Source organism: Actinosynnema sp. NPDC004786 (assembly GCF_053601135.1).
On record NZ_JBSGBG010000013.1, the window covers coordinates 1 to 56,829 of the forward strand.

The 56,829-nt window shown below is 73.1% G+C and carries 53 protein-coding genes and 2 tRNA genes; 29 read left to right on the forward strand and 26 right to left on the reverse strand.

Annotation, left to right across the window (positions count from 1 at the left end; all coding sequences use genetic code 11):
- The 3 genes from ACWEFJ_RS13730 to purH all read left to right on the forward strand — a co-directional run.
- Positions 1 to 1,668 (forward strand): cell division protein PerM (locus ACWEFJ_RS13730; RefSeq protein ID WP_449713928.1); only part of this gene is annotated, 1,668 nt, incomplete at its 5' end.
- A 55-nt stretch (positions 1,669 to 1,723) separates the two neighbouring features.
- A complete protein-coding gene (gene purN, locus ACWEFJ_RS13735) occupies positions 1,724 to 2,359 on the forward strand; it encodes a phosphoribosylglycinamide formyltransferase (protein ID WP_449714013.1) in 636 nt (211 codons plus the stop codon).
- On the forward strand, positions 2,356 to 3,939 hold the full coding sequence (gene purH, locus ACWEFJ_RS13740) for a bifunctional phosphoribosylaminoimidazolecarboxamide formyltransferase/IMP cyclohydrolase (protein WP_449713929.1): 1,584 nt from the start codon (positions 2,356 to 2,358) through the stop codon (positions 3,937 to 3,939). Before purN ends, purH begins: the two co-directional genes overlap by 4 nt.
- Before the next feature lie 54 nt (positions 3,940 to 3,993).
- Here the strand turns inward: purH and ACWEFJ_RS13745 are convergent, their stop codons facing one another.
- Positions 3,994 to 4,872, reverse strand: a complete 879-nt coding sequence (locus ACWEFJ_RS13745; RefSeq protein ID WP_449713930.1) for a hypothetical protein — start codon at positions 4,870 to 4,872, stop codon at positions 3,994 to 3,996.
- Between the two features lie 203 nt (positions 4,873 to 5,075).
- On the opposite strand from ACWEFJ_RS13745, the gene ACWEFJ_RS13750 reads away from it, so the two are divergent.
- The 3 genes from ACWEFJ_RS13750 to ACWEFJ_RS13760 all read left to right on the forward strand — a co-directional run bounded on the left by ACWEFJ_RS13750 (position 5,076) and on the right by ACWEFJ_RS13760 (position 11,526).
- Entirely contained in the window at positions 5,076 to 6,176 is a 1,101-nt protein-coding gene (locus ACWEFJ_RS13750) for a hypothetical protein (RefSeq protein WP_449713931.1), read from the forward strand.
- A 36-nt stretch (positions 6,177 to 6,212) separates the two neighbouring features.
- Positions 6,213 to 7,778: a DNA polymerase Y family protein gene (locus ACWEFJ_RS13755; protein ID WP_449714014.1), complete on the forward strand. Its 1,566-nt coding sequence runs from the start codon at positions 6,213 to 6,215 to the stop codon at positions 7,776 to 7,778.
- 451 nt (positions 7,779 to 8,229) lie between these two features.
- Complete coding sequence (locus ACWEFJ_RS13760) at positions 8,230 to 11,526, forward strand: error-prone DNA polymerase (protein WP_449713932.1); 3,297 nt, start codon at positions 8,230 to 8,232, stop codon at positions 11,524 to 11,526.
- Positions 11,527 to 11,541: 15 nt separating this feature from the next.
- Here ACWEFJ_RS13760 and ACWEFJ_RS13765 read toward each other — a convergent pair whose 3' ends face one another.
- Both ACWEFJ_RS13765 and ACWEFJ_RS13770 read right to left on the reverse strand, forming a co-directional pair.
- Positions 11,542 to 12,489: a transposase gene (locus ACWEFJ_RS13765; RefSeq protein WP_449713933.1), complete on the reverse strand. Its 948-nt coding sequence runs from the start codon at positions 12,487 to 12,489 to the stop codon at positions 11,542 to 11,544.
- A gap of 317 nt (positions 12,490 to 12,806) precedes the next feature.
- Positions 12,807 to 13,373, reverse strand: coding sequence for a dihydrofolate reductase family protein (locus tag ACWEFJ_RS13770; RefSeq protein WP_378083293.1), 567 nt, complete (start codon positions 13,371 to 13,373; stop codon positions 12,807 to 12,809).
- Positions 13,374 to 13,452: 79 nt separating this feature from the next.
- On the opposite strand from ACWEFJ_RS13770, the gene ACWEFJ_RS13775 reads away from it, so the two are divergent.
- Positions 13,453 to 14,016 (forward strand): TetR/AcrR family transcriptional regulator, encoded by a 564-nt coding sequence (locus ACWEFJ_RS13775; protein ID WP_449713934.1) that lies wholly within the window; start codon positions 13,453 to 13,455, stop codon positions 14,014 to 14,016.
- A 151-nt stretch (positions 14,017 to 14,167) separates the two neighbouring features.
- On the opposite strand, the gene ACWEFJ_RS13780 is transcribed toward ACWEFJ_RS13775, so the two are convergent.
- The 4 genes from ACWEFJ_RS13780 to ACWEFJ_RS13795 are packed head-to-tail and all read right to left on the reverse strand — an operon-like array spanning position 14,168 to position 17,485.
- The gene (locus ACWEFJ_RS13780) at positions 14,168 to 14,461 is read right to left on the reverse strand and encodes a DUF3017 domain-containing protein (RefSeq protein ID WP_378083383.1); all 294 of its coding nucleotides are present in this window, start codon (positions 14,459 to 14,461) and stop codon (positions 14,168 to 14,170) included.
- Between the two features lie 19 nt (positions 14,462 to 14,480).
- Entirely contained in the window at positions 14,481 to 15,338 is an 858-nt protein-coding gene (locus ACWEFJ_RS13785) for a bifunctional methylenetetrahydrofolate dehydrogenase/methenyltetrahydrofolate cyclohydrolase (protein WP_378083296.1), read from the reverse strand.
- A 16-nt stretch (positions 15,339 to 15,354) separates the two neighbouring features.
- Positions 15,355 to 16,284, reverse strand: a complete 930-nt coding sequence (locus ACWEFJ_RS13790) for a DMT family transporter (RefSeq protein WP_449713935.1) — start codon at positions 16,282 to 16,284, stop codon at positions 15,355 to 15,357.
- Positions 16,277 to 17,485 (reverse strand): MFS transporter, encoded by a 1,209-nt coding sequence (locus ACWEFJ_RS13795; protein ID WP_378083301.1) that lies wholly within the window; start codon positions 17,483 to 17,485, stop codon positions 16,277 to 16,279. Before ACWEFJ_RS13795 ends, ACWEFJ_RS13790 begins: the two co-directional genes overlap by 8 nt.
- Before the next feature lie 109 nt (positions 17,486 to 17,594).
- Between ACWEFJ_RS13795 and ACWEFJ_RS13800 the strand changes: the two genes are divergently transcribed.
- The 6 genes from ACWEFJ_RS13800 (at position 17,595) to ACWEFJ_RS13825 (ending at position 27,898) form a co-directional block, all read left to right on the forward strand.
- A complete protein-coding gene (locus ACWEFJ_RS13800; protein WP_449713936.1) occupies positions 17,595 to 18,092 on the forward strand; it encodes a YbaB/EbfC family nucleoid-associated protein in 498 nt (165 codons plus the stop codon).
- Complete coding sequence (locus tag ACWEFJ_RS13805) at positions 18,089 to 18,400, forward strand: WXG100 family type VII secretion target (protein ID WP_378083305.1); 312 nt, start codon at positions 18,089 to 18,091, stop codon at positions 18,398 to 18,400. Before ACWEFJ_RS13800 ends, ACWEFJ_RS13805 begins: the two co-directional genes overlap by 4 nt.
- Before the next feature lie 11 nt (positions 18,401 to 18,411).
- Positions 18,412 to 23,238 (forward strand): WXG100-like domain-containing protein, encoded by a 4,827-nt coding sequence (locus tag ACWEFJ_RS13810; protein ID WP_449713937.1) that lies wholly within the window; start codon positions 18,412 to 18,414, stop codon positions 23,236 to 23,238.
- A complete protein-coding gene (locus ACWEFJ_RS13815; protein WP_378083309.1) occupies positions 23,201 to 23,692 on the forward strand; it encodes a hypothetical protein in 492 nt (163 codons plus the stop codon). The genes ACWEFJ_RS13810 and ACWEFJ_RS13815 overlap by 38 nt, the downstream gene beginning before the upstream one ends.
- Positions 23,689 to 25,161: a TNT domain-containing protein gene (locus tag ACWEFJ_RS13820; protein ID WP_449713938.1), complete on the forward strand. Its 1,473-nt coding sequence runs from the start codon at positions 23,689 to 23,691 to the stop codon at positions 25,159 to 25,161. The genes ACWEFJ_RS13815 and ACWEFJ_RS13820 overlap by 4 nt, the downstream gene beginning before the upstream one ends.
- 97 nt (positions 25,162 to 25,258) lie before the next feature.
- On the forward strand, positions 25,259 to 27,898 hold the full coding sequence (locus ACWEFJ_RS13825) for a glycohydrolase toxin TNT-related protein (protein WP_449713939.1): 2,640 nt from the start codon (positions 25,259 to 25,261) through the stop codon (positions 27,896 to 27,898).
- Here ACWEFJ_RS13825 and ACWEFJ_RS13830 read toward each other — a convergent pair.
- Positions 27,895 to 28,482, reverse strand: a complete 588-nt coding sequence (locus ACWEFJ_RS13830) for a pentapeptide repeat-containing protein (RefSeq protein WP_449714015.1) — start codon at positions 28,480 to 28,482, stop codon at positions 27,895 to 27,897. The genes ACWEFJ_RS13825 and ACWEFJ_RS13830 overlap by 4 nt on opposite strands.
- A 155-nt stretch (positions 28,483 to 28,637) precedes the next feature.
- Here ACWEFJ_RS13830 and ACWEFJ_RS13835 point away from each other — a divergent pair, with 155 nt between their 5' ends.
- Complete coding sequence (locus ACWEFJ_RS13835) at positions 28,638 to 29,627, forward strand: malate dehydrogenase (protein ID WP_449713940.1); 990 nt, start codon at positions 28,638 to 28,640, stop codon at positions 29,625 to 29,627.
- 55 nt (positions 29,628 to 29,682) lie between these two features.
- The gene (locus ACWEFJ_RS13840; protein ID WP_378083321.1) at positions 29,683 to 30,492 is read left to right on the forward strand and encodes an inositol monophosphatase family protein; all 810 of its coding nucleotides are present in this window, start codon (positions 29,683 to 29,685) and stop codon (positions 30,490 to 30,492) included.
- Positions 30,493 to 30,685: 193 nt separating this feature from the next.
- Here ACWEFJ_RS13840 and ACWEFJ_RS13845 read toward each other — a convergent pair whose 3' ends face one another.
- The 7 genes from ACWEFJ_RS13845 to ACWEFJ_RS13875 all read right to left on the reverse strand — a co-directional run bounded on the left by ACWEFJ_RS13845 (position 30,686) and on the right by ACWEFJ_RS13875 (position 34,658).
- Positions 30,686 to 30,910 carry a DUF1918 domain-containing protein gene (locus tag ACWEFJ_RS13845; RefSeq protein WP_378083323.1) on the reverse strand — a complete coding sequence of 75 codons (225 nt, stop codon included), beginning with the start codon at positions 30,908 to 30,910 and terminating at the stop codon, positions 30,686 to 30,688.
- 67 nt (positions 30,911 to 30,977) lie between these two features.
- Positions 30,978 to 31,373 (reverse strand): bacteriophage spanin2 family protein, encoded by a 396-nt coding sequence (locus ACWEFJ_RS13850; protein WP_378083325.1) that lies wholly within the window; start codon positions 31,371 to 31,373, stop codon positions 30,978 to 30,980.
- Between the two features lie 39 nt (positions 31,374 to 31,412).
- A complete protein-coding gene (locus ACWEFJ_RS13855; protein WP_449713941.1) occupies positions 31,413 to 32,366 on the reverse strand; it encodes an ABC transporter ATP-binding protein in 954 nt (317 codons plus the stop codon).
- On the reverse strand, positions 32,363 to 33,160 hold the full coding sequence (locus ACWEFJ_RS13860; protein WP_449713942.1) for an ABC transporter permease: 798 nt from the start codon (positions 33,158 to 33,160) through the stop codon (positions 32,363 to 32,365). The genes ACWEFJ_RS13855 and ACWEFJ_RS13860 overlap by 4 nt, the downstream gene beginning before the upstream one ends.
- A complete protein-coding gene (locus ACWEFJ_RS13865) occupies positions 33,153 to 33,854 on the reverse strand; it encodes an ABC transporter permease (RefSeq protein WP_449713943.1) in 702 nt (233 codons plus the stop codon). The genes ACWEFJ_RS13860 and ACWEFJ_RS13865 overlap by 8 nt, the downstream gene beginning before the upstream one ends.
- 121 nt (positions 33,855 to 33,975) lie before the next feature.
- On the reverse strand, positions 33,976 to 34,353 hold the full coding sequence (locus ACWEFJ_RS13870) for a hypothetical protein (RefSeq protein WP_378083332.1): 378 nt from the start codon (positions 34,351 to 34,353) through the stop codon (positions 33,976 to 33,978).
- Complete coding sequence (locus ACWEFJ_RS13875; RefSeq protein ID WP_378083334.1) at positions 34,350 to 34,658, reverse strand: ArsR/SmtB family transcription factor; 309 nt, start codon at positions 34,656 to 34,658, stop codon at positions 34,350 to 34,352. The genes ACWEFJ_RS13870 and ACWEFJ_RS13875 overlap by 4 nt, the downstream gene beginning before the upstream one ends.
- An 85-nt stretch (positions 34,659 to 34,743) precedes the next feature.
- Here ACWEFJ_RS13875 and ACWEFJ_RS13880 point away from each other — a divergent pair, with 85 nt between their 5' ends.
- Entirely contained in the window at positions 34,744 to 35,934 is a 1,191-nt protein-coding gene (locus tag ACWEFJ_RS13880) for an MFS transporter (protein ID WP_378083336.1), read from the forward strand.
- A gap of 36 nt (positions 35,935 to 35,970) precedes the next feature.
- Here the strand turns inward: ACWEFJ_RS13880 and ACWEFJ_RS13885 are convergent, their stop codons facing one another.
- From ACWEFJ_RS13885 to ACWEFJ_RS13895, 3 genes are all read right to left on the reverse strand, one after another.
- Positions 35,971 to 36,546 (reverse strand): HhH-GPD-type base excision DNA repair protein, encoded by a 576-nt coding sequence (locus ACWEFJ_RS13885; protein WP_449713944.1) that lies wholly within the window; start codon positions 36,544 to 36,546, stop codon positions 35,971 to 35,973.
- A 103-nt stretch (positions 36,547 to 36,649) separates the two neighbouring features.
- Positions 36,650 to 37,837 (reverse strand): LLM class flavin-dependent oxidoreductase, encoded by a 1,188-nt coding sequence (locus ACWEFJ_RS13890; RefSeq protein WP_449713945.1) that lies wholly within the window; start codon positions 37,835 to 37,837, stop codon positions 36,650 to 36,652.
- Positions 37,838 to 37,916: 79 nt separating this feature from the next.
- On the reverse strand, positions 37,917 to 39,041 hold the full coding sequence (locus ACWEFJ_RS13895) for a J domain-containing protein (RefSeq protein ID WP_378083342.1): 1,125 nt from the start codon (positions 39,039 to 39,041) through the stop codon (positions 37,917 to 37,919).
- 56 nt (positions 39,042 to 39,097) lie between these two features.
- Here ACWEFJ_RS13895 and ACWEFJ_RS13900 point away from each other — a divergent pair.
- From ACWEFJ_RS13900 to ACWEFJ_RS13910, 3 genes are all read left to right on the forward strand, one after another.
- Positions 39,098 to 39,171: transfer RNA gene (locus ACWEFJ_RS13900), tRNA-Ser, on the forward strand.
- Positions 39,172 to 39,244: transfer RNA gene (locus ACWEFJ_RS13905), tRNA-OTHER, on the forward strand.
- 63 nt (positions 39,245 to 39,307) lie between these two features.
- Positions 39,308 to 39,565: a Prokaryotic metallothionein gene (locus ACWEFJ_RS13910; RefSeq protein ID WP_378083343.1), complete on the forward strand. Its 258-nt coding sequence runs from the start codon at positions 39,308 to 39,310 to the stop codon at positions 39,563 to 39,565.
- A gap of 4 nt (positions 39,566 to 39,569) precedes the next feature.
- Here ACWEFJ_RS13910 and ACWEFJ_RS13915 read toward each other — a convergent pair whose 3' ends face one another.
- A complete protein-coding gene (locus ACWEFJ_RS13915; protein ID WP_378083345.1) occupies positions 39,570 to 40,049 on the reverse strand; it encodes a hypothetical protein in 480 nt (159 codons plus the stop codon).
- Positions 40,050 to 40,190: 141 nt separating this feature from the next.
- Complete coding sequence (locus ACWEFJ_RS13920; protein ID WP_378083347.1) at positions 40,191 to 40,997, reverse strand: metal-dependent hydrolase; 807 nt, start codon at positions 40,995 to 40,997, stop codon at positions 40,191 to 40,193.
- A gap of 295 nt (positions 40,998 to 41,292) precedes the next feature.
- Between ACWEFJ_RS13920 and ACWEFJ_RS13925 the strand changes: the two genes are divergently transcribed.
- From ACWEFJ_RS13925 to yhjD, 9 genes are all read left to right on the forward strand, one after another.
- Positions 41,293 to 42,513, forward strand: a complete 1,221-nt coding sequence (locus ACWEFJ_RS13925) for an NADP-dependent isocitrate dehydrogenase (protein WP_378083349.1) — start codon at positions 41,293 to 41,295, stop codon at positions 42,511 to 42,513.
- Between the two features lie 174 nt (positions 42,514 to 42,687).
- Positions 42,688 to 43,002, forward strand: coding sequence for an SH3 domain-containing protein (locus tag ACWEFJ_RS13930; RefSeq protein WP_378083350.1), 315 nt, complete (start codon positions 42,688 to 42,690; stop codon positions 43,000 to 43,002).
- 21 nt (positions 43,003 to 43,023) lie between these two features.
- A complete protein-coding gene (locus tag ACWEFJ_RS13935) occupies positions 43,024 to 43,242 on the forward strand; it encodes a hypothetical protein (protein WP_378083353.1) in 219 nt (72 codons plus the stop codon).
- 9 nt (positions 43,243 to 43,251) lie between these two features.
- On the forward strand, positions 43,252 to 44,076 hold the full coding sequence (locus ACWEFJ_RS13940; RefSeq protein ID WP_449713946.1) for an exodeoxyribonuclease III: 825 nt from the start codon (positions 43,252 to 43,254) through the stop codon (positions 44,074 to 44,076).
- Positions 44,077 to 44,294: 218 nt separating this feature from the next.
- The gene (locus ACWEFJ_RS13945) at positions 44,295 to 45,980 is read left to right on the forward strand and encodes a TIGR03767 family metallophosphoesterase (protein WP_449713947.1); all 1,686 of its coding nucleotides are present in this window, start codon (positions 44,295 to 44,297) and stop codon (positions 45,978 to 45,980) included.
- A gap of 85 nt (positions 45,981 to 46,065) precedes the next feature.
- A complete protein-coding gene (locus ACWEFJ_RS13950; RefSeq protein ID WP_449713948.1) occupies positions 46,066 to 48,585 on the forward strand; it encodes a bifunctional FO biosynthesis protein CofGH in 2,520 nt (839 codons plus the stop codon).
- Positions 48,586 to 48,747: 162 nt separating this feature from the next.
- Positions 48,748 to 49,035, forward strand: a complete 288-nt coding sequence (locus tag ACWEFJ_RS13955; protein ID WP_378083362.1) for a hypothetical protein — start codon at positions 48,748 to 48,750, stop codon at positions 49,033 to 49,035.
- A gap of 93 nt (positions 49,036 to 49,128) precedes the next feature.
- Positions 49,129 to 50,127, forward strand: a complete 999-nt coding sequence (trpS, locus tag ACWEFJ_RS13960; protein WP_378083384.1) for a tryptophan--tRNA ligase — start codon at positions 49,129 to 49,131, stop codon at positions 50,125 to 50,127.
- Between the two features lie 64 nt (positions 50,128 to 50,191).
- Positions 50,192 to 51,163, forward strand: a complete 972-nt coding sequence (gene yhjD / locus ACWEFJ_RS13965) for an inner membrane protein YhjD (RefSeq protein ID WP_449714016.1) — start codon at positions 50,192 to 50,194, stop codon at positions 51,161 to 51,163.
- Positions 51,164 to 51,167: 4 nt separating this feature from the next.
- Here yhjD and ACWEFJ_RS13970 read toward each other — a convergent pair whose 3' ends face one another.
- Positions 51,168 to 51,512 (reverse strand): hypothetical protein, encoded by a 345-nt coding sequence (locus tag ACWEFJ_RS13970; RefSeq protein WP_378083363.1) that lies wholly within the window; start codon positions 51,510 to 51,512, stop codon positions 51,168 to 51,170.
- 24 nt (positions 51,513 to 51,536) lie between these two features.
- Positions 51,537 to 51,788 (reverse strand): SCO4848 family membrane protein, encoded by a 252-nt coding sequence (locus tag ACWEFJ_RS13975; protein ID WP_378083365.1) that lies wholly within the window; start codon positions 51,786 to 51,788, stop codon positions 51,537 to 51,539.
- Positions 51,789 to 51,848: 60 nt separating this feature from the next.
- Here ACWEFJ_RS13975 and ACWEFJ_RS13980 point away from each other — a divergent pair, with 60 nt between their 5' ends.
- Positions 51,849 to 53,141, forward strand: coding sequence for a D-alanyl-D-alanine carboxypeptidase family protein (locus ACWEFJ_RS13980; RefSeq protein WP_449713949.1), 1,293 nt, complete (start codon positions 51,849 to 51,851; stop codon positions 53,139 to 53,141).
- A gap of 151 nt (positions 53,142 to 53,292) precedes the next feature.
- Here the strand turns inward: ACWEFJ_RS13980 and ACWEFJ_RS13985 are convergent, their stop codons facing one another.
- Genes ACWEFJ_RS13985 through sdhC form a run of 4 tightly spaced genes read right to left on the reverse strand, consistent with a single transcriptional unit; the run spans position 53,293 to position 56,693 of the window.
- The gene (locus ACWEFJ_RS13985) at positions 53,293 to 54,075 is read right to left on the reverse strand and encodes a succinate dehydrogenase iron-sulfur subunit (RefSeq protein ID WP_378083368.1); all 783 of its coding nucleotides are present in this window, start codon (positions 54,073 to 54,075) and stop codon (positions 53,293 to 53,295) included.
- Positions 54,075 to 55,826 carry a succinate dehydrogenase flavoprotein subunit gene (gene sdhA / locus ACWEFJ_RS13990; protein WP_378083370.1) on the reverse strand — a complete coding sequence of 584 codons (1,752 nt, stop codon included), beginning with the start codon at positions 55,824 to 55,826 and terminating at the stop codon, positions 54,075 to 54,077. Before sdhA ends, ACWEFJ_RS13985 begins: the two co-directional genes overlap by 1 nt.
- Before the next feature lie 25 nt (positions 55,827 to 55,851).
- Complete coding sequence (locus tag ACWEFJ_RS13995) at positions 55,852 to 56,265, reverse strand: succinate dehydrogenase hydrophobic membrane anchor subunit (RefSeq protein ID WP_378083371.1); 414 nt, start codon at positions 56,263 to 56,265, stop codon at positions 55,852 to 55,854.
- Between the two features lie 2 nt (positions 56,266 to 56,267).
- A complete protein-coding gene (gene sdhC / locus ACWEFJ_RS14000; RefSeq protein WP_378083374.1) occupies positions 56,268 to 56,693 on the reverse strand; it encodes a succinate dehydrogenase, cytochrome b556 subunit in 426 nt (141 codons plus the stop codon).
- Positions 56,694 to 56,829: the final 136 nt, after the last annotated feature.

Genomic DNA, 56,829 nt, shown 5'->3' on the forward strand with positions numbered 1-56,829 from the left:
CCTCCGCAGGGAGGGGTGGAGCTGCTGTGGAGCACGGTGTTCCGCCGCCGGCTGGAGGAGACCTGGCACGAACCACCCCTCTTCGCGTGCCCGGCGCGTCTCGCCCGAACGGCTCACCGCTACTGGGACAGTGGGAGGATGTCGGTGCAGCAAACGACCTCGCACGGCGTCGTGGCGGACTCCGTCCGACCGCCCGAGTTCTCCCGCGCCGAACGCGTGCGGGTGCTCACGATGACCGCGGTCGGATCGGTGGTGATCGGCTACGCGGGCGTCGCCGCCCTCCTCGCGCTGGTCTCCTCGACGGCCGCGCACGCGTCGTTCTCCACCACGGGCGTGCTCACCGCGGCCGCGCCGGGCTGGCTGGTCGCGCACCACGTGCCGCTGCGCTTCGACGGCGGGCAGCTCGGCCTGCTGCCGCTGCTGCCCACGGTGCTGGTCATGCTGCTGGTGTACCGGGCGGCGGCGGGCGCGGCGGACCGCCTGGGGCTGTTCGAGCCGTTGCAGGCGCGGTCGGTGGTGTTCGGCATCGCGGGCGCGCACGCCGTGGTGGGCAGCGTGATCGCGTTCCTGATGGGCGACGAAGGCCCGGTCCGCGCGACGCCCGCGGTGGCGTTCTTCGGGTGCGCGGTGGTGTCCGGGGTCGCGGCGGTCGCCGGGGTCGCGCAGCGCTGCGGCCTGGTGGAGGTCGTGTTCGAGCGGGTCGACCCGGTGGCGCGGCGCGGGTTGCGCGCGGGCGCGTCGGCGCTGTTCGCGCTGGCGGCGGCGGGCGCGCTGGTGCTGGCGCTGGGCCTGGTGCTCTCCTGGCCGACCACCGCCTCGCTGTTCGACCAGAGCGGCGGCACGATCGGCACCGGCCTGGGCATCTGGCTGCTGTGCCTGGCGTACCTGCCGAACGCGGTGGTCGGCGCGCTGTCGTACGTGGTGGGCGCGGGGTTCTCGATCGGGCCGGTGGTCGTCGGGCCGCTGGAGTTCGTCGGCGGTCCGGTGCCCGCCGTGCCGCTGCTGGCCGCGTTGCCGGAGGAGCAGGCCGGCTACCTGCCGCTGGTGCTGGTGCTGCCGGGGGTGGTCGGTGTGCTCGTCGGGCTGTCGCTGCGCGACGCCGCCGGCACGCCCCGGTCGCGGGTGCGCGCGGTGCTGGTCGCGGCGGTCACCGCGGGCGTCGGCATGTTGGTGCTGGCCGCGGTGTCCGGTGGCGCGCTGGGCGGCGGGGCGTTCGACCCGGTCACCGTCCCGGCCGGGTTGCTGGCCGTGCTCACGTTCGCCTGGGTGGCCGTGCCGGGCGGGGTCGTGGCGTGGTTCGCCGGGCCCCGGCCGCCGCGCGTGGTGGCCCCCGTCGTGGACGAGGTCGCGGCGGACGTCGCCGACGACGAGCCCGCTGACGACGAGGACTACGACGAAGACGACGAGGAAGTCGAGTACGACGAGGAAGAGGGAGAACTCGAGGAGGAGTTCGAAGAGGAAGAGGACGACGACGAGTTCGACCACGACCTCGACGAGTACGACGACCTCGAGGAGGAGTTCGAGGACGAGCCGGACGATGACTCGGACGAGGGATCGGAGGAGGACGGGTCGGACGAGGAGGGCGAAGCGGACCGGGACGACGACGGCGACGGCCCGGACGACGAGCCCGGCGACGCCGACCCGGACCTGGCCGACAAGCCCCGGTAGGCAACGCCTAGGCTGCTCTTGAGCTGCTGTGACAGTAACCGGCAAGGAGAGCACGCTGAGCGCCGCGACCACACTCCGGCTTCCCGTCCCCGCCAGGGTCGTCGTCCTCGTCTCCGGTTCCGGCACGCTGTTGCAGGCGCTGCTGGACGCGGCGGCCGATCCCGGCTACCCGGTCGAGGTCGTCGCCGTCGGCGCGGACCGCGACGGCATCGAGGGGCTGAGCCGCGCCGAGCGCGCCGGCGTCCCCGGCTTCGCGGTCAAGCTGCGCGACCACGCCGACCGCGACGCGTGGGACACCGCCCTGGCCGACGCGGTCGCGGCCCACGAGCCGGACCTGGTGGTCTCCGCCGGGTTCATGAAGATCCTCGGACCCGCCTTCCTGGCCCGCTTCGGCGGCCGGATGGTCAACACCCACCCCGCGCTGCTGCCCGCGTTCCCCGGCGCGCACGGCGTCCGCGACGCCGTCGACTACGGCGTGAAGGTGACCGGCGCGACCGTGCACCTGGTGGACGGCGGGGTGGACACCGGCCCGATCCTGGCCCAGGAGGCGGTCGTCGTCGCCGATGACGACGACGTCGAGAGCCTGCACGAGCGCATCAAGGTGGTGGAGCGGCGGCTGCTGGTCGACGTGGTCGCCCGCCTGGCCCGCGAGGGCTGCACCGTGAACGGACGAAAGGTGAGCATCCCGTGACCACTCCTGCCGAGAGGCGACCGGTTCGCCGGGCCCTGATCGGGGTTTCCGACAAGTCGGGGCTGCTGGAACTGGCCACCGGCCTGCACGCGGCCGGGGTCGAGATCGTCTCCACCGGCGGCACGGCGCGCGCGCTGGCCGACGCGGGCGTGCCGGTCACGCCGGTCGAGCGGGTCACCGGGTTCCCGGAGGCGCTGGACGGGCGGGTGAAGACGCTGCACCCCGGCGTGCACGCGGGCCTGCTCGCCGACACCCGGCGCGAGGAGCACGTGGCGAAGCTGCGGGAACTGGGCATCGAGCCGTTCGACCTGCTCGTGGTGAACCTGTACCCGTTCACCGAGACCGTGGCGTCGGGCGCGTCGGCGGACGAGTGCGTGGAGCAGATCGACATCGGCGGGCCCGCCATGGTGCGCGCGTCGGCGAAGAACCACGCCAGCGTGGCCGTCGTGGTGGACCCGTCGCGGTACTCGTGGGTGCTGGAGCAGGTCGCGGCCGGCGGGTTCACGTTGGCGGACCGGCAGCGGTTGGCCGTGGACGCGTTCCGGCACACCGCGTCCTACGACGTGGCCGTGGCGTCGTGGTTGGGCGGCGTGGTGGCCCCCGACGACGAGGGTTCGGGCTTCCCCGGCTGGGTCGGCGCGACGTGGGACCGCAAGCAGGTGCTGCGCTACGGCGAGAACCCGCACCAGCGGGCCGCGCTCTACACGCGGGGCGACGGGCGCACGGGGCTCGCGACGGCGCAGCAGCTGCACGGCAAGGAGATGTCCTACAACAACTTCGTGGACGCGGACGCCGCGTGGCGCGCGGCGTGGGACCACGAGCTGCCGTGCGTGGCGATCATCAAGCACGCCAACCCGTGCGGCATCGCGGTGTCCCGGGTGGACGGTCCCGGCGCGATCGCCGAGGCGCACCGCAACGCGCACGCGTGCGACCCGGTGAGCGCGTTCGGCGGCGTGATCGCGGCCAACCGCGAGGTGACGCTGGAGATGGCCGAGCAGGTCGCGGAGATCTTCACCGAGGTGATCATCGCGCCGTCGTACGCCGACGGCGCGGTGGACGTGCTCACGCGCAAGAAAAACATCCGCATCCTGGTCGCGCCGGCGCCCGAGCGCGGCGGCCTGGAGATGCGCGCGGTGTCGGGCGGGTTGCTGGTGCAGACGGCGGACACCATCGAGGCCGAGGGCGACGACCCGGCCAAGTGGACGTTGGCGTGCGGCACGCCGCTGGACGAGGAAGGGCTGGCCGACCTCGCGTTCGCGTGGCGGGCGTGCCGGGCGGTGAAGTCGAACGCGATCCTGCTGGCGTCCGGCGGCGCGACGGTCGGCGCGGGCATGGGGCAGGTCAACCGGGTCGACGCGGCCCGGCTGGCGGTCGCGCGCGCGGGCGACCGGGCGCGGGGCGCGGTGGCGGCGTCGGACGCGTTCTTCCCGTTCCCGGACGGGTTGGAGGTGCTGCTGGAGGCCGGTGTGCGCGCGGTCGTGCAGCCCGGTGGGTCGGTGCGTGACGCCGAGGTGATCGCGGCGGCGGAGGCGGCCGGCGCGACGGTGTACCTGACCGGCACGCGCCACTTCGCGCACTAGTTCCGTCGGTCCCGGGGCTCCTCGCGCGTGCGGGGAGCCCCGGGCCGTTCCGCGTCAGCGGGAGGTCAGCTCCTCGGCCGTGCGGCGGGCGACCGCCTCGGCGTCGGCGACGGGGAACGCCGAGTCGGAGAAGAAGCCCTTGTCGCGGCCCTGGTACCGGATGTTCCACACGACCGTGCCCTTGCGGACGACGAGGTTCACCTCGGTCAGGTCGGTCGGCGAGGCCGGGATGATGATCATCGCTTCGTCGCCGAGGTCGTCGATGACCTTGGCCTGCTCGCCGTTGGCGTAGGACATGAAGCTCGTGTAGTTGCCGTGGGCCTGCTCGACGTTGCGGTCGGGCTTGTCGGAGAACGTGGTGAAGTCGTAGACGAGGAAGCTGAGGCGGCGCGGGTCGCGACCGTCCCTGCCCGCGGTCTGCTCCCACGCGCAGTGGCTCTGCTTCATGCCCTTCCTGGCGTCGGTCGGGGCCTGGATGAGGCGGAAGCTGCTGACGCGGGCCTGTGACCTGAGGTCGGCGCTCAGCTCGCAGCCGGCGATCGGCTCGGTGCCCGGTCCGCCGCCGGGCTCCTCGACGTACTCCAGGTACATCGAGCCGAAGACGCCGGCCACGACGAGCGCGACGACGCCGATCGCGATGCCGACGACCAGGCCGGTGCGGTTCTTCCCGGGCGGACCGTACGCGCCCGGCTGGTGCGGGAACCCGGGCTGCCCCGGCGGCTGGAAGCCGGGTTGCTGGAACGCCGGCTGCTGAGCCCCGGGCTGCTGGACCGCGGTCTGCTCGAACCCCGGCTGCCGGAACTCCGGTGGCGGGCCGTACCCGGCGTGCTGCCGGGGATCCGGCGGGCCGTAGCCGGGTTGGGGCGCGTAACCGGGATTCGGCCGGGGCTGGGGCGGGTACTGCGGGTTCTGCGGGTCCTGAGGTGCGTTCACGGTTCCCCCCGTGGTGCGGTCGGTGCGCGCGGAGCAGTCTGCCGGCCACCCGATCGGGGACCTCGCCGGCATTGACAGCGGGTGGTTCCTTCGCGATAAGATCGACCCGTCGTTCGAACAGGTGTTCGAGAGGCAAAGGTCGCCGAACTTCCCACGGCGATCCGCGCACAGGGGTGCGCGCGGATCGGTTGGGAGGAGGGCGGGTGTCCAGGTCGGCAACGGCGACGTTGACCGCGCTCGGGGTAGGCGCGGCCGGCGAGCTGACCGCGGCACCGGCTCGGACCCTGCCGGTTCGCGGGGAACTGGCAGGGCTCCTCCCGTGGGGCGGCCTGAGGCGGGGCAGCACGGTGTCGGTGCGCGGGGCGACATCGTTGCTGCTCGCGCTGGTGGCCGAGGCGACGGCGGAAGGCTGTTGGGCGGCCGTGGTCGGCCTGCCGGGGTGCGGGGCGCTCGCGGCGGCCGAGTTGGGCGTGGCCGTCCACCGGCTGGCCCTGGTTCCCCGCCCGGGTCGGGACCAGGGCGAGGTCGAGAAGACCGTGGCCGCGCTGCTGGACGGGTTCGACCTGGTCGCGGTGGCCACACCGGTCACCCCGGCGACCGCCCGCAAGCTCGCCGCGAGGACCCGCAACCGCAAGTCGGTCCTGCTGCCCTTCACCATCCCGTGGCCGGGCGCGGACGTGGAACTGACCGCGACCTCCGCCCGGTGGTCCGGCCTGGAGGCCGGTCACGGCCTGCTGACCACCCGCACCATCACCGTCCGGGCAACCGGCCGCGGAGCCGCCGCGCGCCCCCGGCAGACCACCTTCCTGCTACCCGGCACCACCGCCCCGACCCCACCGAAGCCCTCCCTGGTCCCGGTCCCCACCACCGCTCCTCCGTCGGCGGGCGCTCCTGCGCCGACCGGTGCTCCTCCGTTGGCCGGTGCTCCCGCGTTGGCCGGCGCTTCTCCGTTGACCGGCGCTCCTGCCCTGAACGGTGCTCCTCCGTTGGCCAGTGCTCCTGCGCTGAACGGCGCTCCTCCGTTGAGCGGCGAGTCCGCGTTGGCCGGCGGACCCGCGCTGAGCGGCGAACCCGCGCCGCGGTCCGCCGGCCCATCGGCCCCGCCGACCGCAGCTCCCTTGCGACCACCGCCTGCCGCCCTCCCGCTTGCGCCGCCGGCGGATCTCTCGCCGACCGCGGATCCGTCGCCGCCGGCGGCCGTGGAGGGTTCGCTGCCGCCTGCGGATCCCTTGCCGTGGCGAACCGTTGGCCGATCGCTGTTAGCCGTCGTCCCGCCCGCGTTCCCCGTCGCCGAGGCGGCGTGACCCTCCGCCAACCCGACTCCCCGAAGAGGTGAACTCCTGTACACGCTTGCCGTTTGGTGTCCCGACTGGCCGGTGGTGGCGGCCTCCGCCGAGGCGTCGCACCCGCCCCACCTGCCTGCCGCCGTCGTCAGATCGGGTGAAATCGTGGCCTGCTCGGCGGTCGCGCGTGCCGAAGGGGTGCGGCGCGGGATGCGGCGCCGCGCGGCCCAGGGGCAGTGCCCCGAGCTGGTCGTCTTCGAGTACGACGAGGTCCGCGACGCCCGCCGCTTCGAACCGGTCGCGGCGGCGGTGGAGGAACTCGCGCCCGGCATCGAGGTGGTCCGGCCAGGGCTGGTGGTGGTCGCGGCGAAGGGGCCGGTCGGCTACTACTCGTCCGCCGAGCTGGCCGCCGAGCGCCTGGTCGACCACGTCGCGGTGCGGGCCGGGGTGGAGGCGCAGGTGGGGTTCGCCGACGGGCTGTTCGCGGCGACCCTGGCCGCGCACCGCGGGCTGATCGTGCCGCCCGGCGCGACGAGGGAGTTCCTCGCGCCGCTGGGCATCACCGAGCTGGACCAGCCCGCCGAGCACCGCGCGGACCGGGCCGAGCTGGTCGACCTGCTGTGCCGCCTCGGCCTGCGCACCCTGGGCGCGTTCGCCGCCGTGCCCGAGCGGGACGTCGCGACCCGCTTCGGCCGCGCCGCCGCGCTCGCCCACCGGCTGGCCTCCGGCCTGGAGGAACGTCCCCGGTCCCGACGCCGCCCGCCACCCGAGCTGTCCGTCACCCGGGACCTCGACCCGCCGATCGACCGGGTCGACGCGGCGGCGTTCGCGGCCAGGGGCCTCGCCGAACGCCTGCACGCGGGCCTCGCCGACCGCGGCCTGGCCTGCACCCGCCTCGGCATCCGGGCCACCACCGAGAACGGCGAGGAGCTGCACCGGGTGTGGCGCTGCGCCGAACCGCTCACCCCGCAGGGCATCGCGGACCGGGTCCGCTGGCAGCTCGACGGCTGGCTCACCCGGACCCGGCTCACGTCCGGCATCCACCTGCTCCGCCTCGACCCGGAGGAGGTGGTCGACGCCACCGCCCTGCAACTGGGCCTGTGGCCGGGCGCGGGCCGGGACCAGGGCGAGGCGGCGGAACGCGCGGCCCGCGCGATGGTGCACGTCCAGGGCCTGCTCGGGCCGGACGCCGTGCTCACACCCGTGCTCGGCGGCGGTCGCGGGCCGGTCGAGCGGGTGCGGCTGGTGCCGTGGGGCGACGAGCGCACCCCGGCGGCCGACCCGGGCGAACCGTGGCCGGGGCAGTTGCCCGCGCCGTCGCCCGCGACGGTGTTCGCCGAGCCCGAACCGGTCGCGCTGCTGGACGAGTCGGGCGCGGACGTGGTGGTCACCGGCTACGCCGAACTGGTCGTGCGGCCGCACCGGATCGTGCACGGCGGTCGGGCGCGGCAGGTCGTGGCGTGGTCGGGGCCGTGGCCGGTGGACGAGCGCTGGTGGGACGCGGAGACCGCGATGCGCGGTGCCCGACTGCAGGTGCTGGGAGCCGCGGCGGACGGCGAGGAACAGGCGTTCCTGCTGATCCGCGCGGGAGGCAAGTGGGCGGTGGAAGGGGTGTACGACTGATGAGCGGTGACGTTCCCGAGCCGGACCGTCGTGGTCTGGCCGAGTGGCTGGACGGCTGCGCCGGATCTCCCGACGTGCCGGAGCAGCGCGGCGGACCGGCCTACGTGGTGAGCTTCGGCTGGCTCCCGGCGCGACTGCCCCCGGCGGAGCCGACGATCCCGACACCCCGGCGAGCCCTCGACGACTCGCCGCCCCGGCACGAACCACGCCGGAACCCGTCCCGCCACGCGGCCTCCCGGGACGAACCACGCCGGAACCCGCCCCGCCACGCGGCCCCCCGGGACGAGTCGCCCCGGAACCCGCCCCACCACGAGGCCCCTCGGGACGAGTCGCCCCGGAACCCGTCCCGCCACGAGGCCCCTCGGGACGAGTCGCGCCGGAACCCGTCCCGGCACGAGCCCCATCGGGATGATCCGCGCCGGCACGAGCCGCGTGGGGACGAGCCGCGCTGATGGGCTGGAACAACCCCCCGGTCCGCTGGTCGGAGCTGGAGCGCGCGCTGTCCGGGAAGCCACCGGCACCGGACGGCGGCGACAGCCCGGCGTGGACGCACCGCCGCGAGCGCTACGAAGCGCCGCCCGACTTCGCGGTCAAGGTGGACGACCTCGGGGCCACGCGCGCCCGCGTGCCGTACGTCGAGCTGCACTGCCACTCCAACTTCAGCTTCCTCGACGGCGCGAGCCACCCGGAGGAGCTGGTGGAGGCGGCGCAGCAGCTCGGGCTGGACGGGGTGGCGCTGACCGACCACGACGGCATGTACGGGGTGGTGCGGTTCGCCGAGGCCGCCAAGGAGCTGGGCGTGCGGACGGTGTTCGGCACCGAGCTGAGCCTCGGGCTGTCCACGCCGCGGACCGGGGAACCCGACCCGGAGGGCGAGCACCTGCTCCTGCTGGCCACCAACAGCGACGGCTACCACGCGTTGTGCCGCACCATCACCACCGGTCAGTTGGCGGACGGCAGCGAGAAGGGGCGGCCGGTCTACCGGCTGGAGGAGGTCGTCGCGGACACCCGGGACGACTGCGTTGTGCTCACCGGCTGCCGCAAGGGCGCGGTGCGGCGGGCGTTGGCGCGGGAAGGGCCGGAGGCGGCGTTCGCCCGGTTGCGCGAGCTGGTCGACCTGTACGGGGCGGACCGGGTGTTCGTGGAGCTGACCGACCACGGCTACCCCGAGGACGGCCCGCGCAACGACCTGCTCTGGGGCATGGCCCACGAGCTGGGGCTGCCGACCGTGGCGACGAACGCCGTGCACTACGCGGTGCCCGCGCGCGGCCGGTTGGCGGCGGCGATGGCGGCGGTGCGGGCGCGGCGCAGCCTGGACGAGATGGCGGGCTGGCTGCCGCCCGGCCGCACGGCGTGCCTGCGGTCGGGGGAGGAGATGGCCCGCCGGTTCGCCCGGTTCCCCGGCGCGGTCCACCGGTCGGCCGTGCTCGGCATGCAGTGCCAGTTCGACCTCAAGCTGATCGCGCCGCAACTGCCGCCGTTCGACGTGCCGCCCGGCCACGACGAGAACAGCTACCTGCGTGAGCTGACCTACGAGGGCGCGGCCCGCCGCTACCGCTCGATCGGCGAGAACCCCAGGGCGTACCGACAGGTCGAGCACGAGCTGAAGATCATTGAGGAGCTGAACTTCCCCGGCTACTTCCTCGTCGTGCACGACATCGTGTCGTTCTGCCGGCGCAACGACATCCTCTGCCAAGGCCGCGGGTCGGCCGCGAACTCCGCCGTCTGCTACGCCCTCGGCATCACCAACGTCGACGCGGTCCGCTTCGACCTCCTCTTCGAGCGCTTCCTGGCCCCGGCCCGCGACGGCCCGCCCGACATCGACCTCGACATCGAGTCCGACCGCCGCGAGGAGGTCATCCAGTACGTCTACCGCAAGTACGGCCGACGCCACGCCGCCCAGGTCGCCAACGTCATCAGCTACCGCGGCCGGTCGGCGATCCGGGACGTGGCGCGGGCGCTCGGCTACTCGGTCGGCCAGCAGGACGCGTGGAGCAAGCAGATCGACCGCTGGGGGCCGCTGAGGTCCACAGTGGACGAAGGCGGAATACCGCGCCCGGTCCTGGAGCTGGCCGCAGAGCTGGAGAACTTCCCGCGCCACCTCGGCATCCACTCCGGCGGCATGGTCATCTGCGACCGTCCGGTCAGCGAGGTGTGCCCGGTGGAGAAGGCCCGGATGACCGACCGCACGGTGTTGCAGTGGGACAAGGACGATTGCGCCTCCATCGGGTTGGTCAAGTTCGACCTGCTCGGGCTGGGCATGCTCTCCGCGTTGCACTACGCCATCGACCTGGTGCGCGAGCACGAGGGCGTCGAGGTCGACATCGGCAACCTCGACCTGGACGACCAGCGCGTCTACGAGATGCTGCAACGCGCCGACTCGGTCGGTGTCTTCCAGGTGGAGAGCCGTGCCCAGATGGCCACCCTGCCCCGGCTCAAGCCGCGGACGTTCTACGACCTGGTGGTGGAGGTGGCGCTGATCCGCCCCGGCCCCATCCAGGGCGGTTCGGTGCACCCTTACATCCGCAGGCGCAACGGCAAGGAGAAGTGGGACTACGACCACCCCCTGCTGGAGGGCGCGCTCAAGAAGACGCTCGGCGTGCCGCTGTTCCAGGAACAGCTGATGCAGATCGCCGTCGACGTGGCCGACTTCAGCCCCGCCGAGGCCGACGAGCTGCGGCGCGCCATGGGCGCGAAACGCTCCACGCACCGCATGGAACGCCTCCGCGAGCGCTTCTACGAAGGTGCCCTGGCCAACGGCATCGGTCACGAGCCGGCCGAGAAGATCTACGCGAAGCTGTTGGCGTTCGCCAACTTCGGCTTCCCGGAGAGCCATGCGCTCAGCTTCGCGCACCTCGTGTTCGTCAGCGCCTGGTTCAAGCTCTACCACCCGGCCGCGTTCTGCGCGGCGTTGTTGCGTGCTCAGCCCATGGGCTTCTACTCCCCTCAGTCGTTGGTCGCCGACGCCCGCCGCCACGGCGTGCGCGTGCTGGGGCCCGACGTGAACGCCAGCCTCGCCCACGCCACCCTCGAGTCGGTGGACGGCGAGCAGGCCGTGCGCATCGGCCTGGGCGGCATCCGGACCATTGGTCAAGAGGTCGCCGAAAGCGTGGTCGCGCAACGGGAGGCCGGCCCGTTCCGGGACATGGCGGACTTCGGTGCGCGGGTCCGCCTGACCACCGCGCAGGTGGAGGCCATGGCCACCGCGGGCGCGTTCGGCTGCTTCGGCCTCGACCGGCGTGCCGCGCTGTGGTCGGCGGGTGCCGTGGCGAAGATCCGCCCCGACCGCCTGCCCGGCACCGTGGTCGGCACCGACGCCCCGGCCCTGCCCGGCATGGACGAGGTCGAGCTGGCCGTCGCGGACGTGTGGGCGATGGGCCTGTCACCGGACAGCTTCCCGACCGAGTTCGTGCGGGAGCGGCTGGCCAGCCTCGGTGCCTTGCCCACGGCCGAGCTGGCCAAGGTGCCGAACGGCACCAGGGTGCTGATCGGTGGCGCGGTGACCCACCGGCAACGCCCCGGGACGGCGGGCGGTGTCACGTTCCTCAACATCGAGGACGAGACGGGCATGGTCAACGTCGTCTGCACCACGGGCCTGTGGGCCCGCTACCGCAAAGTGGCCCGAACCAGCCCCGCCCTGCTCGTCAGGGGCGTGGTCGAGTCGGCGGAAGGCGTGATCAGCATCCGCGCCGAACGCCTGCAACACCTCGACCTGCGCATCCCCTCCCGCTCTCGGGACTTCCGATGAACCACACCACCTCCTTCACACCACCTCTCTTACAGCTCCAACCACCTGCCGCAGCCCTGCCCGAGCCGCCGTGCCCTGCCCGACCCGCCACGGCCGGCCGCGCCTGGGTCGTGTCTTGCACGTGGCGCAGCCAGATGTCGATGGCGGCGATGTGGACGGTGGCCTGGTAGCGAACGGCGAACTTGTCGTATCGCGTGGCCACGCCCGGTGCTGCTTGAACAGGTCGATGCCGCACTCGACAGCGTGACGCTGCTTGTAGATCTCCTTGCCGAACGCCGGTGGTCGCCCACCGGTGGAGCCTTGGCCTTGCGGTGGGCGGTCTGGCCCCGGGGTTGGGCGATACCTGCGGCGGCGCAGGTAGGCGCGGTTGGCCTCCGAGCTGTAGGCCGCGTCCGCCGGCACCCGATCCGGGCGGGTGCGAGCCCGGCCGCCACCCGGTCGGGGCACCCGGATCGCCTCGATCACAGGGGTGAACTGCGGGCTGTCACCCCGCTGACCGGTGGTAAGCAGCAGCGGCAACGGACGGCGGCCCTGCCCGCAGGCCAGGTGCAGCGTGCTGGTCCACCCGCCCCGCGACCGGCCCAACCCGCGATCGTCGGGCTCGGTCCCGCTGGTCGAGGTGTCGGGCGGTTCGACCCGCGGGTTCCCTTTTGCGGGTACCGGCGTGCCGGTGCCCGCATGATCGTCGAATCCACCGACACGTCCCACACGATCAGCCCCGTCGGTCTCGGCACGGGCCTGCAATGCGATCAGCACCCGTTGCCGGACCCAGGCCCGCTGCCGGCGGCGGAACAACCCGTAGACGGTCGGTCTGCCAAGACCCGTAGACGGGCGGGATGTCGCGCTACGGGACACCGACCTGCACCCCACCGCCGAATGCCGTCGATCGACTGCTGTTTGCTCCACTTCGGCGGACGGCCCGGCTTCACGCCGACAGGTGGCAGAGGTCGCAACAGCGCCCACTGCGCGTCGGTCAGGTCGAACCGCCCCGCTGCCGCCCCGTTGGTCACGAGGTCTCCGGTGCTGCAGGTTCGCTTGGTCACTAACCCGTCTACCGGCGACCGACCTGCTCTGCCAGCCCGTTCCGATGGGGGGTGCGCCTCGGGTAACTGGCCTGAGGGTTCGTAGGCAGGGCGGGCAGAGCAGGGCCGGGCTGGAGGGAGCGGGTTGGTGGCAGGGGGAAGGGCGACGTGCGCTCGGTTCGGCTGGGCGCAGGGGGTTCGAGCGGCCGGTAGGGCGGCGGTTGGGGTGGAGACGGAGGTAGGGGCGGGTTGTTGGGGTTAGGAGGCGTCTGCCTTGGTGTAGCTGGTGAAGACGACGCCCGTGTCGAAGGTTCTGGTCGAGGCCTTGGCGAAGCGGGTCGTCGGGAACTCGCCGGCGAACAGGGGGATGCCCTTGCCCAACACGATCGGGTGGACTTTGAGGACCAGTTCGTCGATCTCCGGCAGGAGGGTGGCCGCCAGCCTGCCGCCGCCGCACAGCCAGATGCCCAGGCCCGCCTCCTCCTTCAGTTCGCGGACCTTGGTCAGTGGGTCGCCGACGACCTCGACGTCCGGTGGCGCGGTGCTGAGCCTGGTCGACACCACGTACTGCCGCAGGTGCGGGTACGGGCTCGGCAGGCCGCCCGGCACCTGGTAGGTGGCGCGGCCCATCACCACCGTGTCGAAGTTCTTGTTCGGCGCGTCGATGCCCATCGCCTCCCGCAACTGCGCGGGCAACGTGTCGGGGTACTCCTCGAACAGGGCCGTCATGTGGTCGCCCTCGAACAGGAAGTCGCCGAAACCGCCCTTCGGGTCGGCGATGAAGCCGTCGAGCGAGGTGGCGACGAAGTAGGTGAGGTTTCGCATCGTGTCCTCCGTTTGGTCGAGTCGGGTGGAACCACTGCGACTGTAGTACTATGGCCGCAGTGGTTGTCAAGGAGGGATCATGGTGCGTAACCCGACCAGGCGTACCGCGCTTGTCGACGCGGCCATCGAAGTGCTGGCCAGGGACGGTGCGCGGGGCCTCACGTTCCGCGCGGTGGACCAGGAGGCCGGGGTGCCCAACGGCACCGCGTCGAACTACTTCGCCAGTCGTGACGACCTGCTCCGGCAGGTCGGCGAGCACATCCACGTGCGGCTCACGCCGGACGCGCAGCGGCTGGCGGAGACGATGTCCGGGCCGCCGGACAAGAGCCTCGTGGTGCGGCTGTTGCAGGAGCTGCTCGAACGGCTCCAGGTCGACCGCACGGGCTACCTGGCGCTGCTGGAGCTGCGGCTGGAGGCGACCAGGCGGCCCGAACTCCAGGCCGCGCTGACCAAGACGATCAGCGACAACCTGGAGCAGAACATCCAGTTCCACCTGGACGCCGGCCTGCCCGGCGACCGCACCACGGTCGTGTCGCTCTACCTGGCGATGAGCGGGCTGATGGTGGAGCGGCTGACCCTGCCCGACGTGCTGCCCGAGGAGGAGATGAACAAGCTGATCTCGGCGTTGGTCGACCGGACGTAGGCGTCATCGGGCGACAGACGCGACCGGGCGAAGGCTCCCGACTCGGGCGCCGGCGCAGGCAGGCGACCGGGCGACGGCGCGACCGGGCACCGGTGGGCGTCGGCGACACCCGGCACGGGAGCGATCGGGTGCGGGCGAGACCAGGTGCGGGTCAGCGGTCGAACGGGCCGCCGATGATCGTCATCGCCACGAAGATCACGGCGAACCCCAACCCGCTGTACAGCAGCGCGTCCACGCTGCGGCTCCGGATCGCGATCAACCCTGCCTGCTCGTCGGTCACCAGCACCCGCAGCAGCGCCGCGATCAGCAGCGCGACGCCGATCAGCACCGCGCCCTGCCGCCAGTGGTACTGCACGATCCGCACGAGACCCAACCCGACGACGCCCAGCACCAGCGCGAACGGCAGGTGCTTGCCCGCCGCCGACCGCCAGCGCTGCTCCGGCAACAGCTCCACCGCTCCCGCCTCAGGCCGTCGCGACCGCGCGCTCGGCTGCCTCGACCGTGTTGGTCAGCAGCATCGCAATGGTCATCGGACCCGCGCCACCCGGGATCGGCGCGAGGAACCCGGCCACCTCGGCCACGGCCGGGTGCACGTCGCCCACCAGGCCGGCCTCGGTGCGGGTGATGCCGACGTCGACCACGGCCGCGCCGGGCTTCACCATGTCCGCCGTGATCAGCCCGGGGCTGCCCGCCCCCGCGACCACGATGTCCGCCCGTCGCACCTCGGCGGCGAGATCCTTGGTGCCGGTGTGGCACAACGTCACGGTGGCGTTCTCCGACCGGCGGGTCAGCAGCAGCCCGATGGGTCGACCGACCGTCACCCCGCGCCCGACCACGGTCACGTTCGCCCCGGACAGCGGCACGTCGTAGCGGCGCAGCAGCTCGACCACGCCGCGCGGCGTGGCGGGCAGCGGCGCCTCGTCGCCGAGCACCAGCTTGCCCAGGTTGACCGGGTGCAGCCCGTCGCCGTCCTTGCGCGGGTCGATGCGCTCCAGGACCGGGTTGGGGTCGAGGTGCTTGGGCAGCGGCAGCTGCACGATGTACGCGGTGCACGCCGGGTCCGCGTTCAGCTCGTCGATGACCGCTTCGAGCTGCTCCTGCGTGGTGTCCGCGGGCAGGTCGCGGCGGATCGACGTGATGCCGACCTTCTCGCAGGCCAGGTGCTTGCCCCGCACGTACGAGTGCGAACCCGGGTCGTCACCGACCAGCACGGTGGCCAGCCCCGGCGTCACCCCCCGCTCGCGCAACGCGGCGACCCGCGCGCGCAGGTCTTCGAAGATCGCGTCCCGGGTGGCCCTGCCGTTGAGGATCGTCGCAGTCACGTGCCTCATCCTCTCATCACCGCCGGCCGGGCAACGCGGCGACCACCACCGCGATCAGCGTCAACGCCGTGCCGACCAAGGCGGTCACGGACACGTGCCCACCTGCGGCGGGAGCGACGACGTCCACCGCGAGCGCGCCGACGAGCTGCCCGGCGACCTGGCACAGCCCGACCAGCAGGACCCCGAGCCACCGCACCGCCAGCACGGCCGAGCCGATGGTGCAGATCCCGAGCGCGCCGCCCGCGTAGAACCACGGCTCGGCCGGCGCGACCGAGGGCAGCCCGCGCACCGCCACGTCCACCGCGCACACGACCAGCAGCACGGCGGTCCCGGTGCCGAAGTTGACCAGCGTGGTCACCCGCGTGCTCCGCGCCGCCTCGCGGACCAGCCCGTTCACCGCCTGCTGCCAGCCCAGGCCGATCCCGGCCGCCGCGGGCAGCAGCGCGAGCCACAACGCGCCCGCCCCGCCCACCTCGTCCGACACCGCCACGGCGACCGCCACCACGGCCAACGCCGCACCGGCCACCCGCGGCCAGGTCAGCGGCACGCGGCCGGCCGGTCCGATCCCCGCCCGGTCCACCGCCAGGCTGCTCACCGCCTGCGCGCCCACCGCCGCCACGGTGAACACCGCCACGCCCAGCGCCGCGACCGTCAACCCCTGCGCGGACACGAAGAACGCCCCGCACGCCCCGCCGACGCACTGCCACCAGCGGATCCGCCCGGTTCGCAGGGACGCCCGCAGCCGGGCCAGACCGGCCCGCCCGGCCGCCGTCGTCGGCACGCCCAGCAGCAACAACGCGAACCCGCCGCCGAACGACACCAGCGCGGCCAGGAACCCGTCGCCGAACACGTGCCCCAACTCGCCGTTCAACCGCCCCTGCACGGCCAGGAACACCCCGCCGACGAACGCGAGGAGTCCGCCGATCAGGCGCACTTTGTCACCCAACCGAGGCCGCCCTCCGGTTCCGCACCCGGCTCGCCAGCAGCGCGCCCAGCAACGCCGCCGCAGCGCTCGCCCCGGCCGCCGCGGCCGGCCCGAAGTGGTCCAGCAGCGACCCGGCCACGGGCAGCGCCAACGCCGACCCCGCCGTGGTGAACGTGCCCATCCACCCGAACGCCTCCGCCTTGCGGTCGTCCGGCGCGAGCCCGCTGATCCGCTGGTTGTTGGCCGCGATGGCGGGGGCGATCGCCAGCCCGCCCACCCCCAGCACGAGCCCGATCAACCACGCCGACGACGGTTCCCGCACCGGCGGCAGGACCAGCACCAGCGGCGCGATGCCCAGCGCCATGACCAGCATCCGCCGGGTGAACCGCGCCGGTCCGGCGAACCCGCCCGCGATCAACCCGCCGACCACCGACCCGATGCCCCACACCGCCGTCAGCACACCCGCCATCCCCGGACTGCCCAGGTCACGCGCCCACGCGATGATCACCATGTCGATCGACACCAGCGACGCCACCATGAACAACGCCGTCACCAGCGCCAACACCAGCGACCCGTCGCGCAGCAACGTCCGCCCACCGGGTTTCGCCTCGCGCGCCACCGGCTGGTCCAGCCCCGCCCGCCGCAACGCGACACCGAACCCGAGCGCGCCGAACACCGCCAGCGCACCGCTCAGCCACAGCGCCGCCTGCGCGTTCCACACCGCCACGACGGTCGCCGCCAGCGCCGGGCTGACGATGTACATGACCTCCTGCATGGACGCCTCGACGGTGTACACCGCGGACTGCGCCGGCCCCGCCGCCAACCGGGGGAAGCTCGCCCGGCTCATCGCGGTCACCGGCGGCGTGAACGACCCGGTCACGAACCCCACCACCACGGCCACCGGCCACGCCGAGCCGGGCAGGACGGCGGGCAGCACGCCCAGCACCGCGATGCCCACCCCGTAGCCGGCCGAAGTGACCAGCAACAACCGCCCGGCGGGGCTCCGGTCCGCCGCCCGACCGCGCAGCGGCCCCGCGACGCCCATGCCGAGCGTCAACGCGCCGCCGACCACGCCCGCCACGGCGTACGAGCCCGTCCACCCGGCTATCAGGAACGACACCGCCAGCGGCGTCCCGGGCAGGTGGATGCGGCCCACCATGGACCACAACAGCAGCCGCGGCAGGTGGGGTATCGCGGCGAGTTCTCGGTACGGACGCAGCACGGGTGACACTCTGCCCCCGTCGACCGACAAACCGGTGTCGAATATCCGTGGGAACCCGCGCGCCCCGGTGAGCGTCAGCACCGGTGGGTGGCGCGCAGAGGGGGCAGCTGTGACCGATCCGACCGGACGCCGGGCCGAGCTGGAGGCGCGGAACGCGGCCATGCGCGAGCAGGTCGACTCCCTCCTGGGCGAACTGCGGGAGAAGACCGCCGAGCTGCGGGAGACGCAGGCCAAGGCCATGGCGATCACGGCGACCGCGGTGTCCGACGACGGCGCGGTCCGCGCCACGGTCGACTCCGCCGGCGCGCTGACGTCCCTGGAGTTCTCCGCCAACGCCTTCGAGCGCACCACGCCCGACAAGCTGGCCAGGCTCGCCACCGAGACCGTGCGACGGGCCGTCGCCCAGGCCCGCACGGAGCTGAACGAGGTGCTCGCACCGGCGCGGCAGGGGCCGAGCATCGACCTGTCGGAGATGCTGCCCGGCGTGCCGTCGCTGGCCGACCTCATCCCCCGACCACCTGTCGTGCCCGAGCCGTCGCCACGTCGGCCCGCGCCGCCCCCCGGCGACGACGACGGCGACAGCGTCATGGACAGGAGTGGCTGGTGAGCGGGTTCGAGGTCAGCGTGTCCGGGCTGCGCAGCGGCGCGGGCCGGTTCGGGGCGGCGGGCGACTCGCTCGACGGCGTGCTGCGGGCGTTGGACTCGGCATTGCGGGCGGAGGGGCAGTGCTGGGGCGGTGACGAGTCGGGGCAGGCGTTCGCCCGGCAGTACGTGCCCAACTCGCAGGCCACGCTGGAGGCGTTCGGCAACCTCGCCCGCGCCCTGGCCGACATCCGCACCGGCGTGGAGCAGACCGCCGACGCCTACGAGGGGTCCGACGAGGGCAACGCGACCGGGATCTCCCGGACTTACTGAGGGGTGACGCGGTGGGCATCGAGATCCCGGGCGAGGTCACCTGGCTGTTCCCGATCGTGGTCGGGCAGAGCTGGCCGGAGGGGGACGAGACGGCGCTGCGGCGGATGGCCGACGCCTACCGCGCGGCCGCGCAGGGCGTGCAGGCCGTCATCGACGAGGGCAACGGCGCGGCGTCCACGGTGCTCGCGAGCCAGACCGGGGAGGCGGCGCAGCGGTTCGAGGAGTACTGGCGCAAGTTCACCGAGGGCGACGGCTCGTACCTGCCGAAGCTGCGGGAGATCTGCGAGCAGTTGGCGGACAGCTGCGACAACACCGCGCTGGAGGTGGAGTACACCAAGCTGTCGATCATCGCGTCGCTGGTCGCGCTGGCGATCGAGATCGCCGCGCTGGTCGCCGCGGCGTTCGGCACGTTCGGCGCGTCCACCGCGGGCATCCCGATCGCGCAGCAGGCGACGCGGCTGGTCGTGCAGTTCACGTTCCGGCAGTTGGTCATCGCGATCCTCCGCGAGGTCGCCGTCTCCGTGGGCATCGACGCGGCCATCCAGGCGGTGCAGGTGGCGCGCGGCGACCGGGAGTCCTGGGACTGGGGCAAGACGACCGAGGCGGCCGTGTCGGGCGTGGTGTCCGGTGTGGTCGGCGGTGTGTCGGGCGGGCTGAAGTTCGAGGGCGGCGGGTTGGCCGGGCAGGTGGCCGCGGGCGTGACGCGGGGCGCGGTCGAGGGCGCGGTGTCGACGGTCGGCACGGCGGCGGCGCTCGGGCAGGACATCTCGGCGCGGGACGTGCTGATGGGCGCGTCGGCCGGCGCGGTGTCCGGCGGGGTCGGCGGGGCGAAGGACGGGATCTCCGTCGAGGCGCCGCGGATCGACCCCGGTGCGCCGGTCGGCGCGCCGCCGCACGTGGGACCGGTGCCGGGTGCCGTTCCCGGCGGGGTGCCGGGTGGTTCGCCGGGCGGTTCCCCCGGTGGTCCGCCGGTGAGCCGTGACGGGCTGAACCGGCCCGCCGGGGCGACCGCGGCGTCGTCGGTGGCCGCGCCGCCCGCGCCCGGTCCCAGGGTGGGCGCGGTGCCCTCGGTCGGTGGGGATTCCCCGGCCGGTGGTTCCCCGGGCGGTTCCCTGACCGGCGGTTCTTCGACGCCTCCGGTGGTCGGCGGGGCTCCGGCCGGTGCGCCCGGTGGGCGGAGCGGGGCGTCGGTGCCGACCGCGCCGGTCGCCGCCGCCGGACCGTCGATCGGGAGCCGGTTGGGATCGGTGCCCGGTCCGGCCACGCCGGGGGTTCCGGGCGGTGCGGTTCCAGGCGGTGCGGTTCCAGGCGGTGCGGTTCAGGGGCGTGCGATCCCGGGCAGTGCGGTTCCCGGTGGTTCGACACCCGGCGGTCCGACACCCGGCGGCTCGGCGGCGGGGTCGGTTCCCGGTTCGGCTCCTGGCGGTGCCGCGGCGCGGATGCCTGGTGGGATGCCGGCCGGTGGGTCGGTGCCGGGTGGTTCGGCGTTCACGCCCGGGGTGGGCGGTGCTGCGCCGGGTGGGTCGGGCGCGACTCCGGCGGCGACGCCGCACGGTGGGTCGGTCGGGTCCGGTGTCCGGCCGGGTGGTGGTGTGCCGGGGGCCGTGCCTGTCGGTGGTTCTGTCGGAGGTGGGACGCCGGCGGGTGGAATTCCCGGTGGGTCCGCCCCGGCCGGTTCTGCGCCGGCAAGTGCGGGGCCGGTTGGTTCGGGAGCGGCGGGTTCAGGGCCTGTCGGTTCCGCGCCTCTGGGTGGCATGCCGATGGCCGCCGGGACCGGTGGCGGTGCGTCGACCACGGCCGGTGGGTCGCGTGGGCCGTCGGCGGCGGGCAACGCCTTCACACCCGAGTCCGCCGCGCCCACCCACCGCGATCAACCTCAGCGTGATCAGGTCAAACGCGATCAGAACGCCGGCGATCAGCACGCCCGGGGGAACGACGCGGTGGCCGCCGGTTCGTTGACCGGGTTGCCGACCGAGCCGTTGCCGGCCACCGGTCCCGCGTCGATGCCCGAGCAGCGCGGCCCGGCTCCGACGGCTCCGCCGCCGCACGCGCCGGCACCCGCCATCCCGGCGCAGCCCGGCGGGTTCGGACCGCAGCCCGGCGCATCGGCCGCACCCGTGCGACCGGACGCCTCGGCGGCTCCCGCACGTGCTCCGGAGTCCCCGTCCCGACCCACGTCCGCGGCCCCGATCCGCGCGGACGATCCCGCGCCGGCCGCGCGCGGCGCGGACGGACCCACGCCGAGCACTGACGGCCCCGCGGCGGACTCGCCCAAGTCGGATCTCGCCGACACGACCAGCGCCGACACGAGCAGCGCCGACACGACCGGTGCCGACACCACCGGTGCGGACCCCGGCACCGACGCAGTGGAAGCGCCGGCGGATCTCGTCGGCGAACCCGGTGACGAGCACACCCCGGCCTCCAGCCACGAATGGCCGGCCGAGGCCGACGCCGGAACGGACACCGGCACCGGCACGGATCCCTTCCCCCACAAGAACGTCTGGGGGCAACCGGCCGGCGTCGTCCCCGGCTTCTCCGCCGACGGTGACTACATCCCCGTCCACGAGAGCACGGGCCCCACCGACCAGGCCGTCGGCACGTACGACCACCGCGTCGCGGCCCTGATCGAGCCGTCCTACCAGCCCTACGGCCCGTACGGCGACTACCAGTCCTTCCGCGACGCCCACTCCAAGCCCGACGGCAGCATCGACTGGCCGCCGAACCAGGGCGCGGACGGCGCGCGGGTGGTCGTGGAACTGCCCGCCGGCACCGTCCTCGACCGCTTCGGCAGCCCCAACGGCGACTTCCTCTCGCCCCTGCGCCCCGACGGCGAGGCATACGGCTTCGGCGAGCGCGCGATCATGCCGGACAGCCTCGGCAAGGGCTACCACGTCTACGTCCTGGACGCCCCGCTCACCGTCGAACTCGCCCGGGTCGCCCCCGCGTTCGACCAGAACGGCGGCGCGCGGCAGCTCCAGCCGGTCTTCGACGCCGACCTCGTGGACCCGTCCACGGGCAAGATGAGCGTCCAGCGGCTGGTCGACCTCGGCGTGCTGCACGAGGTCGCCGCGCCACCCGCGGACGGCCGGGTGCTGCCGCCCGACTTCGGCACGTTCGACGCGGACGGCAACGTCCGCACGCCCGACCCGGTCAGCGTGGCCGACGCCCGGAACGGCGCGTTCGACGGCTACGTGCCCGGTGACGGGCCGACCGCCCCGAACCCCGACCTCGGCCCGGTCGCCCACCAGGGCCCGATCCCGCTCGGCGAGGTGTCCCAGCGCGTCGACCAGGCGATCCGCAACAGCCAGGTCACCGACGCGGGCGTCGCGCTGCACGCGGAGGACCGGCTCCGCGACCTGGCCTCCCGCGTCCCGGCCACCGACGGCCACGCCGTCCTCGACGTGCACACCGACGGCGACGGCGTCCGCATCGGCGGCACGCACTACACCCGCGCGGAACTCGTCCAGCTCATCGCCCACCACCCGGACCTCGCCGGCCGGCCGCTGCTGCTCGTCGGCTGCGACGCGGCCGCGGGCGGCGGGGACAGCCTGGCCGCGCACGTCGCCCGCGAGACCGGGCAGCGGGTCGTCGCGCCGGACACCCTCGCCTGGTCCGACCGGGACGGCAACGTCTACGCCAGTTCCCCGGACGGGGCCGGGCCGAAGCTCCCGCCGGACGGCGGCTGGCACGCGTTCGAGCCCGACGGCACGCACGCGCCGGTCGGCGAGCGCGGGATGCCGCCCGGCCACGAGCCCCGGGGCGACCTCGCCACCGCCGACGACCAGGCGCACCGCGGCCGGCTCGACATCGAGCCGCAGGTCCAGCAGCCCTGGTCCGCCCCCGGGACCGCGCACGAGCAGCACGTCCGACTGGCCGACCACGAGTCGTACTTCCGCACCGGCCAGGAGTTGCCGAGGGACACCAGCGTCAGCCGGGTCAACGCCGAGATCGGCCAGGCCCCGGCGCACGCGCAGGTCACGTCCGACGGCTTCTACGGCCTCGGCCCGGCCCGGCGCCCGACCGCCACTTGGCCGACGCCCGCCAACGGCGTGGTGCAACTGGCCGCGCGGCGCACGAGGACCGACGACGGGGACGCGCACTCGGTGCAGGTCGTCGGCGGCGACACCGGCGGCTGGACGCCGGAGCAGCGCGCGGCCGTCACGCGGCCGTTCGGCAACGCCGACCCGTTCGCCGCCCGCGCCGGCCTGCCGCCGGACACCCGGTTCGTGCTGGACGACCACCGCGGGCAGGGCTACGGCACGTTCCAGACCGGCCCGGACGGCTCGACCTCGCACGTGCACACCTCCCGGCCCTTCAGCCCCGACCTGAACAACCCGCTGCCCAACGCGGTGCTGGTCGCCGACGACGACGCGTGGCGGGGGCGCGCCAACGGCGACGGCGAGACCGTCGCCACGACCGGCCGGCCGGACCTGAGGTCCGGTGGCGCGATCCGCCGCGACGGCGGCGCCCAGTCCGACGTCGGCAGCCACGGGGAGGTGGACGCCGACGGCGGCCACCACCAGGGCAACGAGACCGGTGGTCCGGGGGAGGCGGCGAACCGGTCGAGCCGGCAGCGCGACCAGAACCAGGGCAACGGGCGGCCCGCGTTCGTCACGGCCGAGACCTGGCACCGGGTGGAGCGGGACCGCGCGGGCTTCGCGAGATCCGGCGGTACGGTCGAGCTGATCGACACGTTCGCCCTGCGCGACCCCCTGCAACGCCACCCGCACACGCACCAGACGCGGTGGCGTGTGACGCTCGCCGACGGCACCACCGAGATCTACGTCAGGAGCTACCCGAATGAGCACAACGCAGCCCTCTGGCCGGCCGACTTCTGAGCAGCGCCACGACGAGCTGCTCCAGCACATCGGCGGCATGCTGCTGGACGCTGCTCCGGGGGGTTTCCGGCGGATCGACCTGCTCGTGCGGATGACCGTGGCGGTGCAGGACGCGGTGCTGAAGGTCTACATGCCCGACCGCTCCACCCCCGAGGTGCTGCCGCCCGAAGGGCTCAACGCCGCGTTCCAGGAGATGCGGCAGGTGCTCTACCAGCCCGGCCGCGGCACGTGGTTCTCCGCCCGGTGCGTGGTGAACGCGCCGGTGAGCATCGACATCACGTACAACTTCGACCACGACCCGCGGTTCGACCCGCCCGTGCCGGCCGCGGACTTCGCCCGCGACCTGGAGGTCTTCCCCCGCGACGAGGTCTTCGTCCCCGACTGGCTGCGCGCCAAGCTGGTCGAGGCGGCCGAGGGCGCGAAGGGCCCGAGCACCGAGGAGCAGAACGCATGACCGCGCCGCAGCTGGACGTCGAGGACCAGAACGCGATCCTCGGCTCCGTCACCACCCTGCTGGTGCAGCGCCTGCCCGGCGACTGGGAGCAGTTGTCCGTCGACTTCCGGATGGTGGGCCGCTACCTGGAGACGGAGGTCTCCGGGCTGACGATGTGGGGCTCGTCGTTCGACTGGGAGCTGCCGCCCGAGGCGCTGCCGTTCTTCGTGCGGCTGCGCGACGGCATGGCGCGGCCGGGCCGCGGCACGTGGTTCACGATGAAGTTCCGCCTGGTGCACCCCGACACGTACTCGGCCGAGTTCGACCGGGACGGCGAGCCGGACTGGACGCAGCCGCCCGGCCCGGAGCACCTGGCCGAGGACCTGGAGCTGTACCCGCGCGACGACGACGCGGTCCCGGACTGGCTGCGGCCGGGCGTCGGCCCCGCAGTGATCGCCGCGCCGCTGTTCGACGGGCCCGACCCGGTCGTGCGCGACCGGCCCGCCGTGCACCCGCAGGAGCTGGACGACGTGCTGGCCTACCTGGAGAACGCGCCGGTCGTGCTGGCCGCGCGCTCCTACGGCCCGGACGTGCTCGACCCCGGCTCGACGCCGTCCGTGCCGCTGTCGTTCCACACCGACGGCGTCTGGGTGTGGCCCGGCGGCGTGGCCTACTACCTGCGCCGCCACCACGTGCCCCCGGTGCCGCAGCTCGTGCAGCACATCCGCGACAACGGCTACGCCGTGCCGCCGGTCGGGCCGGAGGCGGAGCGGGCGGCCGCCGCCGTGGCGACCGGGCAGGCGCAGGGCGCGCCGCTGCCCGAGCACCGGCCGCGCGTGATCACCGACGCCGACCGGCGCGCGCTGGACCACCTCAAGGCCCGGCTGGACCACTTCGGGGTGGCCGAGTCCGAGTACGGCATCGTCGAGCCGAAACCCGACGCGCTGGTGCTCGAACCCGCGCCCGGCCCGTCCGGCTGGCAGGTCCAGTTCTGGGACGGCAGCCGGGGGCCGCACGGCAGGCCGCGGGTGTACGAGCACGCCGTGGACGCGGCCAAGGTGCTGCTGGCCGAACTGCTGTGGCGGGCGGACGTGGACCGGACCCCGGCCGCGGCCGACACGGGCGCGCTCGTGGCGCCCGTCGCGGACATCCGGCCGCTGCCCGACGAGCCGCCGCTGTCGCTGTTCCGCGACCGCGAGGACGTGGTCGTGCCGGTCGGCGTCGAGCTGGACCGGTTCGGCGCGGACACCGGCAACCTGGTCTACGCGGCCGGCACCGCGTTCGGGCAGCGCTCGCTGCCGCCGGACTGGCTGAACCGCCGCTACCACGTCTACCGGGTGCAGAAGCCGGTGCCCGCGCTCAAGGGCGTCGCGGTGCCGTGGTTCGGGCAGGCGGGCGGCGGCACGGGCTACTTCCTGGCGACCTCGGTGCGCGACCTGCTGGCCGACGGGAGCCTGGTCGAGGTGCCCCCGCCGCCGGTCCGGCCGTAGCCCCCGGACGCCCCGCGGACCCCGCTCGACGGCATTGCTCCGTTCGGCTCAGCGGGGTCACGTGCGGGCACGGGGAGTCGCGGGGGAAGATGTGCACGTGTCCGAGCTGAAGCCGCTGAACCCGACCGAGCAGGATGCGCTGGTCAAGCAGATCGGCCTGACGCTGATGAGGGCCGCGCCCGAGGAGTGGCGGCACGTGACCGCGGAGTACCGCGCGACCGGCCGGTACTTCGAGCTGGCCGCCGAGGTCCGCACCGCCGACGGCGCGGTGCGCGCCTGGTCGCCGCCGCAGGAGGTGGCCGGGCTGTTCTCGCGGCTGCGCGCGGGCATGTACCGGGACGGTCGCGGCAGCTGGTCCAACGCCCGCTACCAGCTCGACCACCCGTCCAGCTACAACCTCGACTTCGACCGGGCCGAGCCGACCTGGACGACGCCACCGCCGCCGCAGGCGTACCTGGACGAGATGCGGTTCTTCCCCCGCACCGACGAGAACGTGCCGGACTGGCTGCGCCGCCGCCTCCAGCAGGCGACGCCCCCGCCGCCACCGCCGCCGCCGCCGCCCGCCGACCAGCCGCCGCCGCGCGCGTTCCGCACGGCCCGGGTGTTCGACGGCGCGGGCCCCGGCGGGCGGCCGTCGGTGAACCGGCCGCCGGTCGCGGACGCCGACCGCGACCTGCTGCTGAGCTACCTGGACCGGGCCCCGGTCGCGGTGATCGGGCGCGGGTTCGACGCGGACGTGCTGAACCCGGACGCGCCGTCGGTGGTGCCGGTGGCGTTCCAGACCGACGGGCACTGGATCTGGCCCGCCGCGGTCGGCTACTACCTGCGGGCCTACGGCGTGCCGCCGGAGCCCGAGCTGGTGGAGCGGGCCCGGGCGCAGGACTTCGTGCTGCCCGAGGTGACGGAGGAGGCGCGGGTCGCCGCCGCCGCGAACCTGGGCGCGCCGGCCGCGCCGCAGGGCACCGAGCTGCCCGTGGCCGAGGCGCCGCCCGCGCCGGTCGAGCCGCCGGTCGAGGTGGGCGCGACGGTGGCCGCGCCGCTGCCCGAGCCGCTCGCCGACGAGCCGCGGCAGGCCGTCGAACCGGCCGCGAACACCGACGTCGAGGAGACCGCGAACCTCACCGAGCTGAAGCCGGACGTCATCGAGTACGCCCAGGAGGGCCCGCCGTACCGGGTGCGGTTCGAAGAGGACGGCCCGGTGATCGACGACCGGTACCGCCGCGAGTCCTACGCGGACGGCATGGACCTGTTCGCGCCCGCCGCGTACGACCGCGAGCTGAACGACACCCAGACCTGGAACCCGTTCACGGACGAGGAAGCCGAGGCGGAGCAGGCCGGGCCGACCGGCGAGGCCGCCGCCGACGAGCCGCGGCACGACGACCGCGATCCGGTGCGCGAACCGCGGGTCGAGCACGAGCCCGCGCCGGCCGAGGAGCCGCGGGCCGAGGCGGACGAGGTCGAGGTCACGGCGGAGTTCGGGGTCGACCAGGCCCGGCTCTACACCCCCGGGCACGACGACGAGCGCGAGGGCGGCCGGTTCGAGGACCACGCCGACGCGCGCTTCGAGGAGTCGGACGAGTCCCGCTTCGACGACCACGCCGAGCCCGACGAGCGCCACGACGACGGGACGCGCGCCGAGCACGAGCCGCACGACGACCACGATCACGACCACCGGGACCACGACCACCACGACGACCACCGGGACCACGACGACGACCGGCACGACGACCACCGGCACGACGACGACCGGCACGACGACGACCGGCACGACGATCGGCAGCACGACGACCGGCAGCAGTTCGAGCAGGTGCCGCCGCCGTTCGCGGACCAGGCGACCCAGTTCGCCGAGGCGGTGCAGCCGTTCGACGACGTCAGCCCGGCCGCGCCGCCCGCGCCGCCCCTGACGCCGCCACCCCCGGTCCAGCCGCCGAAGCCGGTCGAGCCGCGCCACGTCACGCCGGAGGAGGAGCGGGAGCTGTCCGGCCTCCGCCGCGCCCTGGACGAGCTGGACGTGCCGCCCGCCGCCTACCGGTTCGGCGAGCCCGCCGACCGGACCTGGCTGCTGCGCACCGAGGGCCCGGACTGGGAGGTGTCGTGGTTCGACCACGGCCCCACCAACCCGGTCCGCTTCGACCGGCTGGAGGACGCGGCCGCGTACCTGGTCGGCAAGCTCGTGCTGACCAACCGGCGGGTGCCGCGCCCGGCCCCGCTGCCGCCGCCCCCGCCGCCGCAACGCCCGCGCCCGCCGATGAACAACGGGTTCCGCGAGGAGCCGCCGCGCCGCCCCGCGCCGCCGCAGCGCCCGCCGGTCGAGCCGCCCACGCAGGTCGCGCCGCAGCCCGCGGCCGCGGCGACCTCCACCCAGGAGGCCAAGCCGCAGCGGACCTGGCCGATCAACCCGATGAACGGCGAGCCGCCGCTCACCCTCTTCCGGCACAAGAAGATGGTGGAGCTGCCCGCCGGCATGGAGGTGGACCGCTTCGGCGAGGGCGAGGGCAACCTGGTCTACGCGGCGGGCACGCCGTTCTCGCAGCGCTCGCTGGTGCCGTCGTGGATCAACCGCCCGTACCACGTGTACCGGCTGCGCCGCCCGGTCGAGGTGCTGACCGGCGTCGCGGTGCCGTGGTTCGAGCAGCCCGGCGGCGGCACCGCCTACCTGATGCCGAAGACGATCGACGACATGGTCGCCGACGGCGTGCTGGTGGAGGTCGCGGGCCAGGAGCCCCCGGCGCACTAGGACACGCGCAGCCCGTGCGCGGCGGCGAACGCGACGGCCGTGTCCAGGTCCACCCGCGCGCCGCGCAGGGTGGCCTGGGCGAGGCCGTCGGCGTCCAGCCGCGCGCCGCGCAGGTCCGCGCCGTCGAACCGGCACCCGGACAGCCGGGCGCCGGTCAGGTCGGCGTCGCGCAGGTCCGCCTCGCGCAGGTCGGCGTTCTCGAGGTTGACCTCGCGCAGCCGCAGGCCGCGCAGCGACGCCTTCCGCAGCACGGCGCCGGACAGCCCCGCGAGCGTGAGATCGGTCTCCTCCAGGGTGATCGGCCGCAGCGCGCAGTCCGCGAACACCGACCCGAGCCACGAGCACGACGTGAACGCGGCGGACGCGAGCACCGCCCGCTCGAACCGGCAGGAGCGGAACGCGCTCGCCTTGTGCGCCGACTCGCCCAGGTCGGTGCGGTCGAACCGGCACTCGGTGAACGTGCACCCGGACGTGGTGAGCCCCCGCAGGTCCGCCTCGGTGAAGTCGCACCGGACGAACGACCGTCCCTCCCAGCTCTGCCCGTACAAGACCGCGTCGGTGTAGTCCTCGCCGATGATGTCCACTGTCACACCTTGTCATCGTTCGCCAGTTGGTAACCTCCGACCTGCCGGGCAACCCGCCCGGTGCGCGGTCCCGGAGTAGAGACCGCCGCTGACAGGTCGTCAGCCTGCCTAGTGGTCGTGCCCGAGGACTGAAGCCACAACATTCGGGAAGGCACATGACCCGCACGCCCGTGAACGTCACCGTCACCGGTGCGGCCGGCCAGATCGGCTACGCACTGCTGTTCCGCATCGCCTCCGGCCACCTCCTGGGCCTCGACGTCCCGGTGCGCCTGCGCCTGCTGGAGATCCCGCAGGCCGTGAAGGCCGCCGAGGGCACCGCGATGGAGCTGGACGACTGCGCGTTCCCGCTGCTGTCCGGCATCGACATCACCGACGACGCCAAGACCGCGTTCGACGGCGTCAACGTGGCGCTGCTGGTGGGCGCCCGGCCGCGCACGAAGGGCATGGAGCGCGGCGACCTCCTGGAGGCCAACGGCGGCATCTTCAAGCCGCAGGGCGAGGCGATCAACGCGGGCGCGGCGGACGACGTGCGCGTGCTGGTCGTCGGCAACCCGGCCAACACCAACGCCCTGATCGCCCAGCGGCACGCGCCCGACGTGCCCGCCGAGCGGTTCACCGCGATGACGCGCCTCGACCACAACCGGGCGCTGTCGCAGCTCGCCAAGAAGCTCGGGGTGTCGGTGACCGACATCAAGAAGCTCACCATCTGGGGCAACCACTCGGCCACCCAGTACCCCGACCTGTTCCACGCCGAGGTCAAGGGCCGGAACGCGGCCGAGGCCGTGAACGACCAGGCGTGGCTGGAGAACGACTTCATCCCGACCGTCGCCAAGCGCGGCGCGGCGATCATCGAGGCGCGCGGCGCGTCCTCGGCGGCGTCGGCGGCGAACGCGGCCATCGACCACGTGCACGACTGGGTCAACGGCACGCCCGAGGGCGACTGGGTGTCGATGGCGGTCCCGTCGGACGGCTCGTACGGCGTGCCGGAGGGCCTGATCTCGTCGTTCCCGGTCACCGTGACCGACGGCCGGTACTCGATCGTGCAGGGCCTGGAGATCGACGACTTCTCCCGCACCCGCATCGACGCCTCCGTGGCCGAGCTGGCCGAGGAGCGCGACGCGGTCAAGGCCCTGGGCCTGATCTGAGTCGTACCCCACGGGAGGGCCGCCGCCGGTGGCCCTCCCGTGGCATGTTGGGCGCATGACCCAGTGGCCCGTGCCGACCCCGAACCTGCCCTCCGACGTGCACCCGGCGCTCGCCGCCACCGCGCTCGCCGCGTCGGCCGCCTACGACCGCGCCCGGCGCGAGTTCAGCCGCGCGCAGCTGCGCGAGGAGATCGCCGACGGCGCGGACGGCACGCCCACCATGCGGGTGGACGCGATCGTGGAGGCGGCGATCGCCGAGGCCGCCGCGGCGGCGGGCGCGAACCTGCTGTCCGAGGAGGCCGGCTTCCTGGACCACGGGTCCGCCGCCACGCTGGTGATCGACCCGGTGGACGGTTCCGCGAACGCCGCCATGGGCGTGCCGCTGTCCTGCTTCGCGGGCGCGCTGGTGCTCGACGACGAGCCCGTCGAGGCCCTCACCGTCTGGTTCGACACCGGGCGCGCGTGGTCGGCGCACGCCGGCCGGCCGACGCCCTACCGCACGACGGGGCGCACCGAGCTGAAGGGCGCGTCGATCTGCCTGATGCGGCCCAAGCGCGGCGCCGAGGACGCGTGGATGCGCGTGGCGAACCAGGTCGAGCGCGTCCGGATCCTGTCCACCACGTGCCTGGAGGCGGTCCTGGTGGCCGAGGGCGCGGTGGACGCGTTCGCCGACCCCGGCTCGGACACCCACCGCCTGATGGACCTGATCGCGGCGCTGGTCACCGTGCCGGCGGCCGGGGGAGCGCTGCTGGACCTGCGCGGCCGGCCGCTGACGTTCGACCTGGACCTGTCGCGCCGCTGGTCGGGCATCGCCGCCGCCACGCCGGCCCTGGCCGACGACCTGATCACCACGATCCTCGGCTGAGACCGCTCCCAGGTGGCCGTTCCGGTCGGGCGCGGCTCACCGGGCGGCGCGGGCGTCGTCGGGAAGTCCACCTGAACGTGTGACGGCTCCGACCGTCCACACCGGACGGCCGGCGGGACGTGCCCGCGCCGGCCGGCGTGCGCCCACGAGGCCGCGCGCACCGGCCGGTTCGGAGGGACGACCCGGCGCCGCCCTACCGCGCCGGGGTCGAGTCCTTGATCCTGGGTGATTCCGGGGTCCGCGGCTCGACCAGGCTGTCGGGGCCGGGGTAGACCAGCCCTTCGTGGCCGTCGGAGAAGCGGACCAGGTACGGGGGCGCACCTCCCGAGCCGCGGACTTCCAGGATCTCGCCGATCGTCTCGTCGAGACCCACCGCGCGGCTGTGGATGTGCAACCGGTCGCCTACTGTCGCGTGCATCTGCAACACCTCCGGTGCGTCACAGCGTAGGACTGTTCCGAAGGTACCGACAGCCTGGCATTTCCGCTCAGGCGCAGGCGTTGGACAGCTTCGCCACCCGGTCCAGCTTCTCCTGCGACCACGCCGCGATGTTGGACGGGTTGAGGTCGTCCAGCGTCACGTTGCCCATGGTGTCGGAGACGCCGGTGATGGCGTCCTTGAGCGTGGTGTCGCCCGCCTTCGCGGCCAGATCCTCCAGCTCCTTGGCCTTCTGCTGGGTTTCCTCCACCGCCTTCTGCGGGTCGGCGGCATCGGGGGTGAAGCCCGCGAGCTTGAGCGCCTCGATGCACAGCTGCGCCTTGTCCGCGGCCTGGCCGACCTGGTTGGCCGTGTCGGATGCCTGCTGCACGGCCTCACAGCCGGACACCGCGGCGGCGAGCCCCACCGCCAGCAGGAGGGTGGCTAGCGGACGACCTGCGCGCATGGGGGTGCTCCCGTTCTCCGTTGACCGTTTCGTCCGACTCTACCGACGCGCGTACAAGCGCCGCACCACGTCGTCGATTTCCGGCGCGACGACAACCAGGTCGTGCACCGCAGCCCGCGCGGCCACGGCGGAGATCAACGCGGCCGCGGTGGTGTCCTCGCGGCGGAACGTGAGGTGGTGTCGCAACCCGCCCGCCTCGGTCCGCACCGCCGTGACGCCGGGGAACCCGTCCAGCTCCGCCGGTTCCTCCAGGTCCACCACGAGCACGCGTTCCGGCGCCACCTCGGCGCGCAGGTCGGCCAGCGGTCCGTCGGCCAGCACCGTGCCCCGGTCGATGACCACCAGGCGCGGGCACAGCCGCTCGATGTCGTCCAGGTCGTGCGTGGTCAGCAGGAGCGTCGTGCCGCGTCGCGCGTTCAGCTCCGCCAGGAACTCCCGCAGCCGCTCCTTGGACTCCAGGTCGAGCCCGATCGTCGGCTCGTCCAGCACCAGCAGCTCCGGCCCGTGCAGCAGGGCCGCGGTGACCTCGCCGCGCATCCGCTGCCCCAGCGAGAGCTGGCGGACCGGCGTGCCCAGGAAGGGGTCCAGCTCCAGCAACTCCGCGCACTCCCGCAACCGGCGCCGGTGATCGGCCGCGGGCACCCGGTAGATGGCGCGCAGCAGCTCGAAGCTGTCCCGCAGCGGCAGGTCCCACCACAGCTGGCTGCGCTGCCCGAACACGACGCCGATCCGCCGCGCCAGCTCGCGCCGTGCCCGCGAGGGGTCCACCCCGCACACCCGCACGTGCCCGGACGTGGGCACGAGGACGCCGGTCAGCACCTTGATGGTGGTCGACTTGCCGGCGCCGTTGGGCCCGACGTAGCCGACCGCCTCGCCCGCCTCGACGTCGAACGAGACGGCGTCCACGGCCCGGACGACGTGCCGGTGCCTGCGGAACCGGCCGGCCTTGGCCGTGACGACGAACTCGCGGCGCAGGTCGCGCACCTCGATCATGACCCAGTCCCTCGGTAGTGCCGGACGGCCGTGCGCCACACGAGACCGGCGACGACGGCCGCGGCGGCGGCGACCAGCGGTGAGGCCCAGCCCAGCAGCGCCGGTCCGCCCAACGGGTCCGGGCGGTCCAGCAGGGCCAGGCTGGGGTAGTAGGCGACGAACGCGCCGGGGACGACGAACGCGAAGAACCGTCGCAACCACGGCCCGTAGACCGTGATGGGGTACGAGGTGAACGCGTTGCCGCCGTACGTGACCGCGTTGGCGACCTCCTGGCCGTCGACCACCCAGAAGCACACGGCGTTGGCCGCGACCCAGATCGACGCGAAGATCACCGCGCCGCTGATCGGCGCCACCACGACCAGCGCCACCGCCCACGGCGACCACGCGATGTCGTTGCGCGCCAACGCGTACGCCAGGGTCGCCGCCCCGGCCGCGATCCGGCCGACCTTCCGCAGGTGCAGGTCCGACGCCATCATCTGCGCCAGGGTGCCCAGCGGCCGCAGCAGCAGGACGTCGAACGCGCCGGTCCGGATGTGGGCCGGCAGCTCGTCCAGCTGGCCGGCGACCAGGTCGGCGATCCCGAAGGAGATGCCGGCGATGGCGTACATCAGCACGACCTCGTCCACCGAGAACCCGCCGAGCGCGCCGATCCGGTGGAACAGCACCAGGATGATCGCCAGCTCCGCGGACTGGTTCACCGCCTGCGCGAGGCACTGGAGCGCGAACGAGGTCCGGTAGGTCGTCTGCCCGCGCAGGCGCGCGCGGACCAGCTTCGCGTAGACGTGGTCAGCCACCCTGGACCACCACCTTGCGCACGGCGCGGTGCAGCACCAGGTGGCCCGCGGCCAGGACCGCGACCGCCCAGGCCGCCTGGCCCGCCAGGAGCGGCCACGGCGAGCCGCGTTCCAGGAACACCTCCACCGGCGCCTGGAGCATCGCGGCGAACGGCGTGGACCACACGATCGGGATCGCCCAGTCGGGGAAGAACGCCAACGGCACCGCCAACCCGCACAACAGCCACGTGGCGGACGTGTAGAGCGCCAGCACGCCCCGGTGGTCCAGGAGCCAGAACGTCGTCGTGTTCACCAGGAACCGCAACCCGAAGCTGACGGTCGTGGCCAGCGCGACGCTGACCGCGAACACCGCCCACGTGCCCGGCGAGGGCCAGCGGAACGGGAACAGCAGCGCGCCGAACGCGACGGGCGGCGCGAACCGGATCAGCACGGCGTACCCGGCCCGGCCGACGTCCTCGGCGAACAACGCCGATTGCAGGTGCCAGGGGCGGTGGAGGTCGACCACGACGTCGCCGCTGCGCACGCGGTCGGACAGGGTCTTGTCGCCCCAGAGGACGACGACGGCCAGGAGCCCCTGCCCCAACCAGACGTAGGTGGCGGTGGCGGCGACGTCGTAGCCGGCGATGGGCGCCTGCCCGACGGCCGCGACCAGCACGGCCATCCTGAGCAGGCCGAAGACGACGTTCGTCGCCATCCCGGCGACCATCGCCTGTCGGTAGGTGGAATGTCTTCGGAATCCGGCCAGCGCTAGACGGGCGTAGGCACGCACGTCTGTTCACCCTAGGAACGGCGGCAACCGATTTACCGCGGGGCGCTCAGCCCGCGCCGCCCTCCGCCACCCACCGCCCGGCGCGCTCCCGCAGGCCCGCGTCCACCACGTGCGGCACCACGGGTTCCAGCGCCCGCGCCACGACCTTCCGGTGCCGGCCGGGCAGCCCGTCCTCGGCCAGCACGTCGGCGACCAGCGCGTCCGGGTCGGCGGCCCACGGCCCGAGCGACCGCACGAGCCGCGCCCGCAGCGCGAACCGGTCCGCCACGGCCCGTTCCCGCCGCACGCCGCACCGCTCGCCGCCGCGTGAGGCGGCCAGCGCCACCGCCGCCCACGCCAGCCGGTTCGCCGCGGGCCGGCCGTCGTCGTACACGCGCCCCTGCGCGAGCACCCGGACCCACTCCCAGTCGTTCGGGTCGCTCACCGCCGGGCCGCCAGCACGCCGTCGAGCAGGCCCGGGAACAACGCGTCCAGGTCGGCCCGGCGCAGGGAGCTGATCCGGGACGTGCCCTGCGGGCGGACCCGGACCACCCCCGCCTCGCGCAGGGTCCGCACGTGGTGGGTCAGCGTCGACGCCGTCACGCCCAGGGGCAGCGCGCCGCACGAGATGCCCTCCTCGTGCTCGGCCAGCGCGCGCACGATCCGGAGCCGGACCGGGTCGGCGAGCGCGTGCAGCACCGACGTTATCCGTATTTCGTCCAGTTCCGGGTGAGCGAGCGCGGTGGTCATGGCGGCAATACTACGATATCGGTCGTACTTTGATGGGCGTCGTAGTACGGTGACCGTCGAAACATCACTCGATCCGGGGAGCGCCATGCCCGCCCGCACCGCTCGCACGTACCTCCTGGCCGCCGGCGGCTTCGCCATCGGCACGAGCGGGTACATCGTCTCCGGCGTCCTGCCCGCCGTGAGCGAGGAGCTGCACGTCTCGCACGCCACGGCAGGCCAGTTGCTCACCGCGTTCGCCATCGCCTACGCCGTCTCCTCACCGCTCCTGGCCGCCGTCACGGGCCGGTGGGAGCGCCGCACGCTCCTGGTCACGGCGCTCGGCGTGGCCGCGGTCGGCAACCTGCTCGCCGCGCTCGCGACCAACTACCCGTTGCTGCTGGTGGCACGCGTGGTCAGCGCCCTCGGCGCGGCCGCCTACACACCGGCCGCGACGCTCGTCGCCACCGTCCTCAGCCCGCCCGAACACCGCGGCCGGGCCGTCGCGCTGGTGTTCGGCGGGTTGACGTTCTCGCTGGTCCTCGGCGTGCCCGCGGGCAACCTGCTCGGCGGCCCCCTCGGCTACCAGGGCGTCTTCGCGCTGATCGCGGCCGTGTCCGCGCTGGCCGCCGTGGCCGTCCGGTGCTGGCTGCCGCGCGTGGACGCGCCCCCGGCCGTCGGCCTGAGGCAGCGGTTCGCGCCCGCCGCCGACCGGCGCGTGCTGATGGTCCTGGGCCTGACCGTGCTCGCGTGCCTGGCGGTGTTCAGCGTCTTCAACTACATCGCGCCGCTGCTGGCCGAGACCACGGGCCTGGGCGGGGCCGCGATCGGCGTGCTGCTCGTCGCGTACGGGCTCGGCTCGGTGCTCGGCAACTGGGGCGCGGGCCGCCTGACCGACCGCTTCGACACCCGCAAGCTGCTCGTCGTGCTGTTCAGCTGCTTCACGGTCGTGCTGGCCACGCTGCCGCTGACCACGACCACGCCGGTGTCGGCCGCGGTCGCGCTGTTCGCCTGGGGCGCGCTGACGTGGTCGGCGAACCCGCCGATCCAGAGCTGGCTGATCGAGCTGGCGCCGGCCAACAGCGGCCTGCTGCTGTCGCTCAACGCGTCCGCCATCTACCTGGGCATCGGGCTGTCCGGCGTGGTCGGCGGCCTGGTGATCAGCTGGGCCGGCCTGCTGCCGCTCGCGCCGATCGCCTCGCTGCTCGCCGTCGTGGCGCTGGTGATGCTGGTCTTCTCGCTGAAGCCCCAGGACGCGCCCGTGGTCGCGCCGCCCGTGGAGGACCTGGCCCAGCGCTGACGGCCCGGGCCGCCGACCCCCGGCCGGCGGCCCGCCTCAGCCTTCCTTCGCCGCCGCCTTGGCCGCCTTCTTGAACGCCCGGACCTCGGCCAGCGTCTCGGCGCTGGTCACGTCCGCGATGGACCGCCGCGACCCCTCCTCGCCGTAGGCCCCGGCGGCCTCCCGCCAGCCGTCCGGCCGGACGCCGAGCTGCTTGCCCAGCAGCGCGACGAAGATCCGCGCCTTCTGGTCGCCGAAACCGGGCAGCGCCTTGACCCGGCGCAGCACCTCCCGGCCGTCGGGCTTGCCGGACTTCCAGATGTTCGCCGCCTTGCCGTCGTAGTGCTCGATCACGTGCTGCGCGAGCGCGTGCACCCGCCGTGCCATCGAGCCGCCGTACCGGTGGATCGCGGGCGGCTGGACGCACAGTTCCACGAACTCGTCCACGTCCGCCTCGGCGATCCTGGTGATGCTGAACCCGCCCATCCGGTCGGCGATCTTCCGGGGGCCCGCGAAGGCGTGCTCCATGGGGAACTGCTGGTCCAGCAGCAGCCCGGTGAGCAACGCGAAGGGATCATTGCTGAGCAGCTCGTCGGCGGCCGGGTCACCGGTCAGGCGCAGCTTCTTCGGCATGCCGGCCATCCTCGCACCCGCTCCACCACCCCACCCGCCCAACTCGGGCGCGAGTCCCGCGCCCTGCCCGGCGGCGCCCCGGTCGCGCCGGGCCGCGGGGCGACTATTCGGCGGGCCGGTCGAATTCCGGGATCAGCTCGCCGACCAGGCGCAGGCTCCGCATGACGTCCTCGTGCTTCAGCCCGCCCACCTGGTGAAAGGCCATCAGGCGGTCGATGCCCAGGTCCGCGTACACGCGCAGCTTCCGCCGGCACGTCTCCGGGCTGCCGACGATCAGCGAGTCCTGCTCGTTCAACGCCTCGAAGATCTCCTCCGGCGGCACGTCCTCGCCCTGCAGGACCCGGCCGATCACGACCTGGGCGCGGGTCGGCCCGCCGGCCGCCGACGCCTCCGCCCGCAGGAACTCCCCGGTCAGACCGCCGCCCGACGGGCCGCGCACCAGCTCCTCCTGGTGCCGCACCGTCTCGACGAAGTAGTCCGCCGCCTCGAAGAACGTCAGCGCCTTGACCGTGTACCAGGCCGCCGCGGCCACCGCGCCGTTGCGGACCGCCTGCTCGTCGGTCTCCGCGCAGTGCACGAACGTGAAGAACGCGACCTGGTCGTTGACGAACGCGCCGACCGGCGACGTGCACGCGGCGGCGGCCGCCCGGTACAGCTCCACCATCCGCCGCACCCGCTCGACGGACTCCCACATGGTCGTCCCGAGCACCCCCACGCCCCGGCGGCCCGCCTCCTCGAACGACGCCGGGCTCGCCGCCGCCTGCCACAGCGGCGGGTGCGGCTGCTGCAGCGGCTTGGGCACGACCGGCACGTCGTGGATCTCGAAGTCCTCGCTGGAGTGCGAGAAGCGCTCCGACGTCCACATCCGCGGGATCATCTCGAACGCCTGCTGCGTCTGCCGCCGCACGTCCGCCGGGTCGACCCCGAACAGGCGCCACTCCGGCGCGGTGGACCGGGTCAGGCCGAACTCCACCCGGCCGCCGCTGAGGTGGTCGAGTGTCGCGGCCCGCTCGGCTGCCCTGATCGGGTGGTTGAACCGCGCCGGCGCGAGCACCGCGGAGTGGCCGAGCCTGATCCGGGACGTCTGCTGCGAGATCGCCGCCAGCAGCAGCTCCGGCGCGGACGACAGGCTGAACTCGTCGGCGCCGTGGTGCTCGACCTGCCACCAGCACCCGTAACCCAGCTCGTCGGCCAACCGGGCCTGCGCCAGCGCCTCGGTGATGCGGGCGTGCTGGTGGCCGTCCTGCCACGGGCGCGGGTCCTGGATCTCGTTGAACACGTCGATCTTCACGCCGGGCTCCTCCCGTGGGCTCGCCGAAACGTAGCCCGCGGCCGGGCGGCGCGACATGCGCCATTCGGTTGACCGCCGGCTATGCCAGGTGCTGATCGGCGCCCGTGACCGGCACGACCTGGCCGATCAGCAGCCGCAGCGCCTCCCGGTCCACCGTGGCCGGGTCCTCGGCGAGCCACTCGCCGACCTCCGCGACGAACTGCGCGGGCGTCATCGGCGGCACGACGGCGTCCGCCGGCTCCGCCGCGGTCACCACGCCCTCCCGGCTCGGGTACACCAGCAGCGCGGTCCGGATGTCCAGCCAGGGCAACAGCTTCCGGTACACCGCGAGGCTGCGCGGCATCCGCGTGCCGCCGCCCCGGAACGGGTGGCCGTTGCGCCAGACCGTGCCGTCGTCCTCGGCCTCGTAGTGCCCCGGCAGCCACGACTTCGACTCGATCAGCACCAGCCTCCGCCCGCACAGCACGGCGTGGTCCACGTCCGCGAACACCGAGCCCGGCCAGGCCAGGCCGTGGAAGATCCGCACGCCCGGCAGCCGGGTCAGGTACTCGCCGAGCAGGTCGGCGGTGAGCCGCTCGCAGACCCGGTCGTCCGTGGTGCCGTGGACCACGCCGGTGTCGTGGTCCAGCGTGAACGCGCGGTCGGCCCGGATCGCGGCCAGGTACCGCCGGACGAGCCGGAACGCGGCCGCGGCCGCCGCGGCGACCAGCACCAGCCACACGCCCAGCGCCAGCGGCGAGAAGTCGAGCGCCACCACGGGCAGCAGCAGGAAGAACCACCCGCACACGGCCGCGAGCGCGGGCGCGTGCCCCGGTCCGGCGGCCGGCACGTACCGCACCCGCTGCGCCGCGTCGACCAGGTGCCACCAGGCGAGGCCCCCGAGGTCCACCGCGGGCTTCGGGGGTACGAAGTGGGGATCGTCGCCGAAATCGCGCAGCCGGCCGGTGCGGCCCGTGCGCCGGGGTCGGGTCGGCGACGCCGGTCGTGCGCCCGGACGGGTGAACGTCCACCCCCGGTCGTAATCACGCCGCCGCGCGGGATCCCGGAGGGTGTCATATGCCTCTTGCAGCATGCGGAAGGTGCCGGAGGACCCGCCCGCGTCCGGGTGCATGACCTTGGCCAGGGAGCGGTAAGCGGATTTGATCTCCGCCTCGGACGCGTAGCGACCGACCCCGAGGAGTTCGTAGTAGTCGACCCCGCGCACGCGGCAGACCTTAGCGGCCCTGTCTCCCCGGCCGCGGTCTGGTTAGTGTTGTGCGGGAGCCCGGTAGCGCAGTGGTTGTCGCGCCCTCCTGCTCGGAGGGAGGACGCCGGTTCGAATCCGGCCCGGCTCGGGACCATGTAGCGCAGTGGTTGACGCGCCCTCCCCCGGGAGGGAGGACGCCGGTTCGAGTCCGGCCTGGTCCGCGGGTCCTGGTGACCGGGGTAGGCCGAGTTGCCGGGGTGCGCCCACCGGCGCACCCTTCGGCCATGGCGACATGCGACGTTTGCGGCAACGACTACTGGATGGCCTTCGAGGTCCGCACGGTCGGCGGCGGCACGTACACGTTCGACAGCTTCGAGTGCGCGATCCAGCGCCTGGCCCCGCGCTGCGAGCACTGCGACTGCCGCATCATCGGGCACGGCGTCGAGGTGCGGGGCCGGTTCTTCTGCTGCGCCCACTGCGCGCGCAGCGCGGAGAGCCTCGGCGCCGAGATCAAGGACACCGTCGGCGCGCACCCGGGCTGACCGCTCACCCGCAGTGCAGCACGAGCCGGCCGTTGAGGAACGTGGGCTGCAGGTCGCCGCGCGCGTCCACGCTCTTCGTGCCGTGCGGCAGGACCTCCTCGATCGCGCTGAACGCGATGATGTCCGAGACGCCGTAACGGCCGCGCAGCGCGCGTTGGCCGGGGAACCGCAGCGCCCGCCCCTCCCGCCGGTCCCGGTGCGCCAGCACCGCCCGCAACGCGCCCCGCGCCAGCGGCTCCGGCCCGGCGAGCCGTTGCAGGGCCCCGTCGTGCACCGCCACGCCGTAGCCGCGCTCGATCAGCGTCGACAGGGTGTTCTCCGACGGCCGGTCGGGGAGCCGGAACGACACCGCGTACCGCTCCTCCACCCGGTGCACGCACACCAGCTGGGCGTGGAACAGCAACGTCTCGTACAGCGACACCGCCACGGCGTCCGCGGTCGCCTGGTCCTCGTGACCGGCGTTCAGGCCGAGCCAGGTCGTCATCCGGACGCCTCGACAACGTTGTCGTGCAGCGGGTTCGGCACGAAGTCCTCCTCGGCGCGATCGGCGCGGGTCAGGATCTCGTGGGAGGCTAGTCCGATCGGGTGATCCCGTGGTAGCCGCCGAATGGCCCCTATCCGAAAACTAGATGGGGAGCAGGTCGAAGGTCTCGAGGAACGGCAGCGCGCCCGCCCGCTGGAGCGCGGCGGCGGACAGCCAGACGCTCAGGATCGTGATCAGCGGCCCGACGATCGCCATCTCCACCCGGCCGCCGGTCTTCATCCGCAGGACCTTGGGCGGCGCGACCGGGAACCACGTCTTGCCCATGAGCGGGATCGGCCACAGGATCGGGCAGCCCTGCTCGGTGATCGCGTCGCCGAGGTAGTGCGCCACGCAGCCGATGCCCACGGCCACCCCGCACGCGGCCGCGCTGGCCGGCGTCTGCGCGGTCCACGCCACGCAGGCGACCGTGATCGCGGCCGAGGCGCCGGTGATCAGCAGCGCGTCCTTCTGCGGGCACCAGTCGTTCATGATGCCGCGCACGGCCAGGCCCGCGAACACGAACATCAGCGCGGGCAGCGCCCACTTCTGCGACTGCTGCACGACCGCCGTCGTGCCGATGGCGGCGGCCAGCGCGAACGCCAGCGTGTGGGTCAGCCCGCGGTGTCCGCCGTCGCGGTTGGAGTCCTTGCGGGTGCGCGTGGTGCGGTAGACGAACGAGCTGACCGTGTTGATCAGCGCCGACGCGCCCGCGCTGACCGGCCCGAACGTGCGCGAGATGGTCGAGGACGGGTGGTCGAGGTCGGGCAGCAGTGCCGCGCCGGTGGCGAGCACCGCGCCCACCGCCCAGCTCTGCGGGCTCAGCTGGCCGATGGGGTGGTTCTCCGCCAGGGCGGTCACCGCGGCCCAGGCCAGCAGGCCGCTCATGGCGTGGGTCGGACCCGTCGACAACGCTGCCCCCTTGATCACTCCTACGGGGGAGAGGTTAGCGGGGCGGACGCGGCCGGCGGCGGCAATCCGCGAACGCGTGTTCGAGTGGCGACCGGCGGGGGCCGCAGGCCGTCCCCGTGCGGCGGCCCGCCGGTCCGGCTGGTTGTATTGGCCCGGAGCACGCCCGTGCCACCGGCGGTCGCGGCGTCGGCGCCAGTGTGACGCCGTTCCCTTTTTCCGCCCGGGTGGACGCAAGCAACCCGACATAGCAGTACGCTTGTCTTGCTTGCATTGTCGCGAGAGGAGCGCCCTGAGTATGGGCAAGATCAAGGTTCAGGGGACCGTCGTCGAACTCGACGGCGACGAGATGACGCGGATCATCTGGCAGTTCATCAAGGACAAGCTGATCCACCCGTACCTGGACGTCAACCTCGAGTACTACGACCTGGGCATCGAGCACCGGGACGCCACCGACGACCAGGTCACCGTCGACTCCGCGCACGCCATCAAGAAGCACGGCGTCGGCGTCAAGTGCGCCACCATCACGCCGGACGAGGCGCGGGTCGAGGAGTTCGGCCTGAAGAAGATGTGGCTCTCGCCGAACGGCACGATCCGCAACATCCTCGGCGGCGTGGTGTTCCGCGAGCCGATCATCATCTCCAACATCCCGCGGCTGGTGCCGGGCTGGACGAAGCCGATCATCATCGGCCGCCACGCCCACGGCGACCAGTACAAGGCGACCAATTTCAAGGTCCCCGGCGCGGGCGAGCTGACCATCACGTTCACGCCCGAGGACGGCTCCGAGCCGATCAAGCACGTGGTGGCCAACTACGGCCCCGACGGCGGCGTGGCCATGGGCATGTACAACTTCAACAAGTCCATCGAGGACTTCGCGCGCGCCTCGTTCTCGTACGGGTTGCAGCGCAACTACCCGGTGTACATGTCCACCAAGAACACCATCCTCAAGGCGTACGATGGCGCGTTCAAGGACATCTTCCAGAAGGTGTTCGAGGAGGAGTTCAAGGCGCAGTTCGACGCGGCGGGCCTGACCTACGAGCACCGCCTGATCGACGACATGGTCGCGGCGGCCCTGAAGTGGGAGGGCGGCTACGTCTGGGCGTGCAAGAACTACGACGGCGACGTGCAGTCCGACACGGTCGCGCAGGGCTTCGGGTCGCTCGGCCTGATGACCTCGGTCCTGATGACGCCGGACGGCAGCACGGTCGAGGCCGAGGCCGCGCACGGCACGGTCACCCGGCACTACCGCCAGCACCAGGCGGGCAAGCCGACCTCCACCAACCCGATCGCGTCGATCTACGCGTGGACCGGCGGCCTCAAGCACCGCGGCAAGCTGGACAGCACGCCGGAGGTCACCGGCTTCGCGGAGACGCTGGAGCAGGTCGTCGTGGAGACCGTCGAGAGCGGCAAGATGACCAAGGACCTCGCCCTGCTCGTGGGCAAGGACCAGGAGTGGCAGACCACCGAGGAGTTCCTCGGCACGCTCGACGAGAACCTGCAGAAGCGGATGGCCGGCTGACGCCCGCCCTCCCGTTCGCGTGATCAGGGGACTGCCTCCGGGCGGTCCCCTGATCCGTTTCCGTGACCACCTCACCCGTCCGGTTCCCCGGTGGTGTGGATTGCGCCGCGGACCGCCGCACGATCCGCCGGGCCGCGCTATATCTGCACCTCAGCAGAGGTGTCGGGAGGCGTGATGTTCGGGATTCCGGTGCGCGGCATGGTCGTCGTCGGTGTGCTCGCGGCGGCCGGGTTGATGTACTTCGCCAACGGCGGCAAGAAGCTGGGGGTCGAGGAGGTCGCCGTCCGGGAGTGCCGGGTGACGGTGGTCGCGGACATCCTCAACGTGCGCTCCGGGCCTGCCGACACGCAGCCGATCGTGGCCACCATGCGACGGGACGCGGTGGTGCGGGCCGAGGCGCGGGTCGAGAACGGGTTCCGGCTGCTGGCCGACGGGCACTGGGTCAAGGACGAGTTCGTGACGCCGACCTCGGACAGCAGCTGTTCGTGACGCCCGTGGTGTGATGGGCGGGTGTTCTTCAAGTGGCGGTGGGGCCGCCGTGACGTGGTGACGTGCGCGTGCGAGCCGGAGTGGCCGGGGTTGCGCGCGGAGGTGGACGGGCAGCCGGTGGCCGGCGTGCCCTCGCCCGAGGGCAGCAGCCCGTTGGTGCTGATGCTGGGCCTGACCGCGGTGTGCACGGGCTGCGGCGCGCGATACCCGCACGGCTGGGCGGTCGCCGGTCGCGGTTAGGCTGCCGCCGTGCTGACCGTCTCCACGATCAACGTCAACGGGCTGCGCGCCGCGGCGAAGAAGGGCTACCTCGAGTGGCTGGCCGCGACGTCGGCGGACGTCGTGTGCCTCCAGGAGGTGCGCGCCGAGCCGAGGCAGCTGCCGGACGAGGTGCGGTCGCCGGAGGGCTGGCACGTGGCGCACGCGTACTCGGAGGTCAAGGGCCGCAACGGGGTCGCGGTGCTGACCCGGCAACAGCCGGAGGCCGTGCGGATCGGGTTCGGGGTGGCCGAGTTCGAGCACTCGGGGCGGTACGTCGAGGTCGAGCTGGCCGACGTGGTCGTGGCGTCGCTGTACCTGCCCAGCGGCGACGTCGGCACGCCGAGGCAGGACGAGAAGGACCGCTTCATGGCGGGGTTCCTGCCGTACCTGGTGGAACTGCGCGACAAGGCCGCCGCCGACGGGCGCGAGGTGCTGGTGTGCGGCGACTGGAACATCGCGCACCGGGCCGAGGACCTGAAGGCGTGGAAGGCGAACCTGAAGTCGTCCGGGTTCCTGCCCGAGGAGCGGGCGTGGATGGACCGGGTGTTCGGGGAGGCGCGGTACGTCGACGTGGTGCGTTCGCTGCACCCCGACGTGGCCGGCCCGTACAGCTGGTGGTCCTACCGCGGCAAGGCGTTCGACAACGACTCCGGCTGGCGGATCGACTACCAGGTCGCGACGCGGGGCTTGGCGGCCTCGGCCACGTCGGCGGTGGTCGAGCGGGCCGCCACGTACGCCGAACGGTGGTCCGACCACGCGCCCGTCACCGTGACCTTCGACTGGCCGAGGGACGCCGATCAGGCTGGATCCTGACCCCGCGCCCGCGCGTGTCCTACGTTCGGAACGCGCGTGTCCTACGGTCAGGTGCGCCGAGTTGAACGCCCCGGGGCCGGCCGGAGTCCTTGCCCGCCAACGGGAACGATCAACCCGACGATCGACTTCGCTCGTTCGGCCGCACTTCACGTCGAGTTCGTGACCCCATCCCCGGTTCGTGAGAACTTTTCACCAACCGAGGACACGGGGAGCGGTCGATGGGGATCAGCCGGCGGCGGTTCTTGCAGGCGACGGGTGCGGCGGGCGGGGTGTTGCTGTGGGGTGGGCCCGCCTGGGCCGCCACCACCGGCACGACCCTCGACTCCGCCGCCGCGGCGGTCGGCGGCACGGGGTACCGCCGGCTCCAGGCCGGCCCGGGGTGGCCGCTCGTGGTGCGCCCCGACCTCGCCGCACCCGACCCGGGACGGGCGGACCGGCGCACGCCGCTCGCCTGCTTCGTCCAGTTCACCGACATGCACGTGCTCGACGCGCAGAGCCCCGCCCGCTTCGAGTACACCCACCCGCTGCTCGGCTCCGGCGCGTTCCGCCCGCACGAGACGCTGGCGCAGCACACCTCCACCGCCCTGGTGAACCGGGTCAACGCCCTCCGCGCCGGCCCGTTCACCGGCCGCCCGATCGACTTCACCATGACCACGGGCGACAACACCGACAACCACGAGCTGGTCGAGCTGGACTGGTTCCTCACCGTCCTCAACGGCGGCCGGATCACCGCCAACACCGGCGACCCCGCCCGCTACGAGGGCGTCCAGGACTCCGGCGCGAAGTCCTACTGGAACCCGCACTCCGCCCTGCCGGACGACTACAAGGCCAAGGGCTTCCCGCAGGTCCCCGGTTTGCTCGACGCCGCGATCCGCCCGTTCGACAGCCCCGGCCTGCGCGTCCCCTGGTACTGCACGTTCGGCAACCACGACGACAGCGTGGTCGGGTCCCTGCCCGACGGCATCCCGCCGGTCGACGGCCTCTACACCGGCAGCCGCAAGGTCGTCGGCTTCTCCGACGCGCAGGTGCGGCGGCTCGCCGCGGCCATGACCGACCCCACCCGCGTGCTCGACGCGGCGGCCGTGCTGGCCGAGGGCGGCCTGGTGCGCACGGTCACCCCGGACGACCGCCGCCGCCCCTTCACCACCGCCGAGTTCGTCCAGGCGCACCTCGACCCGCGCCACACCGGCCCCGGCCCGCACGGGCACGGCTTCACCCCGGACAACGCCGACGGCGTGGACGTCTTCTACACGTTCCGGATCGCGCCCGGCGTCACGGGCGTCAGCCTCGACACCACGACCACCGCGGGCTTCGCGGACGGCTCGATCGGCCTGCACCAGTACCTCTGGCTGGAGCGGACGCTCAAGCGCAACAGCTCCCGCTACTACGACGCGTTCGGCTTCGCGCACCGGCAGGACGTCACCGACGAGCTGTTCATCCTCTTCAGCCACCACACGAGCTGGACGATGGGCAACGTCCTGCCGGACCGCCGCCGCCCGCTGGACCCCCGGCTGGACGGCGACGCGCTCGTCGCGCTGCTCGGCCGGTTCCCGAACGTGGTGGCCTGGGTCAACGGCCACACCCATGAGAACCGGATCGTCCCGCACGGCACGGGCGAGCGCGCGTTCTGGGAGATCAACACCGCCGCCCACGTCGACCACCCGCAGCACGCCCGGATCATCGAACTCGCGGACAACGGCGACGGCACGTTGTCGCTGTTCACGACCTTGGTCGAGGCCGACGCGCCCTACCAGGCCGACTACGACGACTTCTCGCCGCGCGGCCTCGCGTCACTGGCCCGAGAACTCTCGTTCAACGACCCGCACGCCAACGCGGCCGCCGCCGGCGCGGTGACGGACCGCAACACCGAACTGCTCGTGGCGGGGCGGGCGCCGGTGCGGTGACGCGACGCGGACCACCCGGTGGCGGTCCGTGTCGGACATCACACTGGGCATGATCAGGACTTTCCCCAGACCTAATGTCGTTGACGTGGCCGTGGACATCTCGATCACCCCGCCGGAGCCCCAGCCGAACGCCTCGGCGATGCGACGCGCGTTGCGCCGTGCCGCCGACGGCGCGCCGCTGGACGTCACGGAGGCGGCCGTGCTGCTGCACGCCCGCGGTGACGACCTGGAGGCGCTGCTCGACGCCGCCGGCCGGGTTCGGGACGCCCACCTGCTGGCCGAGGGCCGGCCGGGGGTCGTCACCTACAGCCGCAACGCGTTCATCCCGCTGACCCGGCTGTGCCGCGACCGCTGCCACTACTGCACGTTCGCGACCGTCCCGCACAAGCTGCCCGCCGCGTTCCTGGAGCGCGACGAGGTGCTGGAGATCGCCCGCCGGGCCGCCGCCCAGGGCTGCAAGGAAGCCCTCTTCACGCTGGGCGACCGGCCCGAGGAGCGGTGGCCGCAGGCCCGCGAGTGGCTGGAGGCGCGCGGCTACTCGTCCACGCTCGACTACGTGCGGGCCAGCGCGATCGCGGTGCTGGAGGAGACCGGCCTGCTGCCGCACCTCAACCCCGGCGTGCTGAGCTGGGAGGAGTTGCAGCGGCTGCGGCCGGTCGCGGCCAGCATGGGGATGATGCTGGAGACCACGGCCGAGCGGCTGTGGTCGCAGAAGGGCGGCCCGCACTACGGCAGCCCGGACAAGGAGCCCGCGGTCCGGCTGCGGGTGCTCACCGACGCGGGCCGGGTCAACGTCCCCTTCACCACCGGCATCCTCATCGGCATCGGCGAGACCGTCACCGAGCGCGCCGAGTCGCTGCTGGCCATGCGCGGCATCGCCCGGCAGTACGGGCACGTCCAGGAAGTGATCATCCAGAACTTCCGGGCCAAGCCGGACACCGCGATGCGCGGCATGCCCGACGCCGACCTGCGCGAGCTGGCCGCCACGATCGCGGTCGCGCGGCTGGTCATGCCCTCGTCCACGAGCGTGCAGGCCCCGCCGAACCTGGTCGGCGGCGAGTTCGGCCTGATGCTGCGCGCGGGCATCGACGACTGGGGCGGCGTGTCGCCGGTCACGCCCGACCACGTCAACCCCGAACGGCCGTGGCCGCAGGTCGACGCGCTCGCCGAGCACACCCGCGCCGCCGGGTTCGAGCTGCGGGAACGCCTCGCCGTCTACCCGCGGTACGTGACCGCGCCCGCCGGGCAGTGGATCGACACCCGGCTCACCGCCCACGTGTCCGCGTTGGCGCGGGAGGACGGGCTGGCCGAGCCGGACGCGCCCGTCGTCGGCCGCGAGTGGCAGGAGCCGGACGGCGGCCTCGACACCTACGGGCGGGCCGACCTCAACACCGCCATCGACACCGAGGGCCGCACCGACGACCGCCGGGGCGACTTCGACAGCGTCTACGGCGACTGGGCCTCGCTGAGCGTCCCCAAGGCCGTCGAGCGGCTGCCGGAGGACACCGCGCGCGCCCTGCGCCTGGCCGCCGACGACCCCGCCCGGCTGCTGGACGACACGGACGCGGCCATGGCGCTGCTCACCGCGGACGGCACGGCCCTGGAGACCATGACCAGGCTGGCCGACGAGCTGCGCGCCGAGGTGGTCGGCGACGACGTCACCTACGTGGTCAACCGCAACATCAACTTCTCGAACGTCTGCTACGTCGGCTGCCGCTTCTGCGCGTTCGCCCAGCGGGAGCGGGACGCGGACGCGTTCCGGCTCTCCGTGGCCGAGGTCGCCGACCGCGCCCAGGAGGCGTGGGACGCGGGCGCGACCGAGGTGTGCATGCAGGGCGGCATCGACCCGAAGTTGCCGGTCACGTACTACGCCGACGTCGTGCGCGCGATCAAGGCCCGGGTGCCGGGCATGCACGTGCACGCGTTCAGCCCGATGGAGGTCGTCGCGGCGGCGGCCAAGGCGGGCGTGAGCGTGCGCGAGTGGCTGACCGAGCTGCGCGACGCGGGCCTGGACACCATCCCCGGCACCGCCGCCGAGATCCTGGACGACGACGTGCGCTGGGTGCTGACCAAGGGCAAGCTGCCCGCCGCGACCTGGCTCGACGTCGTCGCGACCGCGCACGAGCTGGGCATCCGCTCGTCGTCCACGATGATGTACGGCCACGTCGACCACCCGGGCCACTGGCTCGGCCACTTCCGGACCCTGGCGGCCCTGCAGGACCGCACGGGCGGGCTCACCGAGTTCGTCGGCCTGCCGTTCGTGCACCGCAACGCGCCGATCTACCTGGCGGGCGTGGCCCGGCCCGGCCCGACCCGGCGCGACAACCGGGCCGTGCACGCCTTCGCCCGGCTCGCCCTGCACGGCCGCGTCGACAACGTCCAGTGCTCGTGGGTCAAGCTCGGCGACGAGGGCACCGCCGAGGTGCTCCGCGGCGGCGCCAACGACCTGGGCGGGACCCTCATGGAGGAGACCATCAGCCGCATGGCGGGCTCCGAGCACGGCTCCGCCCGCACGGTCGAGCAGCTGCACGCCACGGCGGCGTTGGCGGGCCGCCCGGCCCGGCAGCGCACTACGACATATGGCCGAGTGGACGTGGTCGGGTAGACCCCTGCGGGCGACAGCGCGACCGGCTGTGGTTAGTCTGCCGCCGGTCGTGTTTACCCGAAGCGGGCATGCCGGTCCCACAGCTTGGGTAGGTTCGCGACCGGCCGTCAACAAGGTTCACTCCCCCGTGGAGTGGCGCGGTGTTGGTGAGGAGGCTGGGCAGTGCGCGGTCGCGGTGCGGTGCTGGGTCTGGTCCTGGGCGCGGCGTCATCCCTGCTCGTCCCGGGTGTCGCGGTGGCGGCCGACGGCGCGGTGGTCGCCCCGGTCTCCCTCGAGGCGCCGGTCGGCATCGCCGCGGTGGCGTTCGGCGTGATCGGCCTGGTCGCCGGTCTGGTCCGCCGCCGCCGGTCGGCCGTGGCGCCCACGGCGGCCAACGAGCGCATCACCCCGCAGGTGGCCGCGGGCGGCGACGGCACGGCCGAGGTGCGGCCCGCCACCACCGGGGCCTGACCGGCCTGGGAGAATCCTCCCGTGGTCGTCGACAACTCCGCTGAGAACGCCGCCGGCGAGGCCGCGGGCCTCCCCGCCGAGAACCCGGCTCCGGTGAGCCGCCCCCGCGTGCTGTCCGGCATCCAGCCGACCGCGGGCTCCTTCCACCTCGGCAACTACCTGGGCGCGCTCCGCCAGTGGGTGGCGCTCCAGGAGACCCACGACGCGTTCTACTGCGTCGTGGACCTGCACGCGATCACCGTCGAGCAGGACCCCAAGGTGCTGCGGCACAACACGCGGGTGTCGGCCGCGCAGCTCCTCGCGCTGGGCATCGACCCCGACCGCGCCGCGCTGTTCGTGCAGTCGCACGTGCCCGAGCACGCGCAGCTCGCCTGGGTGATGCAGTGCCTGACCGGGTTCGGCGAGGCCAGCCGGATGACCCAGTTCAAGGACAAGTCCGCGCGGCAGGAGGCGGGCGTCGGCGTCGGCCTGTTCACCTACCCGATCCTGCAGGCCGCGGACATCCTGCTGTACCAGGCGCACTACGTGCCGGTCGGCGAGGACCAGCGCCAGCACCTGGAGCTGACCCGCGACCTCGCGCAGCGGTTCAACACCCGCTACGGCAAGACGTTCCGGCTGCCCGAGCCGTACATCGTCAAGGACACCGCCAAGATCTACGACCTCCAGGACCCGACGTCGAAGATGTCGAAGTCCGTGCCCGCGGGCGTGGTGGAGCTGCTGGAGGACCCGAAGCGGTCGGCCAAGAAGATCCGCTCGGCGGTCACGGACACCGGCCGGGAGATCGCCTACGACCCGGAGCACAAGGCCGGCGTGAGCAACCTGCTGGTGATCTACTCCGCGTTGACCGGGCGGTCGGTCGAGTCGCTGGTCGCGGACTACGAGGGCAAGGGCTACGGCGACCTGAAGAAGGACCTCGGCGAGGTGTTCACCGAGTTCGTCACGCCCGTGCGGGCGCGGGTCGCGGAGTACCTCGACGACACCGCCGAGCTGGACAAGGTGCTGGCGCGCGGCGCCGAGCGGGCGCGATCGGTCGCGGCGAAGACGCTGGCCAGGGCCTACGACCGGATCGGGTTCCTGCCGAGTGGCGGGTGATCACCGCACCCGCTAGCTTTTCCGCGTGGCGGACAACGCTGGCACGGGGTCGAAGCTCGACCGGATGCGCCGGGAACGGCCGTGGCTCGACCACCTGTTCCGCGCCGCCGCGCGCTACACGGAGAGCTACGGGGCGCACTACGCGGCGGCGGTGACGTACTTCAGCGTGCTGTCGCTCGTGCCGATGCTCATGATCGGGTTCGCGGTCGCCGGCTTCGTGCTGGCCTCGGAACCCGCCCTGATCGAGGAGCTGAAGGCGAGCATCGCCGAGGCCGTGCCGGGCTCGCTCGGCGACACGATCAACAACGTCGTGGAGCAGGCCATCGACTCCAAGGGCACGGTCGGCGTGCTCGGCCTGCTCACCGCCGCCTACTCCGGGCTCGGCTGGATGAGCAACCTGCGCGACGCGCTGACCGCGCAGTGGGGCCACCCGAAGCAGGACCTGCCGTTCCTCAAGACGGCGCTGAAGGACCTGCTCGCGCTCGTCACGCTCGGCGCGGCGCTGGTGGTGTCGTTCGGGCTGACGGCGGCGGGCAGCGGGCTCGCCGAGCTGGTGCTGCGGTGGGTCGGCCTGGACGGCGTCGGGTGGGCCGAGGCGATGCTGAAGGTCGGCACGATCGTGCTCGGCCTGGTGGCGAACTGGCTGGTGTTCCTGTGGGTGCTGGCCAAGCTGCCGCGCAAGCGGTTCAGCCTGCGCAGCGCGGCCAAGGGCGCGGCCGCCGCGGCGATCGTGTTCGAGGTGCTCAAGCAGGGCGGGACGCTCTACCTGAGCACCGTCACGTCGTCGCCCGCGGGCGCGGCGTTCGGGCCGATCATCGGCGTGCTGTTCTTCGCGAACCTGGTGGCGCAGTCGCTGCTGTTCATCACCGCGTGGACGGCCACGGCGCGGGAGAACCTGCTGCGCGACCCGCCCGCCCCGCCGCCGCCCGCCGTGATCCGGCCCGTGGTCGAGGTCCGCTCGGGCCCCAGCCCCCGCGCCGCCATCGGTCTGGTCGGCGCGGGGCTGCTGCTGGGGACGTTGTTCCGGCGGCGGTGAGCCGCTACGTCCAGAAGACGGCGATGCCGACGTTCACCACGACCAGGGCCGCCAGGGTGGGCGTGAGCCAGGCCGCGGGCTTCTTCTTGAGGTTGACCGCCACCAGCGCCGCGATGACGACCAGCACCAGCAGCTTCACGCCGATCTTGATGTCGTTGTAGTCCTGGTCGGTGAGCGGGGCCAGGCCCATCAGCGCCACGCCGGTGAGCAGCTGCAACGCGCTGCCGTGCAGCCAGCCCTTGTTCAGCGGGGCGTCGGCCCCGGCCCGGCGCTGGACGAAGAACATCGCGATCAGCATGCCCATGCCGAGCAGGTGCAGGAACACCAGCAGTAGGCGCACGAACTCCACGGCGGAGCCTCCAGGTGTGGTGGGTTATTCCTTCTTGGTGCGACCGCCGCCGGCGCGACCGGCGGCGCGCAGGCCGCGCACGCCCAACACGCCGATGACCGTGCCGAATGTGAGGGACGCGACGACGAGCAGCAAGTGGACGGTGAAGAACGCGGTCGGGCCGGCGTCCCACGAGCGGGGGTCCTTCCAGATGTTGCGCAGGAAGGTCGGCCAGATGATCCAGGACCACACCCCGAAGGCAAGCAGGAAGACGGACGTGCCGCGGGAGAGCTTCACCGGAGCAGTATCGGACGTGGCGGGTGCAGGTCACTCATCCGGGGTGGTTAGCCTGGGCAGGTGCGTTCCTCCGCGTTCCGACGGCCCTTCGCCCTCGTGCTGGCTGCTTGCGCGCTGATGGCCGGCGTGTCGTTCGTGGCCGCACCGACCGCCGCGGCCCAGCAGCCCTGCGAGAACAAGGTGTCACCGCCCCCGCCGGTGGACACGTCCGAACAGGTGGCCCCGGGTGAGAAGCCACCGCCTCCGATCGAGGTACCGGAGAGCCCGATCGGGGGACCACGTCTCGGTGAATGCGGGCTCGTGCTGCCGCCGAACGCGCCGGTGCCGCCGGACGGCATCACCGCCGAGAGCTGGTTGCTCGCCGACCTCGACTCCGGCGCGGTGCTGGCCGCGGTCAACCCGCACGGCCGGCAGCGGCCCGCGTCGGTGATCAAGGTGCTGCTCGCCACCGTGGTGGCCAAGGAGCTGGCCCCCGACGCGACGGTCGTGGCGACGCCCGACGACCTCGCGCAGGAGTGCACGTGCGTGGGGCTGCGCGCCGGTGCGACGTACACCGTCGAGCAGATGCTCCAGGCGCTGGTGATGGCGTCGGGCAACGACGTGGCGCACGCGCTGGCGCGGCGGCTGGGCGGCGTGCCGTCGGCGATCCGGAAGATGAACGCCCTCGCGGCCGAGCTGGGCGCGCTGGACACGCGGGCGGTCACACCGTCCGGGTTGGACGCGCCGGGCACCTCCACGTCGGCGTACGACGTGGCGCTGATCTACCGCGAGGCGATGAAGCACCCGGACTTCGTCAAGGCGGTGACGACGCGGCGGATCGACTTCCCGGCGGCCAACGGCGCGGGGACCGTGCCGGTCGTCAACGACAACCGGCTGCTGACCACGTACGAGGGCGCGTTGGGCGGCAAGTCGGGGTTCACCGACGACGCGCAGCACACCTACGTCGGCGCGGCGGCGCGCAACGGCAAGCGGCTCGTGGTCGTGCTGCTGCGCGGCCAGCAGCAGCCGACCCGGATGACCGACCAGGCGGCCCGGCTGCTGGACTACGGGTTCGCGCTGGAGCCGGCCGCGTCCGGCAACCCGGTCGGCCGGCTGGTGGAGGGCGCGCCGCAGGCGAAGAAGAAGACCACCGAGCCGCGTCCGACGCCGACCAGCGCCGGGGTGGGCGAGACCCACTCGATCCCGGACGCCTCCGGACCGTCCGCGATGGAGACCGCGTTCGGCAACGTGGGCGGTCCGATCACCGCCGCGGCGGGCCTGGGCCTCGTCCTGGCGTTCGTGATGTACCTGCGCAACCGCCGCGCCAAGGCGGCCCGCGCCGCCCGCGCCGCCGCCACCCGACAAACCCCTTAACCCCGCGTGTCCTACGTTCACGTCACGCGTGTCCTACCTCCAGAACAGCCGAGTTGAACGCTCAGAACAAACAGGATCTCGTTCTGAGCGTTCAACTCGGCGTACCTGAACGTAGGACACGCGCGTTCCGAACGTAGGACACGCGCGAGGGTTAGACGCGCTTGAAGAGGAGGGCGCGTTTGACTTCCTGGATCGCCTTGGTCACCTGGATGCCGCGGGGGCACGCGTCGGTGCAGTTGAACGTCGTCCGGCAGCGCCACACGCCGTCCACGTCGTTCAGGATGTCCAGCCGTTCCTCGGCGCCCTCGTCCCGGCTGTCGAAGATGAACCGGTGCGCGTTCACGATCGCCGCCGGGCCGAAGTAGGAGCCCTCGGTCCAGTACACCGGGCACGACGTGGTGCACGCCGCGCACAGGATGCACTTGGTGGTGTCGTCGAACCGCTCCCGGTCGGCGATGGACTGCACCCGCTCGCGCGTCGGCTCGTTGCCGTACGTGATGAGGTACGGCTTGACCGCCCGGAACGCCTCGAAGAACGGCTCCATGTCGACCAGCAGGTCCTTGTGGACCGGCAGCCCCTTGATGGGCTCGATGGTGATCGTGGTCGGCTTGCCGCCGCCCGCCAGCAGGTCCTTCAGCAGCACCTTGCACGCCAGCCGGTTCACGCCGTTGATGCGCATGGCGTCCGACCCGCAGATGCCGTGGGCGCACGACCGGCGGAACGTGAGCGTCCCGTCCAGGTACCACTTCACGTAGTGCAGCAGGTTCAGCACGCGGTCCGACGGCAGGGCCGGGATCTCGAACGAGTCCCAGCGCGGCTCGTCGTCCACCTCCGGGTTGAACCGGCGGATCTTCAGGGTGACGGTGATCGCGCCGTCCGGCACCGGGGGCTGGTTGCCGCGCGAGCCGGTGGACACTTCAGCGGTAGCGGTCATCAGTACTTGCGCTCCATCGGCTGGTACCGGGTGAACGTCACGGGCTTGTAGTCGAGCCGGATGTCGGCCAGCAAGCCTTCGCCCTGCTTGTAGTACATGCTGTGGCGCATGAAGTTCGTGTCGTCGCGGTTCGGGTAGTCCTCGCGCGCGTGACCGCCGCGGGACTCCTTGCGCGCCAGCGCGCCCACGACGAGAACCTCGGCCAGCTCCAGGAGGAAGCCCAGCTCGACCGCTTCCAGCAGGTCGGTGTTGAACCGCTTCCCCTTGTCCTGCACGGTGATCCGCTGGTACCGCTCCTTCAACGCCTGCACGTCGTGCAGCGCCTGCTTGAGCGTGTCCTCGGTGCGGTACACCGACGCGTTGGCGTCCATCGTGGCCTGCAGCTCGGTGCGGATGTCCGCCACGCGCTCCTCGCCGTGCTCGGACAGCACGAGCGCCACCTGGGCCTCGACGGCCGCGGCGGGGTTCTCCGGCAAGTCCACGTGGTCGTGCGCCAGCGCGTACTCGGCGGCGGCGATGCCCGCGCGCCGGCCGAACACGTTGATGTCCAGCAACGAGTTCGTGCCGAGCCGGTTCGCGCCGTGCACGGACACGCACGCGCACTCGCCCGCGGCGTAGAGGCCGGGCACGACGTTGTCGTTGTCCCGCAGCACCTCGCCGTGCACGTTGGTCGGGATGCCGCCCATCGCGTAGTGCGCGGTCGGGTAGACCGGCACCGGCTCCTTCACCGGGTCGACCGCGAGGTAGGTGCGGGCGAACTCGGTGATGTCGGGCAGCTTGGTCTCCAGCACCTCCGCGCCCAGGTGCGTGCAGTCCAGCAGCACGTAGTCCTTGTTGGGGCCCGCGCCGCGGCCCTCCAGCACCTCCAGCGCCATCGACCGGGCCACGATGTCGCGCGGCGCGAGGTCCTTGATGGTGGGGGCGTAGCGCTCCATGAACCGCTCGCCGGACGCGTTGCGCAGGATCGCGCCCTCGCCGCGCGCGCCCTCGGTGAGCAGGATGCCCAGGCCCGCCAGGCCGGTCGGGTGGAACTGGTAGAACTCCATGTCCTCCAGCGGCAGGCCCTTGCGGAACACGATGCCCATGCCGTCGCCGGTCAGCGTGTGCGCGTTGGACGTGGTCTTGAAGACCTTGCCGAAGCCGCCGGTGGCGAACACCACGGACTTGGCCTGGAACACGTGGATCTCGCCGGTCGCCAGCTCGTAGGCCACCGCGCCGGTGCAGACCGGGCCGTTGTCGGTCTCGGTCAGGCAGATGTCGAGCACGTAGAACTCGTTGAAGAACTCGATCCCGTGCTTGACGCAGTTCTGGTACAGCGTCTGGAGGATCATGTGGCCGGTGCGGTCGGCCGCGTAGCAGGCCCGGCGCACGGCCGCCTCGCCGTGGTTGCGGGTGTGGCCGCCGAACCGCCGCTGGTCGATCTTGCCCTCGGGCGTGCGGTTGAACGGCAGGCCCATCTTCTCCAGGTCGAGGACCGCGTCGATGGCCTCCTTCGCCATGATCTCGGCGGCGTCCTGGTCGACCAGGTAGTCACCGCCCTTGATCGTGTCGAAGGTGTGCCACTCCCAGTTGTCCTCCTCCACGTTCGCGAGCGCGGCGCACATGCCGCCCTGCGCCGCACCCGTGTGGGAACGCGTGGGGTAGAGCTTGGTGAGCACGGCCGTGCGCGCCCGCTGGCCGGCCTCGATCGCCGCGCGCATCCCGGCGCCACCCGCGCCGATGATCACGACGTCGTACTTGTGGAACTGCATGGCTTTGAGCACTCCCCGCGGCGGGTCAGTCGGTGATGTTCGGGTCGAAGGTGAAGATCACGTACGTGCCGAGGGCGATGATCAGCACCATCGACGAGTAGAGCAGCACCTTGAGCCAGAACCGGGTCGCGTCCTTGCGGGCGTAGTCGTTGATCACGGTGCGCAGGCCGTTGCCGCCGTGGATCTGGGCCAGCCACAGCATCGCCAGGTCCCAGAACTGCCAGAACGGCGACGCCCACCGGCCGGCGACGAAGCCGAAGTTGATGCGGTGCACGCCGCCGTCGAGGATGTTCATGATGAACAGGTGCCCGAGCACCAGCACCACCAGCGCGACGCCCGAGATGCGCATGAACAGCCAGCTGTACAGCTCGAAGTTGCTGCGGCGGGCGGCGGGGCGGCGCGGCGAGCGCGGCTTGTCGAGGGTCAGGGACTCGCTCATGATCAGTGACCCCCACCGAACAGGTCGGTAACCGTGCGGACCATCATGTAGTAGGTGCCGGGGATCATCACCAGCACCCAGACGACGAGCACCGCCCACAGCATCTGCTTCTGGAAGCGGGCGCCCTTCTCCCAGAAGTCGACGAGCATCACGCGGATGCCGTTGAGCGCGTGGTAGAGGACCGCGCCGACCAGGCCGACCTCGAACAGGTTGACGACCGGGTTCTTGTAGGTCTCGATGACCTTGTCGTACGCGTCCGGCGACACCCGCACCAGCGCGGTGTCCAGGACGTGCGCGAACAGGAAGAAGAACGTCAACACGCCGGTGATGCGGTGGGCTACCCAGGACCACATGCCCAGGTCGCCGCGGTAGAGCGTTCCGCCCCCCTTAGAGGTGCCCGCCCGCTCGGGTGCGGTGGTGCCGGCCATGAGCTACGGCCTCCAGCGTCGGTGGTGGACTGGTCTCCGGTACTCGATTCCAGTACGCGGACCTTGACCAGCCGATGCTAGTCCCGTGAACATCACCCGACCCAACGGCCCGACCCGTCTGTGAGCGACGAGACAC

What these genes read in the sequence shown, in the direction of transcription:
- ACWEFJ_RS13760 (WP_449713932.1), top strand. Translation starts at nt 8,230, where the DNA reads ATGGGCTGGAACAACCCCCCGGTCCGCTGGTCGGAGCTGGAGCGCGCG.
- ACWEFJ_RS13770 (WP_378083293.1), bottom strand. Translation starts at nt 13,373, where the DNA reads ATGCGAAACCTCACCTACTTCGTCGCCACCTCGCTCGACGGCTTCATC.
- ACWEFJ_RS13775 (WP_449713934.1), top strand. Translation starts at nt 13,453, where the DNA reads ATGGTGCGTAACCCGACCAGGCGTACCGCGCTTGTCGACGCGGCCATC.
- ACWEFJ_RS13815 (WP_378083309.1), top strand. Translation starts at nt 23,201, where the DNA reads ATGAGCACAACGCAGCCCTCTGGCCGGCCGACTTCTGAGCAGCGCCAC.
- ACWEFJ_RS13820 (WP_449713938.1), top strand. Translation starts at nt 23,689, where the DNA reads ATGACCGCGCCGCAGCTGGACGTCGAGGACCAGAACGCGATCCTCGGC.
- ACWEFJ_RS13835 (WP_449713940.1), top strand. Translation starts at nt 28,638, where the DNA reads ATGACCCGCACGCCCGTGAACGTCACCGTCACCGGTGCGGCCGGCCAG.
- ACWEFJ_RS13840 (WP_378083321.1), top strand. Translation starts at nt 29,683, where the DNA reads ATGACCCAGTGGCCCGTGCCGACCCCGAACCTGCCCTCCGACGTGCAC.
- ACWEFJ_RS13845 (WP_378083323.1), bottom strand. Translation starts at nt 30,910, where the DNA reads ATGCACGCGACAGTAGGCGACCGGTTGCACATCCACAGCCGCGCGGTG.
- ACWEFJ_RS13850 (WP_378083325.1), bottom strand. Translation starts at nt 31,373, where the DNA reads ATGCGCGCAGGTCGTCCGCTAGCCACCCTCCTGCTGGCGGTGGGGCTC.
- ACWEFJ_RS13855 (WP_449713941.1), bottom strand. Translation starts at nt 32,366, where the DNA reads ATGATCGAGGTGCGCGACCTGCGCCGCGAGTTCGTCGTCACGGCCAAG.
- ACWEFJ_RS13865 (WP_449713943.1), bottom strand. Translation starts at nt 33,854, where the DNA reads ATGGCGACGAACGTCGTCTTCGGCCTGCTCAGGATGGCCGTGCTGGTC.
- ACWEFJ_RS13875 (WP_378083334.1), bottom strand. Translation starts at nt 34,658, where the DNA reads ATGACCACCGCGCTCGCTCACCCGGAACTGGACGAAATACGGATAACG.
- ACWEFJ_RS13880 (WP_378083336.1), top strand. Translation starts at nt 34,744, where the DNA reads ATGCCCGCCCGCACCGCTCGCACGTACCTCCTGGCCGCCGGCGGCTTC.
- ACWEFJ_RS13885 (WP_449713944.1), bottom strand. Translation starts at nt 36,546, where the DNA reads ATGCCGAAGAAGCTGCGCCTGACCGGTGACCCGGCCGCCGACGAGCTG.
- ACWEFJ_RS13910 (WP_378083343.1), top strand. Translation starts at nt 39,308, where the DNA reads ATGGCGACATGCGACGTTTGCGGCAACGACTACTGGATGGCCTTCGAG.
- ACWEFJ_RS13915 (WP_378083345.1), bottom strand. Translation starts at nt 40,049, where the DNA reads ATGACGACCTGGCTCGGCCTGAACGCCGGTCACGAGGACCAGGCGACC.
- ACWEFJ_RS13925 (WP_378083349.1), top strand. Translation starts at nt 41,293, where the DNA reads ATGGGCAAGATCAAGGTTCAGGGGACCGTCGTCGAACTCGACGGCGAC.
- ACWEFJ_RS13930 (WP_378083350.1), top strand. Translation starts at nt 42,688, where the DNA reads ATGTTCGGGATTCCGGTGCGCGGCATGGTCGTCGTCGGTGTGCTCGCG.
- ACWEFJ_RS13945 (WP_449713947.1), top strand. Translation starts at nt 44,295, where the DNA reads ATGGGGATCAGCCGGCGGCGGTTCTTGCAGGCGACGGGTGCGGCGGGC.
- yhjD (WP_449714016.1), top strand. Translation starts at nt 50,192, where the DNA reads ATGCGCCGGGAACGGCCGTGGCTCGACCACCTGTTCCGCGCCGCCGCG.
- ACWEFJ_RS13985 (WP_378083368.1), bottom strand. Translation starts at nt 54,075, where the DNA reads ATGACCGCTACCGCTGAAGTGTCCACCGGCTCGCGCGGCAACCAGCCC.
- sdhA (WP_378083370.1), bottom strand. Translation starts at nt 55,826, where the DNA reads ATGCAGTTCCACAAGTACGACGTCGTGATCATCGGCGCGGGTGGCGCC.
- ACWEFJ_RS13995 (WP_378083371.1), bottom strand. Translation starts at nt 56,265, where the DNA reads ATGAGCGAGTCCCTGACCCTCGACAAGCCGCGCTCGCCGCGCCGCCCC.
- sdhC (WP_378083374.1), bottom strand. Translation starts at nt 56,693, where the DNA reads ATGGCCGGCACCACCGCACCCGAGCGGGCGGGCACCTCTAAGGGGGGC.